Source organism: Bacteroides sp. (genome assembly GCF_028690125.1).
In the GTDB taxonomy this organism is placed as follows: Bacteria; Bacteroidota; Bacteroidia; order Bacteroidales; family Bacteroidaceae; genus Bacteroides.
Genome location: NZ_JAQVBV010000007.1, coordinates 115,344 through 173,014, shown reverse-complemented (window position 1 = coordinate 173,014; position 57,671 = coordinate 115,344). Strand labels below are relative to the sequence as shown.

Genomic DNA, 57,671 nt, shown 5'->3' with positions numbered 1-57,671 from the left:
CTTGGATTGCCGTTCTTTGGAATATCAATATTTCCCTTTCCATCCAACAGGATATCGTTTAGTATTGCTAGATTCTGTTGTTAAACATGAATTGGCATCTTCTGCTTACAACAAACGTCGTCAAAGTTGTGAAGCTGCTGTTGCTGCTATCCAGAAAAAACATCCTCATGTAGAATTCTTACGTGACTGTACAATGGAAATGTTACAGGAAGCAAAAGCTGACATCAATGAAGAAGACTATATGCGTGCTGAATATGTGATCGAAGAAATTCAACGTGTACTTGATGTATGTGATGCATTGGAAAAAGACGATTACGAAACTGTAGGTAAGAAGATGTATGAAACGCACCATGGCATGAGTAAGTTGTACGAAGTAAGCTGCGAAGAACTTGACTTCCTGAATGATTGCGCTAAAGAATATGGCGTAACAGGTTCTCGTGTTATGGGTGGTGGCTTCGGTGGCTGTACTATAAACTTAGTGAAAGAAGAATTGTACGACAACTTCATCGAAAAAACAAAAGAAGCTTTCAAAGCCAAATTCGGCAGAAGCCCTAAAGTTTATGATGTAGTAATCGGTGACGGTTCACGTAGATTAGAATAAAAAACATCTCTCATAAAATATTAGGGGTGGCTTTTTAGTAAAGCCACCCCTAATTTATTTATTAACCGACAAACTCATACGGAATTCTTTGGGATCATTTTCTTTCAGAACTATTTTCTTTAAAATCATTCCCACACATATCATTTTCTTCAGGATCATTCTTTGAATCTTCCAATTCATCTGCCGCCAAAGTAGGTATATCCTTCCTTTCAGTAGTTTGATAAACCTCTGTAAACTTCTGATTTTCTGTATCGCTCATTGAATCATAAGCAAGTAGTCGCTCGGAACAAACTGTATAGGTAATCTTTTTCAAAATCTCAGCTCTTTGGAGCATATATGCCAACTCTTCTCTTGTTACTACATAATCCTTATTATACCGTGACTCAATATAAGCACGACAAAGCAAATCATAGCAATGCTTCTCAAATTCGGTATTATGAAGAAATACGGTTGCTATATCGCGAGAATATTTTTTACACTTACTTTCAAGATCTTTCAGTTTATGACTTTTAGGACGATAATTCACAAAAACAAGTTCTATGGAATAATAAAATCTTTCACAAGCCTGATGAAGTTGGAAAGCTCCCAGTTCATTCATTTCATCCTCTAAAGCAATATAAGCATACTTCATGAATCCAATAGCAAACGGATAACACTTATTGAATTCTTCTTCAGCAATATTTTTGATCTCTTTGAAAGAAAGTGCATGAGGTTTCATTAATTTAAATTTTTTATCATCATAAAGTTTAATACCTTCTTTTACAATATCTGTGTAAAAATAACGCCTTTGGTCAAGAGACTTATTAAAAGAATTAATGTCTTCTACAATAAATTGAGGTGCGGCATGACGCCTGGAAGCAAAAGCTTTATGATAATTTCTAACCACTTTTTCTTCTAATTGCCCCTCAGTAATGCGTGCACTCGAATTATAAGTTAAAACCAAGATGTCCAAATCACTTTGATAGGAAGTATGAATACCAAACTCTATCCTCTCATCCCACAACACATATCCACCACGAGCATAGCTGCCATATAAAACAATCATTGCACACTTTGGTATATGACGTATTATAGACTCTACTAAATAATTGAGTTCTTCTTGCGTAGATTTAGGAAGACGCTTAATGCTTCGTTTCATACTATTGTATTGTTATTTATTCTTTTCCATGCAATATTACTTCTTTTAAATGAAAAATACAACTATACCATCTATTTTCATCGCTAATTCTATTTTTTTGATAACTGATAGCCATTTTCATCTTTATGCTGTATAACATACATGAGTGTATATGATACACTAAACAAAAGTGTTACTTTCACACCCAAAATAAGATAAAAATCTCATTTACAATTATAATAATACCATGAAAAAACATTTCCTATTTACAGTAATCGCCGTAATGATACTATTAGCGTGCAATAACAAGCCAGTGTCCAAGCTGACTTTATCGGGTCTTGACCCGGTAAAATTTCAAACAGAAGTAAATAATATCCAAACTGCTCTTTATGCGTTAAAAAATGAAGCTGGTATGGAAGTATGTATTACCAACTTTGGTGGGCGTATTGTATCTATCATAGTGCCCGATAAAAATGGTAAAATGCAAGATGTAGTTTTGGGATTTGATAACATTGCTGATTACATCAACACACCCAATAATTTTGGTGCTTCTATAGGTCGTTACGCCAATCGTATCAATCAGGGACGCTTTGTTTTGGAGGGGGATACGATTCAATTGCCCCAAAATAAAAATGGGCATTGTTTGCATGGAGGTCCGAAAGGATGGCAATGTCAAGTGTATAATGCGAAACAAATTGATTCATCAACATTGGAACTAACTTATTTTTCACCGGATGGAGATGAAAACTTCCCCGGTAATGTTACAGCAAAAGTAACCTATCAATTAACAAATGACAATGCTATTGAAATCAAATATAAAGCAGTTACAGATAAAAAAACAGTCATTAATATGACTAATCATTCATTCTTCAATCTCTCCGGTAATCCGTCAAATGTCTCTACTGACGATATTTTGTATATAAATGCTAATTATTATACACCGATAGACAGCACATCTATGACTACAGGAGAAATTGCTTGTGTGAATAATACTCCAATGGACTTTACTGCTCCAAAAGCAATCGGACAAGACATAAATAACAATGACTTCATTCAGCTAAAGCATGGAAATGGTTATGATCATAATTGGGTTTTGAACACTAAAGGAGACATCCACCAAATAGCTGCCAAACTAACCTCTCTCCAGTCTGGAATTAGTTTAGAAGTATATACGAATGAACCGGGAATCCAAGTATATACCGGTAACTTTCTAAATGGGACCGTAACCGGAAAAAAAGGTATTGTTTATAATCAACGCGCTTCTGTATGTCTGGAAACACAACATTATCCTGACAGCCCTAACAAAGAAGATTGGCCTTCTGTAATTCTAGAACCAGGTGAAACCTATAATAGTGAGTGTATCTTCAAATTCTCTGTAGAAAAATAGTCATTATTGGAAAGATGATAGAAATGAATCAAAATAACTTAATTGTAAATCCAAATTATCTTACAATGAAAGAAGTGCAGCAAAAAGGTTGTTACAGTTCGAATCCTACACTTTATGTAAGCGTCGATTGCATCATCTTTGGATTTAATGAAGGGGAGATAAGTTTGCTGCTATTAAAAAGAAATTTTGCTCCGGCAATGGGCGAATGGTCACTTATGGGAGGATTTGTCCAAAAAGATGAAAGCGTAGATGAAGCTGCCAAACGTGTACTCACTGAACTTACCGGTTTGGAGAATGTGTATATGGAACAAGTCGGAACTTTTGGAGCTGTTGATCGAGATCCGGGTGAACGAGTAATTTCTGTGGCTTATTATGCACTGATCAATATTAATGAATACAATAGAGAATTAGTTCAGAATCATAATGCTTATTGGATAAATATCCATAAACTACCTTCCTTGATTTTCGACCATCCGAAAATGGTTAATAATGCACGGGAACTGATGAAACAAAAGGCATCAATAGAGCCTATCGGTTTCAATTTATTACCTAGGCTCTTCACATTATCTCAATTGCAAAGTTTGTATGAAGCTATTTATGGAGAACCAATAGATAAACGTAACTTCCGTAAACGGGTAGCCGACATGGGATTTATAGAAAAAACGGATAAAATAGATAAAACAGGTTCAAAACGTGGTGCTGCTTTATATCAATTTAATAGCAGGGCATATCACAAAGATCCTAAATTTAAACTTTAAAAATATGATTATGAAAACAAAGTTATTAGTCAGCACAGCCTTTCTGGCAGCATCAATTTCTCTTTCTGCACAAAAGGAAGCTACCATTACTGTACATACCGATCAAGGCAAAGAAATTATCCCTAAAGAAATATATGGTCAGTTTGCTGAACATTTAGGTTCATGTATCTATGGTGGACTTTGGGTAGGTGAAAACTCCGAAATTGCTAATATTAAAGGATATCGTGCAGATGTTTTTAAAGCATTGAAAGATTTATCTGTTCCTGTTCTCCGCTGGCCTGGTGGGTGCTTTGCGGATGAATATCATTGGATGGATGGTATCGGTCCGAAAGGAAATCGTCCTAAAATGGTAAACAACAATTGGGGTGGAACCATTGAAGATAATAGCTTCGGCACACACGAGTTTTTAAATCTTTGTGAAATGTTAGGCTGTGAACCTTATATCAGTGGAAACGTAGGTAGCGGAACAGTTGAAGAGTTAGCCAAATGGGTGGAATATATGACTTCTGAAGGAGACTCTCCAATGGCTAACCTTCGCCGTAAAAACGGTCGCGATAAGGCATGGAAAGTAAAATTTATCGGTGTAGGAAATGAGAGTTGGGGATGCGGTGGTAGTATGCGTCCGGAATATTATTCAGATTTATATCGTCGTTATTCTACTTATTGCCGGAATTATGACGGTAACTATTTATTCAAAATCGCCAGCGGAGCAAGTGATTATGATTACAACTGGACAGAAGTATTAATGAACCGCGTTGGACATGGAATGCAAGGGCTTTCTTTACACTACTATACTGTAACCGGGTGGAGTGGCAGTAAAGGAGCAGCAACAAAATTTAATAAAGATGATTATTACTGGACTATGGGCAAATGCCTTGAAATAGAAGATGTAATCAAGAAACATTGTGCCATTATGGATAAATACGATAAAGATAAGCGGATTGCTCTTATGCTTGACGAATGGGGAACATGGTGGGATGAAGAACCCGGAACAACCAGAGGACATTTGTTTCAACAAAACACATTACGTGATGCTTTTGTTGCGTCTTTAAGTCTTGATGTATTCCATAAATACACCGACCGTTTAAAGATGGCAAATATAGCTCAAATAGTGAATGTACTTCAATCTATGATACTGACAAAAGAAAAAGAGATGGTATTAACTCCCACTTACTATGTTTTCAAAATGTACAAAGTACACCAAGACGCCACCTATCTCCCACTTGAGTTAAGTTGTGAAAAAGTAAATGTACGTCAAAATCGTGTAGTACCATATATAAGTGCTACTGCTTCAAAAAATAAAAATGGCATTATTCATCTTTCACTTTCTAATGTAGACGCAGATAATACACAAGAAGTAACTATTAACTTACCCAACATAAATGCTTCTAAAGCATCCGGTGAAATTTTAACTTCGTCTAATCTAACCGATTATAATTCGTTCGAGAATCCTAATAATGTAAAATTAGCTCCATTCAAAGAGGTAAAAATCAATAAAGGAATCCTAAAAGTAAAACTACCTGCTAAGTCTATTGTTACATTGAAGTTATACTAGCTTCCTGATATACCAGAGAGGGGTGCGCATTGTAATCGAAAGAATATAGAATTAAATATAGAAAGGAAAGGAAAGAAAAAGAAAGCATTTTCTCATTGTCAATTACAGAGAAAGAGTTATCTTTGCAAAAAATATAAACGGAATTTATTAAATATAAAGATATGAACGATAACAAACTTATGAATCGTGCAGCGGACAACATCCGTATTCTTGCTGCTTCAATGGTTGAAAAAGCCAATTCCGGTCATCCGGGTGGTGCCATGGGTGGTGCTGATTTTGTGAACGTACTCTTCTCTGAATTTTTAGTATATGATCCTGAAAATCCGCGTTGGGAAGGACGTGACCGCTTTTTCCTTGACCCGGGTCATATGTCTCCAATGCTTTATTCTACGTTGGCACTGACCGGCAAATATACATTGGATGAATTGAAAGAATTCCGCCAATGGGGAAGCCCAACTCCGGGACATCCTGAAGTAGATATCATGCGTGGTGTGGAAAACACGTCGGGACCATTGGGACAAGGACATACTTTTGCAGTAGGTGCTGCTATCGCTGCCAAATTCCTGAAAGCACGTTTTAATGAAGTAATGGATCAAACCATCTACGCTTATATTTCTGATGGTGGTATACAGGAAGAAATATCTCAAGGTGCCGGACGTATTGCAGGGGCATTGGGATTGGACAATTTGATTATGTTCTATGATGCCAACGATATTCAGCTTTCTACAGAAACGAAAGATGTAACGATCGAAAATACTGCCATGAAATATGAGGCTTGGGGATGGAGAGTTATTAGCATCAACGGTAATGATGTAGATGCTATCCGTACGGCTCTCAAAAAAGCTAAAGCTGAAAAAGAACGCCCGACATTGATCATTGGTAAAACAGTGATGGGTAAAGGTGCACGTAAAGCGGATGGCAGCAGTTACGAAGCTAATTGTGCTACTCATGGTGCTCCACTTGGTGGCGATGCATATATAAACACCATCAAGAACTTAGATGGAGATCCAACAAATCCATTTGTTGTATTCCCTGAAGTAGCTGAGTTATATACAAAACGTAGTGCAGAATTAAAGAATATTGTAGCTGAAAAATATGTAGTGAAAGCTGCATGGGCAAAAAACAATCCGGAGCAAGCTGCTAAATTGGAAACTTTCTTTGCAGGAAAAGCGCCCAAAATAGACTGGACAGTTGTCGAGCAAAAAGCAGGTGGTGCTACACGTGTCGGGTCTGCAACTGTTTTGGGAACACTTGCTACACAAGTAGAAAATATGATTGTTGCTTCTGCCGACCTTTCTAATTCAGATAAAACAGATGGGTTCCTGAAAAAAACGCATGCTTTCAAGAAAGGTGATTTCAGTGGAGCATTCTTCCAAGCCGGTGTATCAGAATTGACAATGGCTTGTGTTTGCATTGGTATGTCTTTACATGGTGGTGTCATCACTGCGTGTGGTACTTTCTTTGTATTTTCCGATTATATGAAACCGGCTATACGCATGGCAGCTTTAATGGAACAGCCTGTTAAATTCATATGGTCGCATGATGCTTTCCGTGTAGGTGAAGATGGACCTACTCACGAACCGGTTGAACAGGAGGCTCAAATACGTTTAATGGAGAAACTTAAAAATCATAAGAGACATAACTCAATGTTAGTACTCCGCCCGGCAGATGTAGAAGAAACAACTATTGCATGGAAACTCGCAATGGAAAATATCTATACTCCAACCGGTTTGATTTTATCCCGTCAGAATATTACAAATCTTCCTGTTGGAACTGATTACGAAAAAGCAGCAAAGGGTGCTTATATCGTAGCAGGTTCAGACGAAAATCCGGATGTTATTCTGGTTGCTTCCGGCTCTGAAGTTTCTACATTGGTAGCAGGTGCTGAACTTCTCCGCAAAGACGGTGTAAAAATCCGTATCGTATCAGCTCCGTCTGAGGGCCTATTCCGGAGCCAATCAAAAGAATATCAAGAATCTATTCTACCTACGGGAGCCAAGATTTTTGGTCTGACTGCAGGTCTGCCTGTAACCCTTCAAGGTTTGGTAGGTTGCGATGGTAAGGTTTGGGGATTAGATTCATTCGGATTCTCTGCTCCTTATAAAGTATTAGATGAAAAGCTTGGATTTACTGCCGAGAATGTGTATAACGAAGTAAAAGCAATGCTCTAATGAAAATTATCGGATTAGCGTGTGACCATGCCGGTTTCGAACTAAAAGAATATGTTCGTGGCTGGTTGGAAGTAAAAGGCTGGGCTTATAAAGATTTTGGTACCAATTCAACGATTAGTGTAGATTATCCGGATTATGCACATCCTTTAGCTCTTGCAATAGAAGCAGGAGAATGTTATCCGGGAATTGCGATTTGTGGAAGTGGAAACGGAATTAATATGACTTTAAACAAGCATCAAGGTATTCGTGCCGCTCTCTGCTGGAATGCGGAAATCGCACATCTGGCTCGTTTACATAATGATGCCAATATACTTGTAATGCCGGGACGTTTTGTCAGTACAGCAGAAGCAGACATGATTCTGAGTGAATTCTTCTCAACAGAGTTTGAAGGAGGTCGTCATCAGAAACGAATTGATAAGATTCCGACGGAATAAAAGCCTACAAATTAAATAAAACAAAAAAAGAACTGTTCTTGAATTAGAACAGTTCTTTTTTTGTTTAAGATACCAATCTTTACTTTTGATATATCAGGATGGTATATGAATTAGCAGGGAATTCATATTTCACATCTGTTGTATGGTAAAGTACTTTCTCTTGTGGAACAATCCTTTCCGGTTGCTGCGGTGTATTTTTATCCTTTTCCGTACCTGATAAAGTAATAACCTTAATCTTTGAAGGAGATTCAAATCCTTGCATAAAAATATCAGCAGTAATCACACGATCATGGATATTTGAAACATGAAGAACAACTTCGTCTTTCTTCTCGTCCGTAGCAGCTGTTACATCCAGTCCTCCATGAGTTGCACTAAACACTCTGAAAGGTTTATGATATTTAGCAGCCATTTGGGTAGCGTAGAAAGGAGGCATTCCCCATGCTTGTGAGGAATTAAAAAATATTTGTCCCTGATTCCAGCCGTTATCATTTTGCAAATAGGGTTCTAATGCGTTAGCAGCACAAGTAGTCAGTAAAAAGTCCCCCATCCTACGAGCCGCATTTTGAATCGTCACATGCCCCAAAGCACGTCGCATATCGTGTGTCACTCCATTTTCTTCAAAAAGAGCACACTTCATCGTTGTATTCGGATCCCATTTCAGGAAATAGTCTCTCATTGTTTTTAACTCTCCTTCCACTTGAGATCCCAAACGGTCATCGTCAGTCCAAGGATGATAATCCCAAAAAGCAGCTTTTCCATTGAGCGCGTCGAACACCATTTTCATATTTTCCGGTGATTCCGGACGCCACCAAGCTGCAGAGATAAATTCAACCTTCGAATCCTTTGACTTTATGGCATCATAAATGCGATTAAAATCCTGAATATACTGTTCGTAATCCTTGCGAATATCTCCCCAAATAACCTCTTCATTTCCGATCTCTATATACTTTATATTATATGGCTTAGGATGTCCGGCTTCCGCACGTTTTTTGCCCCATTCAGAAGTGATCGGACCATTCAAATATTCGATCATATCTGCCATATCTTGGGCCGACTCTCCTACATTCACTGCGAAAGAAGGGACAAAACCTCCTGCTTCACATAACTGAAGAAATTCTTCAATGCCGAATCCATTAGTCGAGTGAGGATACCAGTGACCTTTATATTGGGGACGTTTAGCTCTATCACCAATCATATTTTTGAATTTGTAATCAGGGGCATTCACCATAGTACCACCATAACGCAAGAACGTTAAACCCTGATCGACCATCAATTGAGCAATATCATTGCGAAGTGGAAGTCCATGAAAAAGATCGCTCCCGGTTCCCATTAAGGTCACCTGATCAACCCATAATTTTCCATTTTTTTCTATATATATGGCAAAACGTGCATTAGCATCAGTCGTATCAGGAGTCAGTTCAAATGAAAACTTCTTCCAGCCATTAGTAATACCGTCTATTTCTTGTACTGTATATTCGTGACTACCATCTGCACTCTGTAAGGATACTTTCACAGTTCCGCTATAGGTTCCTTTAAGGAATAAACTACCAACATATTTTTGATCTTTTTTAATACCGATTCCCCATTTATTAAGCCCCATATTGGCTACTCCAACTTTACCGGTTCCTCCTGTTTTACTAATACATTGTGACCAATTCGTATTATAGGCATTTTTATTATCATGAACATAATCTGCTTTCACATTTCCTGTTTGAATAGATGCCCATTGAGAACTAACTGCAGGCTGAGGGATTGCACGTAATTTTAAAATTTCATCCACATTGTCAGTCTTAATTCTGACATTACGAAACTTCACATTGGAATGCCACGAACGTAATCCAATTTTACCTGCAACAAGATTAGGGTTATCTTCCGTATGGACGAATATACTTTTACCATTCACAAAAACCTCCATTTTGTTACCATTCATAGCAACTTTCAGGCGATTCCATTCAGTAGGCTTACAGTCCACTTCTATATCCCGAATATGTTTAAAGTTTTGTTCGTGTTTTCCAACCACCACTTTTTTCCCATTAGCAGCAAGGCTTATTTCATACCCATTGAAAGAATCAGCACCTTTCGCTTCTTGGGATACCCGGGTGATTAATCCTGCATTTTCGCCCGCTGCACTATCAAACTTAATATCCACTTCCACAGAGCCGTCTTGCACTTCCATTGGATTGTAAATGAATTTAGCACCATTTGTACCTCTTACGTAAAGTTCTCCTTGTGAAGCATTCCAAGCCCCCTCATAAATTGAAAAGTCATCAAATATGCCATCAGGCGTAGGCTCTTCAAAACTCTCCCCGAAAATTCGTTGATTATAGATACCGCCATATATTTCATGATTAACATCTTCTATACAAGATCCATAAAGATAAGCAGGAATCGTATTTTCAATCTTTGAGGCATCAATGTCAATACGCTCACTCTGTGGCTGCCCATATGCATCATCAATCCATACCTCATAAGCACCCTGTTCACGGTTTCCCATTGCATAATATGGAACAGCAGTAAAAGTGACCTGTCGGTCTTTATCATCCACGGCATTTCCTTTTATCACATTCACTCCTTCCAGAAGGCTCTTTTCAGAAACTAATTTCATTGAATGTTTCGTATCTATTTTTAATTGATCCAGTTTTGCATTATCTGTTTCTTCCAGACAGTAGATCAAAGGACCGGAAGCCAAAGCTACTTTCCCCCTAAGATCTTTGACCTCATCGCAAGCTGTTATAACTCGAGGTTGCATAGGTAAGTTCAGTTCAATACAATCTTCTTCTTTCCAACTACGATTAAGTTCAACATAACCATCAATAACATTTACTTTCTCTGATTTTCCGTTTATGCTCAACGTAATCGGAGAATTCAGATCAGAACGATAAAGTCCATATGGATTCTCAATTTTCTGTGCCCATCCCGGAATTCGTATTTTCACAGAAAACTTATTTTTCTTTTCAGGATGAATAATTAGCTTTATCTTTCCTGTCCAGGGATAATTCGTTTCTTGCTGAACGCGAACAACATTATTCTTCAAATCAATTTTAGTCTGGCTACTTACAAACAGATTAACAATAACTTGATCAGCCTTTTTAGCATATATGAAACCCGGCATTACCGATACTATTTTAAGAAACATCGGAGGACAACATGGACAAGAGTGCCATTCCCAACGAGAATGACTATGTGAATTCAAGGGATTTTGATATGTATATTTATCACCGGAAAGAGAAATACCGGTCAGTACATTATTATATAATACTCGCTCAAATTCATCCATATATTTACCCTCACCAGTCAGTTCGTTCATCCGCTGACTAAAGAAACCAGCTCCTACTGCAGCGCAAGTTTCGAGATAAGCATCTGTTGGCAGGAAATAATCAGCCCCAAACTTCTCGTCAAAATGGATTGCTCCGACTCCACCGGTTATAAACATACGTCTACCTACCATATTATCCCACCAATTAATAGCCGTCTGTATATATTTGGGAGATTGATTTTCCAAAGCAGCTGAAGCAATACCTGTCGCCAACAAGGTAGCACGTACCGCATGCCCCTCTATCGTTTTCTGTTCAAAAATAGAGATAGAGTCTTGAGCATAATCTCCCCACGAAGGACGTGCATTTTTCCCGAATTGAGAATCTTTATATTTCTGATCTCGAATCCAACGTTCTGATTCTTCATTTCCCCAATTTGCCCACAACGGATAACCACAATGATTCCCTCTATTTTCTAACCAGAAAGTGGCCAAGTTCCAGTATTCATTTTCGTCTACAGGAAGAGTGATTAACTTTTTCAAATCCGGATTTTGTTTAAACAACCAATACAGCTTAATTATAGGTTCTTCCGGACCGGAATGTGAAGGTATGATATTTTTCTTCGGAGCTGGCCCCATTAAATCACACATATAATTGGCCAACCGGACTGCTACCTCTAAAAGTTTTACTTTTCCGGTAGCCTGGTAGTAATGAACCCCGGCTTCAATTAACATTCCGGCATTATATACATTATGTTGGAAACGCAAAAAACCCCCATTCTCTCCCCAACGATTTCCCGGTTGGATCAAGTCGGTATAAGTATCGATAAAGCCATTAGGATCAGCCTTCTGGGCCGCTTCTATCCGGGCAATATATCCGTCCACCCTCTCTTCCAGCTTCTTATCAGGATGTTGTATCAACAAATCAGATACCCCCCGAATCGTTTCATACACCAATCCATTGAACCATGGAAGACCGACATTATGCCCTGTACCTTTTTTCCCGGCAGCTACATCATCAAAATTTATAAATGTATTGTTTTCTGCTTGTTCTCCAGGAGTTAAGTGTTTGCCTTCAAATTTATCGAATACATCTGGTACCGTAACACTATTCCATCGGTTAAATTTCGGACTCCAAAATGCATCATTAATTTGCACATCCTTTACAGGAATAAATTGGACAGGAGATTTATCATCCCCTTTTGCGTAAGAAGTTGTGACTCCTCCAGTAACAATAACTGTCATTGAGACGAGACATAAAAGCTTATTTTTCATATAGTAGTTAATTTATTGATGCAAGCAAATAAAAAATAATCGGTGCAAATATATGGATTAAAAAACAAATACTGGTACGATCTGGTATGGTTTTATTTATGTTATAAAACACAGACCAGTTCATACAGGCACATCACTAAAAGAACTACATTATATCATTTTTATTAAAACCTATATGTTAAATACCCCAATAATAAACTGATAACAAAAGTATCCACACAACAGTAGTTTCAAAACCGTACCAAACAGAAAGCCCAGTAGTGAACCAATACCGGATTTTATAGCCTCACGTAATTTACGATCTCCTAACAATTCCCCTATCACAGCTCCTAGAAATGGTCCGACAATAATCCCCCATGGAAGAAAAAACAAGCCAACAATGGTTCCGGTAATACACCCCCAACTTCCCCATCTGCTACCTCCACTATATTTACTGCCTAACATTGGAGTAAAATAATCCAAGATATGCACAATAATAACAAACAATAGCCAAATGAGTAATTGATTAGTGGAATATTGCACTTTATCTGTTGCATGAAGCAATAATAATCCGACATATGCAATCGGAGGTCCCGGAAGCATCGGAAGTATGCAACCTATCAATCCGGTAATCAGACAAATAACACTTAATACAATAAGAATGATGTCTCCCATTTATCTTCAATTTATTATATAAACAAAAAAATATCAATAACGCCTTACCGGAGTGTAACTAATCTGATAAATATAGTCAAAAAAGGAAGCCCATTCATTCTCGGCAATTCCAATCTGTAAACCATAAAAACGCGTGCTAGCATCCCGGTATTCCTGCATTTGCCGGATTAATTTCGGAGAAGAAAGAGGTATTTTAAAATCACTGATCCATAATATATCTGCATTCATATAGTCTTTATTTGATAGAAGCAACTGAAATGTAGTATTTAGCATTCTAGTAGCATCTGTATCTCCGCAAGCCGTAGTAGAAAAAAAATCAAGAAGCCTCGCTCGTTCTCGCCGGACATCAATCGGATTGACAGACACAGAAAAAGCAATCAGAAAACAATCACGTCTCTGTCTATCAGCTATTTCTAACAGTTTCACCATCAAAGAGTAGGCAATCTTTTCCGGTTTACCAACCATACTCCCAGAAGTATCCAGACAAACAATCATTGGTCCTTTCAACGCTGCAGGTCTCACTTCCAACCGCTTGGCAGGTTTCATAATCTCTGATTTATATCGGAAATTTTGCAGTTTACCGGTAAGGTACTTATAAACAAACAAATTTTCTAACTCAGTATCTGCACAATGAGCTAATTCGATAGGCAAAAGCGAATTTAAATCATTTCCTATTGTAATACCCAATATATCACATTTAGAAGCATGTTCCATCTTATAAATATCCCCTTCTGCGACAGACAACTGCTCTTGACCATCATCAGCAGCAATACGTCCCATTTTATTCGCAATTTTCAGAATTTCAGGAAACTCTTTCTGAATACGGACAATCTTTCGTATCCGTTCAAAATCAAATGTGTTCCAAATACCGTTCATTAATCCCCAAGATTGAAAGAATTCATCCTTCTCTACTTTATTCTTATCCAGATACTCTGGAATTTTTTTAAAATTAGAGCGCATTCTTTGTTCCAGACTATCTTTACGCAATTCGATCTCTTCCTCCTTTTGTTTCTGATTTTTCTGGTGAAAAGCCTCTTTCCAATCATCTATCATTTTCTCCCAAGTCTTGTCGTCCGCATACTTTCCTTCCTGCCCAAACTGCGCTCTGTAAAAACGATGATCAAAACCAAATTCCTGATATGCATCACCCAACTGCTTAAGCAACGCCTGCCAACCATCTCTACGTCGATCAATTGACCAATCCATAACATGTTCCATTCCCTCTTGTTCAGCCTGGCTCTTTTGCAAGTTATATTTTTCTTTATTCAAATTCAGATTGATAAATTGTACCATCGTATCATAAAAAACACAGGCACAGATATCATTATTCAAAACTTGAATTTTTATAACCGCATCATTCATGACAGACAATAAATAAGCATATAATGGTTCTGAGTCAGTTTTTGCACATTCTCCCGTTTTCATATACTTATCCAAAGCTTGGATATAAAAAGCTGAATTATATCTATTCATCACCATACCGTAACTTACGTACATCCACGCGTGCCCATGCAATCTCCTTACGGATAGTTGCTATATATTGATCTATTTCCTTTTTATCTTCTTCCGTTACAAATATATTTTCCCGTAAACCTTTAACTTGTTTATCTATCTTTGCACTTATCACCTCCAATTCTGTCTCATAATCCCGATCGGTTATGGAAAGGTTTCCTAACCACAACTGTTGCTGTTCGCCACCGGTGAGCCTCTTCATCGGAAAACGTACACCATTAATATAAAGATGTCTGCTATCCCTGAACAGTGTAACCCGCTCAGCTCCTTGTTCTTTTAATAATACAGCATCAGAAAAGGTACGAATAATTGTTCGCTTGGGATTCAACGGATCAGTATACATCACTCCCACCATTGGCGCATCTTTTGTGCTATACTCTTTCATATTTTTATAATCAACTATAAAAATATAGGTATTGCCCGTACCATGATTTTCCACTTGATAATAAAAATGATCCGTTATCAACAAATCATCATCCCGACGATCTCCTTTTTGTCTGGCTTTCTCTAATGCCTCGCGTACCCGACTTACTTTTAAATCTGATTTAAGAGATAAAGTAACAGATGTGAGCTCTTTCACATAAGGAACAAACACTGCACGAATCACTATTTGACGAATATTCGTATATTCATCCGGTTCATTCCACAAACAATGATAAATAGGCAAAATGTCAGTCGTACTAACATCTATACGTCCATGTATAAAGGCAGATGTCTTTAATAGGCGAACAATATTTTTCCAACGCCGATCACTTATATATACACTCCGATGTACTTCGGAAGTTTGTATCTCTACTTTACTTAAGTATTTACGAATTTCCGTGATACATGACAGCACATCAGCAGCAACAGTTATCTGCCTTATTTTTTTTTGCCATTCCGCATATTCTTCATTAGAGATTTGCCATTGACAGGTTGTTTCTTCCACTTCATCGCTATCATTCAGTAACATCATATAGAATGTATCCTCTTGCTTCACACACGTACAAATCACACGAAGCAAAAATCGATCCCACAAAGCTTCCAGACCTTCTCCTTGAGTCGGTAATTCATTACTGGCTGCCACCAATAACTTTAAAGGCAATTTTAGTTCAGTATCACCATTTCTGAATAATTTTTCATTGATTACTGTCAATAATGTATTTTGGATAGCGGGACCAGCCTTCCATATCTCATCCAAAAATACGACATCTGCCATCGGCAAATATCCATCAACGACACGTTCATACTTATCTGACACTTTTAACCGACTGATACTTACCGGACCAAAAATCTCATCAGGGGTGGAAAAACGAGACATCAAATACTCAAAAGCTCTTGCTTTGACAAAAGCCTTTTTCAACCGACGTGCCACCATTGATTTAGCTACTCCCGGAGGTCCTAACAGCAAAATACTTTCACCGGCCAAAGCAGCCAACAAGGACAAGCTTATTTCTCTTTCCTTTTCATAAACTCCCCGGTTCATTTCAACCAATAATAATTGTATTCGTTCTCTTATTTCCATTACCTTATATATAAATATATACTAAAGTCTAAATTTCCACCAAAGATAACAAAAACCACATTTATACTAAACATTTCATAAATTCTATTAGCTTAAAGTGAATAAGTGCTTCAAAAAGGTAGGTATTACATTAACTTTTTTATTTATTTTATCTCAAATATTACATAGTATCAGAAAAAAAAGAATATCTTTGCACAATTGAAAAACAACTATACCTATCAAAAACGAAACGCTAATACAATGAAAAAGAAAGGACCTTAATTTTTTTATCAGATATTAGAAGATTTAGTAAGAATTATATTTTACTCCTTCGTCAGCACTACGGATAATCCCATATTATCCTAATCTTATATCATACTAATGTTAGCCAACTTAAATAGTTATACGATGAATAAACGATTTTACTTATTATTGTTAGCCTTCTTAATTCCCCTCTGTGGAATTAAAGCAGAGAATAAAATCACAATAGGTGTTATTCAATATGATTGGAGTGATATTGATAAAAGTTTCAAAGAATTACATGACTCCGGATTTGGATCTTGCCAACTTCAATACAGCCAGAAAATGGATAAAAACTTTGCTGAAAAGTTGAAGGTTGCATCTAAAAAACATCAGATTAAAGTTACAACAGTAGTTTCGGTTCCCGGACATTGTGTTTGGAATTTCAAAGAAGGGCCTTCTACAATTGGTTTAGTCCCTGAAAATGGACGTGAAGAGAAACTGGCAGTTTATCGTAAAATGATTGATTTCTGTGTAATGGCAGACATACCTGCGATGCACTCGCATTTTGGTTTCATCCCGGAAGATTTAGCATCTGAACAATACAAAAGTTTTATTGAGGTTATGAAAGGGTTAGCAAATTATGCAAAAGAGCGTAATATCATGATCTATTTTGAAACAGGACAGGAAACACCAACCACATTGATTCGCGCAATTAAAGATATAGGGACAGGAAATCTTTTTATCAATTGTGACTTGGCTAATCTATTAATGTATGGAAAAGCAAATTCACTTGATGCTGTAAAACAGTTCGGTAGTTTAATTAAAGAATTTCATGCAAAAGACGGGAAATATCCCGATCCGAATAATCCTTATATATTAGGTAAAGAAGTAAACATACCCGAAGGTGAGGTCAATTTTCCAGCTGTAATTGAAGAATTGAAAAAGCAGAACTTCGAGGGTTCTTTAACTATTGAGTGTGAGTTGGGTGATAGCAATCGAGATTATGTAATCAAGACTCGTAAATATTTGCAAAAATTGTTAGACAAATAATCATATAAATTTTATTACTATGGGAATGGACAGAAGAGACTTCTTAAAAACAGTCGGTGGACTAGCTCTTTTCACAATTGTGCCGCGCCACGTATTGGGACATGGCTATATTGCTCCAAGTGATCAATTGACCAAAGGTATCATTGGTGTCGGAGGAATGGGTAGAGGGCATGTAAATTATGCAGGTACACGCTTAGTAGCAGTGTGTGACGTTGATAAAAAGCATCTTGAACTAGGCAAAAATCTGGTAAAAGATAAAATAGCAGCTTATCACGATTTTCGTGATTTGATTTTAGATCCGAATGTAGATATCGTTCATATTGCAACTCCACCTCATTGGCATGGAATCATGTCGGTAGAAGCTGCAAAAGCAGGAAAAGACATTTGGTGCGAGAAACCAATGACACGTACAATCGGTGAAGGTAAACGCGTAAAAGAAGCTGTGGAACAATATGGACGTATGTTCCGTCTGAACACTTGGTTCCGTTTCGAAGATCAGTTCTATGGATTGGGAACTCCGGTTAAGCCTTTAAAGAAATTAGTACAAAGCGGAATGTTAGGATGGCCACTGAAAGTAACTATCAGCAAGCATACCGGATTTGACTGGAAGTTTTTCTGGGTAGGAAAAGAACATCTCGAGCCGCAAACAGTTCCAACAGAATTGGATTATGATATGTGGTTAGGCCCGGCTCCTTACAAACCATACAATGCTCATCGTGTTCACCAGAATTTCCGTGGATATTGGGACTATGATAGTGGTGGTTTGGGCGATATGGGACAACATTATATCGACCCCGTACAATATATATTAGGTAAAGATGATACTAGCCCTGTGAAAGTGGAAGTAGATGCTCCACAACAGCATCCGGATGCAGTCGGAGTTTGGCGTTCTATTACTTACACATATGCTGACGGTTGTCAGATTGTGCTTTGGGGAGGAGACTATGGTAATCCGGACACTCCTTATATAGCAGGTCCTAACGGTAATGTATATAAAAATTTTGTGTGTGACATTCCAGATTGGGAAAAGAAGCTTGCTGATTATCCCGAACCGGAACCACAGGTTTCAGACTTCATTGAAAGTATTAAAACTCGTCAGCCATTTGCATTAAATGAACAAAACGGATTCCGTTCGGCAACAATTGTGAATATAGGAGCAACAGCCCTTCGTTTGAACAGAACACTAAACTTCGACCCTGTAAAAATTGAGTTCATTGATGACGAGGCAGCCAACCGTTTACTGGATCAACCATCGAGAGCGCCGTGGAATATTTAGTTCATTCAAAATTTGAAAACACATGAAGAAAGTATATATATCAATAGCAACCTTGTTATTATGCGGAAGTATGCTAATGGCACAATCTCCGGCCAATCGTACGGCAAAAACGATCATTGCCGATGTATTGGTTCAAATGCCCGTGGCAAAACAAGCAGAGTACAATAAACTTATAAAAGATCTGACTTCTACCGGTGAAGAAGGAGTCTTGATGCTAATAGACAGGATCAATCCACCGGGTAAAGATAGCAACTCAAACGTAGATTATGCCTTGAGCGGTTTGAGTCATTACGTCATGGCAAAAGGGGAAGAGAATGCCCGTCTGGTTGTAGCTAATGCTTATTTAAAAGCCTTGGATAAGACGAATGAACGCGAAATTAAAGCATTCATCATTCGTCAGCTTCAGGTATTAGGAAAAGACGAATGTGTAGATGCCCTTGCCGCGTATCTGAATGATGAATCATTAAGTAGCCCTGCTGCTTGTGCATTAGCTTCTATCGGAACCCCTCAAGCTGGATTGGCACTGACTGCTGCTTTAAAAAGCCGTGCCGGTTCACCTAAAACGCAAAAAAATATTATTCAGGCAATTGGAGACGCACGAGTAACAGACACTGAAGAACTTTTAAAAACATTGTTAGCGACTTCTAATCCGGAGATACAATCAGAATTATTGTACGCATTAAGTCAGGTAGGAGGCCTTAATTCATTAGACGTTCTGGCTAGCGCTGCCGCTAAAGATGGTTACACCATGAAAAAGGAGGGAGCTAATGATGCCTACCTTAGATTACTTAACCGCCTAATCGGGGAAGGGTATCTAAAAGAGGTGACGAAAGCTGCCCAGAAGTTACAAAAAGACGCAACGAAAGCGGGACAAGAACAGACACGTGAAGCCGCTTTGCAAACTCTGCTGCTTGCTGAACTAGCAGGACAAAACAGTGCAAATGCGACTAAATTAATTCTGACGGCGATGAAAAGCCCAAGCAGAAGCTATCGGAATGCAGCTTTGAAGTATGCCTCAGAATATGCTGACAAAGATTTATATATCAAGCTGGTGAAAGTAATGGAAAAAGCTAAACCAGAACTGAAAACAGATATTTTGAGCTGGATAGGACGTGAAGCTAAAAAGACGGCTAAGCATGACATTCTTCAAAATCTGGAAATCCGTTCGGGACTTACCGCTCAACAGATTATATTGGATGAACTGACTAATAATGACTTTAATGTAAAACAAGCAGCCACTTGGGCATTGGTAAAGATTGGAGATCAGTCATGTATTCCTTCTATCGCAGCATTATTAAAGGATAACGACAAACAGATTGTGTTATTAGGTCAAGACGCTTTAGTCGCGTTCCCGGGAAATATTAACGATGCAGTAGCAGAAGTTATCCCTTCTTCTACCGATGCCGGAAAGATTGCCGGACTTGAGTTATTGGCTATGCGTAAAGCTAGCAATAATTTAAAAACTGTATTAGAACAAATACAATCCGGTTCTCCCGAAGTGAAGAAGGTAGGCTATGCAACACTAAAAAATGTAGTAAGCAATAAAGACATTGATACAATGTGTAAAATGTTAGAAAACGCCGATGAGCAAACCATTCCGGCTATGCAACGCGCGGTGATTTCTGCTATTTCTTCTCTGCCGCCAAAAGAACAGGTTAAGATTGTTACCAGCCGTATGTCACAAGCTGGTGATAAAGAGTATCTTTACTATCTGGTATTATCCTCTACTAATCAGCCGGAAGTGTTAGCAACCATCGTGAAAGGCTTCCATACAAATACAGGAGCCAAACAAGATGCTGCTTTTGAAGCCCTACTGAATTGGAAAGACAATCAAGTAGCTGAAGAGTTGTATAATATTTGTAAGCTGAATCCGTCTTCTAAATATTTCGAGCCGGGACTCACTACTTATACAAAATTGGTATCTAACCCTTCATTTACAGGTGAAAGACGCCTTTTAAGTCTATGTAAGGCTATGGATATTGCCCAGACAGATGCACAGAAAAAAGCTATTCTGAAACAGATAGAAAAGACCAATACCTTCCTCGGTATGTTGTACGCGGGCAAATTCCTAGATCAGAAACCGGTACAGCAAGCAGCAGCCAATGCTGTCATGAACATTGCTTTAGGCAACAAAGAATATATAGGAACCAATGTCCGCGATTTACTAAACAAAGTATTGGAAGTACTGGACAATCCGGATGCACGTTATCAAAAAGAGGCTATCAAGAAGCATTTAGCAGAAATGCCTCAAGGTGAAGGTTTCTTATCCATCTTCAATGGCAAAGATCTGACCGGATGGAAAGGATTGGTAGAAAACCCAATTGCTCGGGCTAAGATGAAACCAGCACAGTTGGCAGAAGCACAGAAGAAAGCTGATGAGATAATGCGCAAAGGTTGGAAAGTAGAAGATGGAGTATTGGTATTCGAAGGTAAAGGCGACAACCTATGTACAGAAAAACAATACGGTGACTTTGAAATGTATGTAGACTGGATGCTTGATCCGGCAGGTCCTGAAGCAGATGCTGGCATTTATTTACGTGGTACTCCTCAAGTGCAAATATGGGATACTGCACGTACCAATGTAGGTGCACAAGTAGGTTCCGGCGGTTTATATAACAACCAAGTAAACCTAAGTAAGCCATCAAAAGTTGCAGACAATAAGCTGGGTGAATGGAACAGTTTCTATATTAAAATGGTAGGCGACCGTGTTACGGTTGTATTGAATGGAGAAAAGGTGGTAAACAACGTGATTCTTGAAAACTATTGGGACCGTAAATCACCGATCTTCCCTATCGAACAAATTGAATTACAGGCACATGGTAGCAAGGTATATTACCGTAATATCTACGTAAAAGAGCTAGAGCGTCAGGAACCGTTCAAACTTTCTGCTGAGGAAGAAAAAGAAGGATTCAAAATATTGTTTGATGGAACCAATATGCACGAGTGGACAGGCAATACTGTTGATTACACTTTAAATAACAACTGTATATCTTTGGTTCCGAGCAAAAGTTCCGGTGGAAATTTATATACGAAGAATGAATATGGAAACTTTGTATTCCGATTCGAATTCCAATTGACTCCCGGTGCAAACAATGGTGTAGGCATACGTACTCCGATGGGAGTAGATGCTGCCTATAATGGAATGGAAATTCAGGTATTGGATTGCGAACATCCTATTTATAAGGACATTACTCCTCTGCAACATCATGGTTCCGTTTACGGTATAATTCCGGCAAAACCAGATCATCAAAGTATCTTCAAACCTGTTGGTGAATGGAATACGGAAGAAATTGTCGCGGATGGTGACAATATCCGTGTAACAGTAAATGGCATTGTGATTACAGAAGGCAATATTCGGGAAGCAACTAAGAATGGTACTGCCGATCATCAGAAACATCCGGGACTTTTCAATCCAAAAGGTCATATCGGCTTCTTGGGACATGGATCTCCGGTCAAGTTCCGAAATATCCGTATCAAAGAACTGAAATAACAATTATTCTCATTTCATAGCCAATTGTAAAGCGATAGTAAAAGCTTTATTTTGCTAGATTTAGAATGCGAATTAACGCGGGTTTTCACAGATTAAAATTATATAAATCTGTGATGATCCGCGTTTTTTTCGCATTTCATAATTCATATCACAAACAATGGGTCCCTTACAAAAAACTTCTTCCTTTTTTGTTCCAATAAAAACAAAAGGGTGCAAATTTCCACCTTTATTTACCATCTTTATTCAAATAAAAGCTATCTTTGCGAGTCAGAATCCCGAAATAAGAAAATAATGGAGCAAATAGATAATCTAAAAGAGCTTATTAATCGGGGAGATGTGGATAAAGCAATAGAGCAATTGAACCAACTCCTCCAAGATATTTCTGTCGAACAAGAGAAGGATGCTATTTACTATCTGCGGGGAAATGCTTACCGAAAAAAAGGAGATTGGAAACAGGCTTTGGATAACTACCAACATGCCATCGATCTTAACCCCGACAGTCCTGCCGTACAAGCTCGAAAAATGGCGATAGATATCCTGAATTTCTATCACAAAGATATGTACAATCAATAATTGAAATAAAGATAACGTAATAAAATAAAGATTATGGCAAAAATCAAAGGAGCAATCGTAGTCGATACAGAACGTTGCAAAGGATGCAACTTATGTGTGGTAGCGTGCCCGCTCGATGTAATTTCCCTCAATAAAGAGGTGAATATGAAAGGCTATAACTATGCCTATCAAGTGAAAGAAGATACCTGTAACGGATGCAGTTCTTGTGCAACAGTCTGTCCGGACGGATGTATCTCAGTGTATAAAGTTAAATGTGAATAAAAGAAACGAATATGGCAGAAGAAGTTGTATTAATGAAAGGTAACGAAGCCATCGCACATGCAGCTATCCGTTGCGGTGCGGACGGGTACTTCGGTTATCCTATTACTCCTCAATCAGAAGTGCTGGAAACACTTGCCGAACTGAAACCGTGGGAAACTACCGGAATGGTAGTACTCCAGGCAGAAAGTGAAGTAGCAGCTATCAATATGGTATATGGGGGTGCAGGAAGTGGGAAAATGGTAATAACTTCCTCGTCCAGCCCCGGTGTAAGCTTGAAACAAGAAGGGATTTCTTATCTCGCAGGAGCGGAACTCCCCTGTTTGATTGTAAACGTAATGCGTGGAGGTCCCGGTTTGGGAACGATCCAACCAAGCCAAGCTGATTATTTCCAGACTGTAAAAGGTGGTGGTCACGGTGACTATAAATTAATTGCTTTTGCACCGGCCTCTGTACAAGAAATGGCTGATTTCGTAAGTCTCGGCTTTGAACTTGCATTTAAATATCGTAATCCAGCTATCATTCTTGCTGATGGAGTTATCGGACAAATGATGGAAAAAGTGGTTCTTCCGGCTCAAAAGCCACGTCGTACCGAGGCTGAAGTAATCGAACAATGTCCTTGGGCATCTACCGGAAAAACAAAAGGTCGTAAGCCAAACATCATTACTTCTCTCGAACTAAAACCGGAAGCAATGGAAGTAAACAATCTTCGTTTCCAAGCTAAATATCGTGAAATTGAAGAGAATGAAGTACGTTTTGAAGAAATTGACTGTGAAGATGCAGAGTACTTGATTATCGCTTTTGGTTCAATGGCACGTATCGGTCAGAAAGCAATGGAACTTGCACGTGAGAAAGGAATTAAAGTAGGTATTCTACGTCCTATTACATTATGGCCTTTCCCGACTAAGGCAATTGCAGCTTATGCCGATAAAGTAAAAGGTATGCTCGTTACGGAACTGAATGCCGGACAGATGATTGAAGATGTCCGCTTGGCAGTAAACGGTAAAATTAAAGTCGAACATTTCGGACGTCTCGGCGGTATTGTTCCCGATCCGGACGAAATTGTAGAAGCACTGGTAGAAAAACTAATCAAATAACGAAACGATGAATCCCGATAAAATAAGAAACGTACTAAACATCGTCTTTATTATTCTGGCTATAGCAGCTGTAATTATCTACTTTGTAGCAAGAGACGACTTTAAATTATTTATCTACGTATGTGGCACGGCTGTATTCGTGAAGATAATGGAGTTTTTTATACGGTTCACCAACAGATAAGGAGAAGAAGTTATGATTAAAGAAGAAATAATCAAGCCCGAGAATCTGGTTTATAAGAAACCGACTCTGATGAACAATAATTCCATGCACTACTGTCCGGGTTGCAGTCATGGCGTGGTACATAAGCTCATTGCCGAGGTTATTGAGGAAATGGGTATGGAAGATAAAACTATCGGTATCTCACCGGTAGGATGTGCAGTCTTCATCTACAACTATTTGGATATTGACTGGCAAGAAGCAGCGCACGGACGTGCACCTGCATTGGCTACAGCCATCAAACGCTTATGGCCTGACCGACTTGTATTCACTTATCAGGGTGATGGCGACTTGGCTTGTATTGGTACTGCCGAAACAATTCACGCTCTGAATAGAGGCGAAAATATTACTATTATCTTTATCAACAATGCTATCTACGGTATGACCGGTGGTCAGATGGCACCTACTACATTGGTTGGAATGAAAAGTTCTACTTGTCCCTACGGACGTGATGTAGAGTTACATGGTTACCCACTGAAAATTACAGAAATTGCAGCTCAACTGGAAGGTACAGCTTATGTTACTCGTCAGTCGGTACAATCAGTTCCTGCTATCCGTAAAGCAAAAAAAGCGATCCGCAAGGCTTTTGAAAATTCAATGAACGGTAAAGGATCTAACCTTGTAGAAATTGTGTCTACTTGTAGCTCCGGTTGGAAAATGACACCGGAAAAAGCGAATAAATGGATGGAAGAGCATATGTTCCCATTTTATCCGCTGGGTGATTTAAAAGATAAAGAATAACGCTTAAAGTCAGCAGAGCAATGAAAGAAGAAATTATTATAGCAGGATTCGGTGGACAAGGCGTATTGTCTATGGGTAAGATTTTGGCTTATTCCGGACTGATGGAAGGCAAAGAAGTTAGCTGGATGCCAGCGTACGGTCCAGAACAACGAGGTGGAACAGCCAATGTTACAGTAATTGTAAGTGATGACAAAATATCGTCTCCTATTCTAAGTAAATACGATGCAGCTATCATACTGAACCAGCCCTCACTCGAGAAATTTGAAAGCAAAGTAAAACCGGGTGGTATCTTAATTTATGACGGATATGGAATTATCAACCCTCCTACCCGCAAAGATATTAAAGTATACCGTATTGATGCTATGGATGCAGCCAACGAAATGAACAACGCCAAAGCATTCAATATGATTGTACTTGGTGGTTTACTTAAGCTTCTCCCTATGGTAACATTGGATAGTGTAATCAAAGGATTGAAGAAAACTCTTCCGGAAAGGCACCATCACTTGATTCCGATGAATGAAGTAGCCATCAAGAAAGGTATGGAACTCATTCGTGAAGTTTAATTAATGAATAATGGATTATGGATAATTGATAATTATTAGCTACGCAGATTGCGGATGCAACATTATTTTCAATTATCCATTATCATTAAATCAATTAAAGTAAGTATCTTTGCCTCCAATTATGAGACGAATTTTACTTATATATATATTACTTTTCGTTATAGGCTTGACTACTGTTCATGCACAGTTCAACTCAGGCAACCGACAATATGACGAAAACGGTCGTGACCAATACGGTAATCAGATTGACCCGGCCATGCTTCCGGATAAACTGGACAGTGCAAACGTAGAGGTACAAAGCTTACCTCCTAAACTTTATATGTGGCGTATCAAGAATGAACTGGGTGACCGGATTATGATTCCGGCAGATACGGCTTATCACCACTTCCAAAATACAAACCTCACAGAAGGAATCACAGGTCATTATAATTATCTGGCCAATATGGGCTCCCCCCGTTTATCGCGTATCTTCTTTGACCGCCGTTATCCGGAACCCACCATTTTCATGGAGCCTTTCTCAAGCTTCTTTATTCGCCCCACTGAATTTAACTTCACGAATAGTAACGTGCCCTACACCAATCTGACGTATCACAAGGCGGGTAATAAAGTGAATGGAGAAGAACGTTTTAAATCCTATTTTTCTGTAAACGTAAACAAGAAACTGGCATTCGGTTTTAATATTGATTATTTATATGGACGGGGATATTATAATAACCAAGGGACTTCTTACTTTAATGCAGCTTTCTTTGGTAGCTATATCAGCGACCGTTATCAGGTACAGGCAATATACAGCAATAACTACCTAAAAACAAATGAAAATGGAGGTATCACAGACGACCGTTACATTACTGCTCCCGAAGATATAGCAAATGGAACCAGGGAATACGAATCAACGAATATACCTACCGTACTGAATGCCAGTGCAAACCGTAATCATGATTTTTATGTCTTTATGAATCAAAGATATAACTTAGGATTTCGGCGTGACATTCCTAAGGCAGAAAATGATACAACTCCTACTAAACAAGAATTTGTTCCGGTTACAAGCTTTATACACACCTTTCAAGTAGAGCGGTCACGACATAATTTCCGGTCGAAAGATAACGTAAAAGACTATTATCAGAATACTTTCTTAGAACAGGATGACCCGATTGTAAGAGATAGTACGATATATATTGGAGTGAAAAACACAGTAGGTATTGCTTTATTGGAAGGCTTCAATAAATATGCTAAAGCAGGATTGACTGCATTTGCCTCATACAAGTTGAGCAAGTACTCATTAATGAATCTCGAGGGCTTAAAACCCGACCATTATAAAGAAAATGAGGTCTTTGTAGGCGGTGAATTGTCCAAACGTGAAGGTAATTTTCTCCATTACCACGCCATAGGTGAAGTGGGACTTGCAGGCACTGCAATCGGACAATTCAATGTAAAAGGAGATCTTGACCTGAATGTCCCATTATGGAAAGATACCGTAAGCTTGGTGGCACGCGGTGAAGTCAGTAATCAGATGGCACCATTCTATATGCGGCATTATCATTCCAAACATTTCTGGTGGGATGATGATATGGCTAAAGAATTCCGTACCCGAATTGAAGGAGAATTAAGCATCGCTCGTTGGAGAACTCGCTTGAGTGGCGGAGTTGAGAATATTAAGAACTTTACCTATTTCAACCAACAAGCATTGCCGGCTCAAAAGAGCGGAAGTTTACAAGTTGTTTCAGCCCGTTTTAATCAAGACTTCAAATTAGGCATTTTCCACTTGGACAATGAGGTTGTTTGGCAGAAGTCCAGTGACCAAGTTGTACTTCCTCTACCTGATCTTTCATTATACCACAACTTTTATATGCAGTTCAAATTGGCTAAAAAAGTGCTAAGTGTGCAATTGGGTGCTGATGTGCGTTACTTTACTAAATATTATGCTCCGGCATATATGCCCGCTACTGAGCAGTTCTATCTGCAACCGGAAAATGACCGGGTGAAAATTGGCGGTTATCCAATCGTAAATGTATATGCGAACTTACACTTGAAACGTACTCGTTTCTATGTAATGATGTATCATGTAAACCAAGGTATAAGTAAAGCAGACTATTTTTTAGCTCCTCATTACCCGATCAATCCACGGGTGCTTAAGTTTGGTCTTTCATGGAATTTCTATGATTAATTTTTATATTGCTTATGGAATCAAAAGTGAAATCGAAAATTTATAAATATCTATTCCCGGTTGTTATTATATCAGCAATCATATTCGCTTTTCGGTACTGTGGCAAACAAGATAAGCATATAGGGCATCCACGTGATTATGATGCCATTATAAAAGATGGAGTTTTGCGTGTAGCTACCGAGTATAACTCCATCAGTTTCTATGTAGACGGAGATACCGTTTCCGGTTTCAATTATGAATTAATACAAGCCTTCGCACGTGATAAAGGATTGAAAGCTGAGATTACTCCTGAAATGAGTTTCGAGGAACGCTTGAAAGGACTAAGTGAAGGACGTTACGATGTGATAGCTTATGGAATATTAGCAACCAGTGAGTTTAAAGATTCTCTTCTGCTCACCTCTCCTATCATACTCAACAAACAAGTACTTGTACAACGGAAAGAAAGTGAAGAGAATGATTCACTTTACATTAGAAACCAATTGGATCTGGCTGGTCGCACCCTGCATATAGTTAAAGGTTCTCCTTCTATTCTCCGTATTCGTAACTTGGGAAATGAAATTGGTGACACTATTTATGTTAAAGAAATAGAGAGATATGGTCCGGAGCAACTCATATCAATGGTTGCCCATGGGGACATAGATTATCTTGTCTGTGATGAAAGTATAGCTGAAGCTGTAATCGATTCATTGCCACAGATAGATATTCATACCGATATCAGTTTCACTCAATTCTACTCGTGGGCTGTAAGCAAACAATCACCTATATTATTAGATAGTTTGAATGCCTGGTTAGATAAATTTCAGAAAGAAAAAGAATATCAGGAAATCTATCATAAGTACTACAAACAATAATTTCATACAGATTAAAAGCTATTTATAAGTTGCTCTTGCCAAAAATTAGCTCTATCTTTGCTTTTCAGATATAAAACAGAATAGGTATATATGAGTGAAAAGATTATCAAATGGGGCTTTATTGGCTGTGGAGAAGTAACTAAGACTAAAAGTGGTCCGGCTTTTCAGAAAGTAGAACATTCGGAAGTCATAGCTGTGATGAGCCGCGAGGGTGCAAAAGCTAAAGCCTACGCCAAAGAGAGAGGGATTAAAAAATGGTATGACGATGCACAAGAGCTGATTGATGATCCTGAGGTAAACGCTATCTATATCGCCACTCCCCCTTCTTCACACGCTACCTATGCCATCATGGCCATGAAAGCAGGTAAGCCTGCTTATATTGAAAAACCTATGGCACAAACTTACGAAGAATGTACACGCATCAATCGTATTTCGCAAGAAACTGGTGTACCTTGTTTCGTTGCTTATTATCGTAGATACCTCCCCTACTTCCAAAAAGTAAAAGAATTAGTAGAAAATGGTGCTATTGGCAATGTCATCAATGTACAAATCCGTTTTGCACAACCACCACGTGATCTGGACTATAACCGTGGCAACCTGCCTTGGCGTGTACAAGCAGATATTGCGGGAGGAGGTTATTTCTACGATCTTGCCCCTCACCAGATTGATTTACTACAAGATATGTTCGGTTGTATCCTTGAGGCTAACGGTTATAAAAGTAACCGTGGGGGACTTTATCCGGCTGAAGATACCTTAAGTGCCTGCTTTCAATTTGATAACGGACTGGTAGGAAGCGGTTCCTGGTGTTTTGTAGCACATGATTCTGCCCGTGAAGACCGTATTGAGATTATTGGAGACAAGGGGATGATTTGTTTCTCTGTGTTTACTTATGAGCCAATTGCTTTGCATACCGAACACGGACGTGAAGAATTCTGTATCGGTAATCCTGAACACGTACAACAGCCACTGATCCAAGCCGTAGTCGATCATCTATTAGGCAAATCCGTCTGTTCCTGTGACGGTCAAAGTGCAACCCTAACCAACTGGGTAATGGACAAAATACTCGGAAAACTTTAATAATATTCTCTCAAAAAATCTCATACGATCGATATTTAAGCACCAGCTGCCTTGCCATACCACAGCAATCAGCCAGTGTTTTTTGATAGAAATACAAAATAAATCATTTCCTGATGTCACGTTTTTCATTCTCCGGCGTCTTATCTGTGTAAATATATCAACCGTTTTATCCTTTTTAAAACAGGAAAAAAAGGATCTGCTACTCTGATCTATATCGAAGGAGAGTTGGATGCAGACGATCTGGTAACTATGCTATTTATGAAAAAAGAATAAATACATTACAAAAACAATTGACATGAAACATCTATTATTGCTATTGCTGTTGATTGCTCCAATGAGCATCATAGCACAACAGAAGAACAATCCACAGGATACGACACTCTATCTCAATGGACGAAAAATCGTTGTTAAAGAACAAGGCGATAAAATAAAGGTCAAACTTTACGAAAAATCATCCGGTAAAGATAGTCTGATGTCTAACATACAAATATTCGAGGGAGTGTATTTGAATGGGAAAAGTATGGAAAACCGTACAATTCTAGATGCACTTCCTTTTACCAAACGAAAGAAAAGAAATATCAATAACTTCGCCCCCCATCTTTCCGGCCTTTATTTTGGATATATGATGGTATCAGAGAATTTTGGAACTTACAATCAGTCTGATCAAATCAGTATCAACGCCACTCATTCTTGGGAAATAGGTGGTACTCTTTTCACTAGTTCTCATTCCTTCGGTCCTACTCAGAATTGGGGCTTTGCTATCGGATTAGGCTGGGGATATCGTAGTATGCGTTTGGATGGCAACTATGCTTTCCGTGACATAGACGGAGTCACTCAGATCGTTCCCGGAGAATCAGGTGAAATTCCAATGGAATACAGCAAAAGTCGCTTACGTTATTTCTATTTCCGCATTCCGCTCTCTATTGAATGGCAAACACGACTATGCCATAGGAAGGCTATATTCTTCTCTGCTGGTCCTGAAGCAGAAATCCGCCACGGATTTAAGTCTAAAGGAAAAATAAATGGCAAGAAACAGACATTTGACAAGAATTTACATGGACGTCCTGTGGGAATCAATCTATTGGTGCAAGCTGGTTATGGCAATCTAGGATTTTATACACGTTATGCCACTTATGGACTTTTTGAAAAAGGAAAAGGACCCGAAATTTTACCTTTCTCTTTCGGATTGTCTTGGTATTGGTAGTAAGTTAAAAAGAAAAAATACCGGATACGAATATCGTTTGTTTTCTTTATATTTGTAGGAAAGTATACAAATAAAGTAAAACTAACGATATTTTTTATATGATGACAAAAGAAGAACTGATGCGGAAAGCGATCGAACTTTCAAAAGAAAATGTGATTAATGGAGGAGGTCCCTTTGGAGCTGTCATAGCAAACAAAAAAGGTGAGATTATTGCTACTGGTGTAAATCGTGTAACAGCTTCCTGCGATCCTACCGCCCACGCGGAGGTAAGTGCGATTCGCGCTGCTGCTGCTAAACTCAATACTTTCGACTTGAACGGTTACGAAATATACACTTCATGTGAGCCTTGTCCAATGTGTTTAGGTGCTATCTACTGGGCACGATTAGATAAAATGTATTACGCCAATAATAAAACTGATGCTAAAAATATCGGCTTCGATGACTCATTCATCTATGACGAACTTGAATTAAAACCTACTGATAGAAAACTCCCTTCTGAAGTATTGCTACGCAATGAAGCCATCAAAGCTTTCGAAGAATGGAGTGCCAAAGAGGATAAGATAGAATATTAGCCTGATTAGTTCATATGTATGGTTTTTCTCCCTAAAATAAGTCTGCGCAAGTTAGTCACAGAAAATCAGATAAATAATTAAATATATTGCCTGAGAGTTCTAAAAGATTAAGGCTAGCTTTTATTTTGAATGAAACGGTAAAAGGTAAGTAATCTTTCAGGTTCTCAATTTGTTTTTTACTGGATTTATTTTATTCTGTTCACAGAGGTAAATTGAATTCAAGACTCGATATATAGCAATTAAATTATTCAGACTAAAATATCCATGAAAAGCGACTATCAAGATTTATCATACAAGCTCTCAGAGTTTAGTGTATCAACTTTACACTTTAGCGGTAATGATATACAATTTCACGTTCATCACCATGATGAGTATGAAATCGTCTTCATAAATTCAGGTTATGGACAACGAATTATTGGAGGTAAAGTCGATTCATATAGTAATGGAGATTTTGTTCTTGTAAATAGTATGATTTCACATACATGGTATCCAACAACAAGTAGTGCCAGTGTGACAGTAGTTCAATTTTCCAAACAAATACTCAATACCTTCTTGACTCTTCCCGAATTTTCATTTATTATTAAGCAATTTAAGTTACTCAACACCTATATACAGTTTTCCCCTCCAAACAAAACCATTTTATCTATTCTAGAAAAAACAGAAAAGGCAAATGGTATTGAAAAAGTTATAATTTTTATAAAACTGCTTAATACCATGTTTAAGCAAATTCATTCTATAATGAATATTACTACATCAATCAATTATAACCTCGATCAACAAAACCGAATCAATAAAATACTCAATTATATACAACAAAACTATCAAAATGAATTAACATTAAAAAATATTGCTAATAAGCACAATATGTCAGTAAGTAATCTATGCAAATTTTTTAAAAAGCACACGACACTTACATTCAGCCAATATATTAACCGACTACGCATTCATGCTTGTTGTGATAAATTAAACAATACAGATCTCTCAATTTCAACCATTGCGTATGAAAATGGATTCAATAATATTTCCTATTTCAATCGAGTATTCCTTATGGAAATGGGGTGCTCACCAAAGCAGTTCAGGACTAAAAATTCAAAATAGGATCATAACATTTCTAACCTAATTAGTTCATATCTGTAACCTTTCTATCACAGTAAGCCTGCTCAAGTTGATGATTCAGATTATCAGATTGATTAGTGAACCAAACATTTTGACTCCATCAAGTGAGCTTGCTTTACCATATATTGCTAAATCACAATCTATAAAACATTGTCTGTATCTATGTCATTTATAGTTCGCATAAGTGTTATAGGAGTTGCTTGTCCTGTTTCAAAAAAAATCATTATATCTCTATTTTTGCATATAAAGCTAAGTTTTTCATTACCCCAACGAATTCCGCATAAACTTGGGATGACGGTGACTCAGGTCTAAATCCAAAGTGAGAATATATAGCAAGTATACCTAAAATTTGACATAAATCAATCATCTTACGCAATTCCGCGACTTTAGCTTCTATATCTTATTTAGGGACTAGTCCAATGGTTGTGTTCACTCTGTAAAACTCCACACTCCACCTCCAAGTATCCCAATTAGTGTTGTAAAAGATATTCGTATTTGCTTAAAGCTTGTTTTAATTGATAAAATATATATATTTTATGATTATATATTATTGTATTACATACATAATTTACAAATATATTGTACTAGAATTGTTTTAGGTTCAAATTTGGAGATAGATTTTCTTTTTTAGCGATTAGATCATCCCAATATACTTTTTTGCCAGAGATAGCTGCTTCTCTTCCCAGCAATGCAGTTAGAGTTGAATTCGTTCCTGCTTTAATTTCATTAATGTAACGCTTGCTTTGAATACTATCGACAAATGATTTGCCCTTGTTTGTGTCTGCATCGAATATTCCATTCCCATTTTCCGCTTTCCAAGGATGTTCACCTTTAATAAATACACCGCCCGAGTAGTGAGTTTCTGCCCATCCTTTAGTTCCAATGAAACGTGCACTTACATCTCCAAACTCAGGACCGACTTGGTAACATTGAAGGGCTACATTTATGCTTTTAGGATATTCATAAATAATTTGATAATTTGTATAGGTGTCACCAAATCCTAAATTTCCTTTTTTATTGCACAAACCAATAGCTGACATAGGGGTTGATTCGAGTACCCAGTTACAAACATCTAGCATATGTATTGCCTGATCATTAAGTATACCTCCCGAAAGATTCAAGAAGTGAAAATGGTTTCTTATTCTGAATTCATCATCAGATGTTCCAATCGGTTTGTTTTGTGGTACTTCGCATGAGTTATAAAACAGTTGAACGGTAACAATATCTCCAATAGCACCGTCGTGAATTCGTTTTACCATTTCTTGGAATGGAGATGCATAGCGAATCTGATATCCAAATGTTACACTTTTATCTGATATGCCAGATGAACATTCCAATATTTTAAGAGTACCATACACATCGTGTGCAGAAGGTTTTTCACAATAAATATGTTTGTTTTCTTTTACAGCTGCTTCAAAAATAAATGGATGGGCATAAGCAGGAGTAGAGATAAGTACAGCATCCACATCTTTGTTGGCTAGTAATTGCTTATAGGCAGACTCTCCTCGATATATATTTTCTGGCTTTACTGCTGAAAGTCCTTTGGCAAGATTTAACTTGTTTACCGTTTCTAAAGCTCTATCTAATTTATCCTGAAAAAGATCAGCAAGAGCAATAATGTGTAAATTACTATTTCGAGACATTTCAGAAATGACACTTGTTCCGCGACCTCCACAACCAATAAATCCGATCCGGACAGGTTTGATATTATATGCATCAGTTCTTACACTAGAAAACAAATCTGCACAGACTAAGGGCGAAATCATTAGTGCTAATGAGGTTTTTATAAATTCTTTTCTTTTCATATCGCTACAATTTTAATAATATTATTTTTATTATTAATGTTTTACAACACAAAAATAGGTATTCATAATAAGATCGAATACAATTATATTATTATTTTATGATACTATATTGAATTATTCAAGAAACTATATTAAAACGGCTATCGGACTCGATCATTCCACAATGTAAAAAATACAAATACAAATCCCCGGCAATGCCTTAGACACTCGGCATTCCAGGGATTTTCCTTACACACAAAAGTTATTATAGAAATTGAAAACTGTTCTGTTAAAAGTGTAATCCTACAGTGAGGACTACTTTATGATTGTCATTGTTTAATTGTGTTCCTTCCAAATGCCTATTGAAGAAAGCATAGAAATCTTCTTTGTAATGACTATATTGATAGGCCATGTCTACATAAAACATTTCTCCGCGATAACCACACCCCAAAGTGTAATTATTAGTTCTTCCGGCATTTGCATATTCCGTATCCGTGCGGATTGAATTGTCCTGTAAATATTTAAAAGCACTCGACTTCATTGAAGCTGTAACATGATTATATCCCAAACGGAAAGCAAATTCCGGAGCCAATTTAAATTCAACTCCTGCACGGAACGTATGAACTCCATCCATCATTGTTTTCATGTCATCAGTCTGTTGCAGAGTCTCTCCATCAGGATTTTTCATCTTAGCAGATGAGTAATCCATATATTCATATTCCAAGCCTACTGCGGCAACAGAACCGAATGTATATCCTGTATTCAAATTAAACTTCCACGGTGTTACCAAACGATACTTAAACTCACCATCCATCGGATTACCGTTACGATCAACCGGTTCAGCAAACCCCGGTGCTAAACCTTCTACATTCAAATCATAATTAATAAATGCACGGTTACGCTCGGTTATGGAATAGAAAGTTGGAGTATGGATTGCACCTCCGATACGGAAAGAAGAACTTTCAATAGGACGCCAGATGAATCCTAACTTTAAATCAACTCCACTACCATCTGACCAGAAGTCATTACCCAGATCATAACCACCTTGTTCATTACCTTGTTTATCAGTAAAGTCCTCTTTATAAAGGCTTGTACGTTTATAGTCTATACTATATGCGCCAATAGTTGCACCCATATAAAAACGATCATAGAAATTGAAAGAGACATTGAAATCGTAAGAATGCAGACCTCCTCTTTCACGAGCTGTATAAGCTTGTCTTACCTTATCATCATCTTGATAATATGAAAGATAACCATTAAACTTTTCTCCCTCTTCCGGTTTTTCTGTATTTTCAATATATTCAGGAACAGCTAAATGTGCGTCATATCCCAATAGTCCAAGCCAAGGTATATCCGGATTCGTATAGGCATCTTTCCGGTTGAGAGTTTCTGGAAAGAATGATGCATGCTGACCATTATCATCTTCGTTCAGCATTCTTGCCATAGTCTCCGTTTGAGATGCTCCGAAAGTTCCGTTCATCACCATATTCTTATCAAAAGATTTCGTACGGCGATAATTGAAACCGAAATTCACAAAGCGTAAAGAGGAATAATTTCCTATCTTCGTTGAGAGCACAAATCCGGCATTATCAAAAGAGCCACGAAATTTATCTACACTTGGTCCGCCTGCTGATTGTTTGGAGCCTAAATTGGCAAAACCAAAAGATAGCATTACATCATTACTACGATATATACCAATTCCGGCAGGGTTGGTTCCCATAGTTGAGATGTCACCTCCTAATGCTCCCATAGCGCCACCCATACCAATGAAACGTGCAGTTCCATTCAAGTCACTCCCCATCCAACGATTGGCATCATAGATAGTAGGCTGTGCATACGCGCTACCCATACAAAAGAGAAGTGCACCAATTAGGGTTATTTTACCTATATTCTTCATAACTTTATATCTTTAGTCAATCCATTTACCTTCTTACTGTTATTTTGCCTATACTATCTTCTACTACCGCCGCCTGATGAACGCGAAGAGCCACCACCGGAACTACGTGAAGAACCACTACTACTGCCACCGCTACTACGAGAACTTCCACCGGAAGAAGGGCTACTATAAGATGGGCTACTGCTACGAGAAGGAGTATAGGATGGACTACTACTTCGGGAAGGAGTGTAGGACGGTGACGAACTGCGACTAGAACCCGGTGAATACGTTGAACTGCTACGAGTAGAGGACGAGCTGCCACGTGAATAGGTTGAACTTCCACGAGAAGATGAAGAAGAATTACCACGAGAGTAAGAAGAACTTCTACGAGTTTCAGTAGATGAACTCCGACGATAGGTGGATGGTTCTCTTGCAGTAGTTCCCGACGTATTATCACGTGTACTACTAGGACGCGTATATGTAGATGAACCACGACGAGATGCTTCGCCTCGAGTACCGGATGTTCCCTCAACACGGGAATTTGTAGGAACCCGAGTACCTACGACTCTTCCGTTGGATGATCCACGAACAGAACTTCCCTGATAGTTGGAACGGCTTCCCTCACCCCGTCTGGAGTAAGATGATGAACCACTACTATAACGGGCACGATTATTGGCATTCAGTACACTACGTCCACCATAATAAGGTCGGCTTACGCCTCCCCAGCTCGGGCCACCCCCCCAATGATGATGATGTCCCCATGAGCCACCGCCATACCAGCCACCCCAGTAGCTGCCATAATAATCAGGATAATATCCCCAACCACAGTAAGGACGGTTCCAGCCCCAGCCATAATTCCAGCCCCAGCCATAGTTCCAACCTGAACCATAGGAGTTGTAACGCCAATCCCACCAATATGGATTACCAAATGTAGGGAACGCATAAGCATAAAATCCATCGGTGTAAACGTTCCAGTCCCACGAATTAGCTCCATAGATCATATCCCAATAGAGAGGGCTATTGATGCTAACAGAGAAACGAGGATTACGGAAACGAATAATGCGTTCTGCATATTCATAATCTTCCTGGCTTCCGTCAAACTCACCATTCACCCATTCACCATCTAAATCAGAACTCCTCTCTCCTTTAATATATAAAGTATCATTCTCCACTTCGAACTCGTTGTCGCGAGCATCGTAACGGCGATTATATTCATCCACATCTCGTGTTTTTCCCTTACGGTCCTGAACAACGACCGTAGTACCCGGTGAGGTATAGATGTTGGTCGTGACCTGTCTCATCGGTTCCTTCTTGACCGGAGTTTCTTTTTTCTCCTTTTTGTCCTTAGAAGGGATGAAATAAAGGTCATCATCAGCGCTTTGTGCCCTCAGGCCTAGCGGGAGGCATAAAGCAATCAGCAGGAAATAAACAATCTTTTTCATATCATCTCGGTTTATATAATTACTTATACTTTTTCACTTTACAAAGATAAAGAAGAGATTCTCCATTAAAGGGAGATTTTCCCCAAACGATAATAGGGATTTCCCTATTATTTTTTCACAAATATATAAAAATGCTGATTCACAGCATACTATCTAACAATAAATTAGTATTAAATGTTGTAACATATCATTTTTTAGATTTTTTAATCGAACTTTTTCTGCCTTCGTTAGTAATATCATTAAGCACATCTAAATTTGCACCTCTTGTTGCTCAAACTACGAATGAATAGATTAAAAGTATTCTCTATCATGCTGAAACTTTCTACTTTTCGCAAATAAGAACAATTTTGATATTTCTGTATATCCACTAATAGTTTTTCTATTGTTAGCATCAATACGTCAAACACTTTCTGCAAAAGGGATTCAGAAACTAGGTTTTATTATAAATAGCCTTACCCAGTCTTTTCTTTTTATTTGAATATTTGACATAAATTTTACATGATCAATTAGAAAAGTTTCATCTACGCCCTGAACATAATCAGAGTAGTTATGTTACTCTATTCCGTATTAGATAATCAAAACCTTACTTATGAAAACAAAAATGTATTTAACCTTCCTTTCTGTATTTGGCCTAGGGATCTCAACAACGGCCTACGGATTTAACGTACTTCCACATGATACGTTAATGGTTCTACATGACACGCTACGAAATATTACTCTCAAAGAAGTAGTCATCATGAAACAGCTTAATCACCTGAACGAGATTTCCAAAGTAGATTTGAAGATCAATCCGGTCAATTCTTCACAAGAAGTATTACGCTTCGTTCCGGGATTATTCATTGCCCAGCATGCCGGAGGTGGAAAAGCTGAACAAATGTTCCTACGCGGATTCGATATCGATCACGGAACGGACATCAATATATCGGTAGACGGAATGCCCGTCAATATGGTGTCTCATGCCCACGGACAGGGATATGCCGACCTGCACTTTCTGCAGCCGGAGACTATTGAGTCGATTGATTTCGACAAAGGACCTTACAACGTGACTAAAGGTGACCTCGCTACGGCAGGGTACGTAGCTTTTAAAACTAAAGATCGGATGGAAAACGAAGGTGCTCTTGAAATCGGGCAATTCAACACCCAACGGATGAGGGCTTCGTTCTCCTTCCTCAATAACCAGAAAGAAAGTTTCTATGTCAGCAGTTCATTCCTGACGAGTGACGGATACTTTGACTCTCCACAGAACTTCAAGCGGTTCAACCTGATGACAAAATACACACATTGGAATACAGACTCACGGTTCAGCGTCATGCTGTCTCACTTCAATAGTACATGGAATGCTTCAGGACAGATTCCTCAACGTGCCGTAGACCAAGGAATTATCAGTCGTTTTGGAGCTCTGGACGATACAGAAGGCGGAAATACCGATCGGACTAACCTGAACCTGACGCATATGCAGATATTGGGTAATGGAGCCGAAATTAGGAGCACAGCCTGGATGTCCTACTATCGTTTCAACCTTTATTCCAACTTTACTTTTTTCCTGAACGATCCTGAAAACGGTGATCAGATCAACCAACGCGAGAACCGTCTACTGGGAGGAGCCAATTCCGAATATAACCAGACATTCCACGTAAAATCAAGCCACTGGCAACTGAAAGCGGGCATCGGATTCCGCTATGACCAGATTAACGACCTAGCCCTTTATCATACCATCAGCCGGCAGCGAATCGGAACATTTGCTCTGGGGGATGTAGGCGAAAGCAGTATGTTCGGATATGCAGGATTCAATATTGAATGGAAAAAATGGATGATTAACCCTGCCGTACGTCTGGATTATTTCAACTTCGATTATGTAGACCGTACACTAACAGAATATAAAGATCCGAAAGTTTCACAGGCAATTGTCAGCCCAAAACTCAACTTTATTTATCATATGAATTCTAACCTGCAATTCCTGCTTAAATTAGGAAAAGGATTTCATAGCAACGATGCCCGTGTGGTAGTGGTGCAAGATGGAAAAAAGGTGCTTCCTGCCGCTTATGGAGGAGATTTCGGAGTGCTATGGAAACCGCTGCCAACTCTGATGATTAACGCTACCGCATGGTATTTGTGGATGCAGCAGGAATTTGTTTATGTAGGCGACGAAGCTGTGGTGGAACCTAGTGGCAAGACTCGCAGAAACGGATTCGACTTCGGGCTGCGCTGGCAGTTCATCAACCGGTTCTACTTTCAGGCAGACTATACGTATAGCCATGCACGTGCAATTGACGAGCCGAAAGGTGAAAATTATGTTCCGCTGGCTCCTGTACATACCTTTGTCACCGGACTCAGTTACCAATGGAAAGCATTCACAGCAAGTCTGAAATGCCGTTATCTGGGCGACCGCCCTGCTAACGAAGATTATAGTCTCAAGGCAAAGGGATATTTCGTAGCAGATTTCAATGCTACTTATACGTATAAGAGATTCACCTTTGGAGCAACCATCGAGAATTTATTTAATACTTCGTGGGACGAAGCCCAGTTCTCTACCGAAACCCGTTTAGAAGGAGAGCCGGAGCCTGTGACCGAAATGCATTTCACACCGGGAACTCCTTTCAATGCGAGAGGCTTCATCAGTGTTCGTTTCTAAATTCCAAGTACTTAATTTAAAATTACTATTTCGTTGAATAAACTATATTATTAACCTAAAAACCATTAAAAGTATGTTTAAAGCTATGCTTATTGCCGGCTTGGGCGGATTTTTCGGTACTTGCGGACGGTATCTGGTCGGCAAGCTCGCCCATCACCTCTTTTCCTCTCCTTTCCCTTACGGTACCTTCGCGGTGAACGTCATCGGATGTTTCATCATCGGACTATTCTTCGGTATGGTGGAAAAGACACATCTGATTTCTTCGAATATGAACATCTTCCTGATTACAGGATTTTGCGGTGGTTTCACTACCTTTTCCTCTTTCTCCGACGATATGTACCTGCTGATGCAGAACAAGCATTGGGGATACTTCGGTCTCTACCTCGGACTAAGCGTTATTCTGGGTATTATCCTCGTATGGGTAGGACGAAGTTTGATAAAAGCAGTTTAATGAAACTTAAAAGCTTCGTTATTTAAATAGAAATCAAAGAACTTTTTGACCCACCCCCTGTTTAAGCAAGGTCAGGCATAGAGGTTCTGAACTATATCTATTATTTATTAAATCTTTTTAAAATTATGCATTTAACACCTAAAGAGATTGACAAACTCATGTTGCTTTCACTGGGTATGATTGCCGAAAGGCGTCTGAAGAAAGGACTGAAGTTGAATCATCCGGAAGCTGTGGCTTACATCACATCCACTGCTCTGGAAGGAGCCCGCGAGGGAAAAACATTGGAAGAAGTGATGACGAATGCCGCAAATGTTCTCAAGAAAGAGGATGTGATGGAAGGAGTAGCCGATATGATACAGCTCCTTCAGGTAGAAGCCGTATTCACGGACGGATCGCGTCTGGTGAGTATTCACAACCCTATTAAGTAATCTAAACTAATTTACCTAAATTGATTAATTATGAATACGAATAATCCTGCTGATTCCAAAGTGAATCAGAATGCTGCGACTGGTTATGAAACGCCGCAGGGAGTTTTCGAGGGGCTTCCGCCAATAGCTTATCCCAATACTCCGGGCTTTACGCCCGCCACTCCGATGGCTGTGGGCGGCGAACTACTGGTTGCCACTCCTATCGAGTATAACTTGAACCGTGAAACCGTAAAACTGGTGGTACGCAATACGGGTGACCGCCCTATCCAAATCGGTTCTCATTTTCACTTCTTCGAAGTAAATCGCTATATGGAGTTTGACCGTCCGGCATCGTTCGGCTATCATCTTAATATTCCGGCTACTACCGCCATCCGCTTCGAACCGGGTGAAGAAAAAGAAGTAGAACTCGTTACTTACGGAGGGAAACGCCGTGTGCTAGGCTTCAATGGTCTGACCATGGGATATAGCGGAGGAGAAGACTTCCCGACCTATTATCCTACGCGCATCAAAGCCATCAATAAGATGGAAAGATACGGATTCAAGAGTGTTCCGGAAGCTGAAGCTGAAGCGGAGTATGCAAATAAAAAATCTAAATAATAATAGATATGGCTACAATTTCAAGACAAGAATATAATAACCTGTTTGGACCGACCGTAGGCGATAAAATACGCCTAGGTAATACGGACTTGTATGTAGAGATTGAAAAGGACCTGCGGGTTTATGGAGACGAAGTAGTGTACGGAGGGGGAAAAACCATCCGCGACGGTATGGGACTCGCCAATACGATGACTTCTCGCGAGGGATCGCTCGATTTAGTTATTACCAATGTGACAATCATCGACGCTAACCTAGGTGTAGTAAAAGCCGACGTGGGTATCAAGGACGGTAAAATTGCCGGTATCGGCAAAGCCGGTAATCCGAATGTGATGCAAGGCGTTCACCCCGATCTAGTGACTGGTCCTTCTACCGATGCCATCTCCGGTGAGCACATGATTCTCACAGCTGCGGGTATAGACGGTCACGTGCACTTCATATCGCCACAACAGGCTTATAATTGCCTGAGCAATGGTATCACAACATTGGTAGGCGGCGGTATCGGTCCGACTGACGGTTCGAACGGAACTACAATCACTTCCGGCAAATGGAATCTTGAACGTATGCTTCAATCTGCCGAAGGATTGCCCATCAATACCGGATTCTTAGGCAAAGGAAACTGTTCCGTAGCCGAAGCTATCGACGAACAAATCGTTGCCGGTGCTTGCGGTCTGAAGATTCATGAAGACTGGGGTTCTACGCCTGCCGCTATCCGTACTGCCATGGCAGCTGCCGACCGTTATGACGTGCAGGTAGCTATCCACACGGACACATTGAACGAAGGCGGTTACGTGGAAGATACTATTTCTGCTATCGACGGACGTACCATCCATACTTACCACACTGAAGGTGCAGGTGGCGGCCACGCTCCCGACTTGCTGAAAGTGGCTTCTATGGCTAATATCCTTCCTTCTTCTACCAATCCGACCTTACCGTTCGGTATCAATTCACAGGCCGAATTATTCGACATGATTATGGTGTGCCACAACCTCAACCCAAAGATACCTTCAGATGTAGCATTCGCTGAAAGCCGCGTACGTCCAGAGACTCAGGCTGCCGAAAACGTGATGCACGACCTAGGCGTATTGTCTATGGTGTCATCCGACTCGCAAGCTATGGGACGTGTAGGAGAATCTTTTATGCGTACTTTCCAGATGGCCTCGTACATGAAGAAGGTTCGCGGTAAACTAATGGAAGACTCCACAGAAAATGATAACTTCCGCGTGTTGCGTTACATCGCCAAGATTACCATCAATCCTGCCATCACTTACGGTATCTCTGATATCCTGGGTTCGGTAGAAAAAGGTAAAATAGCAGACCTCGTGCTTTGGGAACCCGAATTTTTCGGCGCGAAACCGAAGCTCGTCATCAAAGGCGGCATGATTAACTGGGCGGATATGGGAGACCCGAACGCATCGTTGCCCACACCGCAGCCTTGCTATTATCGCCCGATGTTCGGTGCTTTCGGCAAGACTTTACCAAAAACAGGAATTTCCTTCGTTTCGAGAGCTGCTTTCGACCTTGGCATCAAGGAAAAACTGGGATTGGAACGAATCGTATTCCCGGTACGCCGCACACGACAATTGACTAAGTGTGATATGGTACGTAACGGTGCTATGCCTAAGATTGAAGTAAACCCGGAAACATTCGATGTATTTGTAGACGGAGTACGCGCCTACATACCACCTGCAAAAGAATTTCCTTTGGCACAATTATATTGGTTTAGTTAAGGTTTTCTCTAGGGAGCCGGTGTTATACACAAACACACCGCTCCCTAAAATTATTATTCAACAGAATTTATAATCTACAAGCGATATGAAAATATATACTGAGATAATAGGAAATATGTATCAGACTCCCGAATGGGCTGAGAAGCTGAAAAATGCAGAAATCGAGTCTATCTATCTAGACCAGTGGACTGCACAAAAAAGCCGTTTCCTCGCCAAGAGCGACAAAGGAGAAGAATATCCCATTGCACTCAAACGCCATTCACAGGTAATAGACGGAGATATTATTTATTATTCACCCGAAGAGAACAAGGCTATCGTACTTCGTATTGAGCTAAGCCCCGTTCTGGTGATAGACATGAGTGCACTTGAAAAGATAGATCCGGAAACAATGATTCGTATTTCCGTTGAACTGGGTCATGCCATCGGCAACCAGCACTGGCCGGCAGTAGTAAAAGGAACGAAAGTGTATGTACCACTGACAGTAGACAAGAAGGTCATGCTGAGCGTAATGGAGACACACCACATCGAAGGCATCACCTACGAATTTCAGAAAGGACTGGAAATCATTCCCTATCTGGCTCCTCACGAAATCAGACGCTTGTTCGGTGGCGCCGGGCAAGAAAGCCACTCCCACGAAGACGGGCACAATGCCTATCATCCACACACCCACCCTCACCAACATTAACCTACAATGAGTGAAGGTATGAATAAGAAGATAACAACCGTCATGAGGCTGCTCCAATTTACGGACTCGGCTTTTCCGGTAGGCACGTTCTCATTCTCGAACGGACTGGAAACTGCTGCTCATGAGGGTATAGTATATAATGCCGATACACTGGAACAGTATGCACATGCCATAGCCCTGCAAGCCGCCTACAGCGACGGAGTAATTGCTTTGCATGCCTTCCGTGCCGCCAAAGAGGACAAGTATGAAGCACTGGTCGATGCCGACCGGAAACTCATACTTTTCAAAATGAATGAGGAAGCACGGCAGATGCTTCAGCGGATGGGTAAAAAACTGGCGGAACTGGGGACACACATTTTCAGCCAACCTATCTTACAGAAGTGGTTGGACGACATTCGTGATGAGAAGACTCCGGGAACTTATCCGGTTGCGCAAGCACTTGCCTTCGCTCTGGCAGAACTATCCGAAGAAGAATTGTTCTGCTCGCACCAATATGGTGTAATAAATATGGTATTGAGTGCAGCTCTCCGGTGCGTGAAAGTGTCTCATTACGACACGCAACGAATTTTGTTCAAACTTAGCGAGCAGTCGCAGGATTTATACGAAGAAGTTCGCACCATGACCTTTGAAGATATGAACGCATTCGTTCCCCAGATTGATATTCTGGCGTCTCTGCACGAAAAAGGAAATATGCGTATGTTTATGAATTGATAGTATTATAAAAAACAAATAGAATTATGAGCACATGTAGAATTGGAGTCGGCGGACCTGTCGGTTCAGGTAAAACCGCCCTTATAGAAGCTATCACCCCGCGTCTGTTGAATCTGGGCATGAAAGTATTGATTATCACAAATGATATTGTAACCACGGAAGATGCCAAGCACGTACGCAAGATGCTGAAAGGTATCTTACTGGAAGAACGCATCATCGGTGTGGAAACAGGTGCCTGCCCTCACACGGCCGTACGTGAAGACCCATCAATGAACATCGCCGCTGTAGAGGAAATGGAAGCTAAATTTCCCGATGGAGACATCGTACTGATTGAATCGGGAGGTGACAACCTGACGCTGACTTTCAGTCCTGCGCTGGTGGATTTCTTCATCTACGTGATTGACGTGGCTGCGGGTGACAAGATTCCTCGTAAAGATGGTCCGGGCATCTCGCAATCGGACATTCTGGTGATTAACAAGACCGATCTTGCCCCGTATGTAAACGCCAGTCTGGAAGTGATGAGACACGACTCAGAACTGATGCGTCCCGGCAAGCCGTTTGTCTTCACCAACTGTATGACGGGCGAAGGTATCGACGACTTAGTAGACTTGATTTTCCGTATGGCTTTGTTCGATAAAAAGGAAAAGGAGTAACCAACTATGATTGCCGATTCATTAACCAAAGAGCGAACGGCGCGGCCGGCAGTGGATTTCTCCACTGCACGCGAGATGAAACCTTATCTGGAAGAACCGAAGGCAATGTATGTCGGTGCTCCGGGTAAACATGGGTACCTCAATCTCGGCTTCGAGATTGATCCCCGTGGCAAGTGCATCCTACGTGATCTGGACCGCCGAGCGCCACTCATCGTCCAACAGGAATTGTACTTCGATGAGGAAATGCCGGAAATGCCCTGTGTTTATATCCTTTCGTCCGGAGGTCCGAACGTGGACGGTGACCGGTATCAACAGGATATTACTGTGCGGAAAGATGCTTTTGCATTCATCTCTACCGGTGCTGCCACAAAACTTGCCGAAATGCATTACAATTACTCCGGTCTGGTGCAGAATATCACACTTGAAGAGGGAGCGTATCTGGAATTCCTCCCTGAGCCGATGATTCCTTGCCACCATACCCGTTTTATCTCCGACACTCGTCTGCGAATAGCCCCTTCGGCTACCGTTTTCTATTCGGAGATTTTCATGGGCGGACGAAAGTATTATAAAGATGGCGAACTATTTGCTTACGATGTGTTGTCGGTATGCTCGCATGGAGAAAGACTAAACGGTGAACAACTATTCCGGGAAAAATTTGTGATTTGCCCCGATAAACAGAATCCGAAAGTCCTCGGAATAATGGATAAGTACGATGTATTTGCCAATGTCATCGTGATGACTCCCAAAGAAAATGCGGATCATATCTATGCGAAAGCGACGGCTTTTATCGATAGAGAACGGAAGATTGCTGCAGGCATCACGCATCTGCCGAATGACAGCGGACTGTTGTACAAAGTACTTGGTATGGAGCCGGGTCCAGTGAAAAAACGGGTACGCGAGTTTTGTTCGCTGGTACGTCAGGAGATAAAAGGACGACCGTTGCCCGAAGAATTTCCGTGGCGGTAAGTGGCGGGAGTTACTCACATTAAACTAACACTTATCTAATATTCAGAATTATGATTAATGACCATGTAATCAAGTCTCCCGGTATCACGGAATATATCCGTGCGATACTGCGAGGCAGCGGGCAAGTAATGTTCCAAGGCAGTGCTTGGACCGGTCTGCTATTCCTTTGTGGGATATTCTGGGGAGCCTATCAGGAAGGACAGGCTGCCGTGGCATGGGGAGCGCTAGTAGGCGTTGTTGTCTCTACGCTTGCCGGCTATGTATTGCACCAACCAAGAAATGACGGTGCAGAAGGTCTTTGGGGATTCAACGGTATTTTGGTAGGATGCGCCTTCCCCACTTTTCTAGGTAACACTTTACTAATGTGGCTCGCATTGATTTTCTGCTCCATACTCACGGTCTGGGTACGGACAGGATTCAACAATGTGATGGTTCCGTGGAAAACCAATTCTTTCACTTTCCCATTTGTTTTCATGACTTGGATATTCCTTTATGCGGCACGGATGTTGCAAGGGATGCCTCCGGAATATATGTCGGCGCCCGAATTAACAGCACATCTTTCTTCTTCACTCGATGTGAGTTTCGGTTCACTAGTGGTCTATTGGCTGAAAGGTATCGCACAGGTGTTCCTTATCAATTCATGGGTGACGGGCGTTTTCTTTCTGGCAGCTTTGTTTGTCAGTAGCCGTTGGGCGGCTTTGTGGGCGGCTATCGGTTCAGCTCTTTCGCTTGCCATCGTATTGCTATATCAAGGTCCAGGTAGCGACATTGCCAATGGACTTTACGGATTCAGCCCTGTGCTGACAGCCATCGCTCTAGGATGTACGTTCTACAAACCTAACTGGCGATCTGCTATCTGGGCGTTGCTGGGTATTGTTGCGACTGTGTTTATTCAGGCAGGCATGAATGCCATGATGTTACCGTTCGGTATGCCTACGTTCACGGCTCCGTTCTGTCTTGCTACATGGTTGTTCCTGCTTCCCCTCTATAAATTTGACAATAAGGAGCCGGACCACTCGCAATGGCATAAAAAGGCTGCTAATAAATAACGATATACAATGACCGGACAGAGTATAAATATGGATACGATGTCCCTCCGCTGGGGGCACTTCCGAGTGCTGATTATCGCCTCTATGGGGCAGATAATCGGTGCCGGACTGGCAACGTTGGTAGGGATAATCCTCCCTATGATTCAGATGCTCCGTCATCCGGAGCTAACATCGTTGCAACAAGGACTTATTGGCTGTACCAGTCTGATTGGTATCACCATCGGTTCGCTGATTTTCGGACGGTTGAGTGACAAATACGGTTATCTTTTCTTCTTCCGCCTGTGTCCCCTCATCGTATTGGGAGCTTCACTTTTAGCTTATTTTACATCCGACCTTCTTTGGTTGGTAGTGGGACTTTTCTTAATGGGTCTGGGCATTGGCGGAGGATATAGTCTTGATTCGGATTATATATCGGAAATCATGCCAAAACGCTGGCGACTGTTCATGGTGGGTGTGGCAAAAGCTTCGTCATCATTGGGAAATATTCTAGTAGCACTGATCTGCTTCTTCTTGCTGAAAGACTGGCAGAATCCGGAGTTGTGGAACAGGTTGCTGCTAATTATTGCGGTATTTGCATTGTTCATGATTCTGACGCGCATCCGCTTTGCTCAAAGTCCGGGTTGGCTGATGGCGCACGGTCGTCCGGCAGATGCAGAGTCAGCAGTGAGGTATTTTCTTGGTAAGGATGTGGAGGTGATAGAAAAGGGACAAACTGAAGGAAAAGAAATTCATCATCACATCGGATCAGATCTGGAGGTAGGAGAAATTCGTAATCGTCCTAAGAAAAAAGACGTGCCGAAGGTATCGTGGGGAAATCTATTTCATGGAAAAAACTTGAAAAGGGTGATTTTCAGTGGTATTCCCTGGGCCTGTGAAGGATTAGGAGTTTATGGTATCGGAGTGTTTCTGCCAATACTAGTGATGGCTTTGGGATTAGAATCGTCATCGAGCAGTGTTGCTGCGAACGGTATTCACCGGATTACCAATTCGTTAGAGATCACAACATGGATAAACTTTTTCATCCTTCCGGGGTTTGCGCTAGGACTGTTTCTGGTGAACAGGTGGTATCATGTCCGGATTCAGGTATGGGGATTTATTCTTTGTGCTATCGGATTGATCGTACTATTGGTAGCATATAAATATCATATGCCTATATGGATTGCCATTGCCGGATTTATGATGTTCGAATTGTTCCTCAATGCGGGACCTCACTTGATGACATTCATCATTCCTTCGCAGATTTATCCGGTTACCGACCGAGGCGAAGGTGCAGGACTGGCTGCAGCTATCGGAAAAGTAGGAGCGGTACTAGGGGTATTGTTCATTCCTATGTTATTGTCTTGGGGAGGGGCGGAACTAGTCCTGCTGGTTTCCATTGTCGTTCAGGTGATTGGTGCTGTAGTAACCGGAGTTTTCGGTAAGGAGGTTCTTCCGGACAATAAAAATCATCACACTGAAGTTAAATAATTGTTTAATTTTTAAAATGAATTCAATATGCATATGGCAGATGCACTCGTCTCTCCTATAGTAGCAGGGACGATGGGAATAATATCAGGCACTCTCGTTGTTATAGCCGCAAAGAAAATAAGAAAGAGTCAGACCGAAAATATCGTGCCTCTCATGGGCGTGATGGGTGCTTTCATCTTTGCGGCACAAATGATTAACTTTACCATTCCGGGTACGGGCTCCAGTGGACATATTGTAGGTGGTATATTACTAGCGGCATTATTGGGACCCTGCCCGGCACTCATCACGTTGGCTTCGGTGCTGATTATACAATGCCTTATTTTTGCAGATGGCGGATTGATGGCTCTCGGCTGTAACATTTTCAATATGGCGGTCTGTGCATGCCTGATTGCTTATCCACTGGTGTTCAAACCTTTGATGAAATATCCCGCTTCTCTTAGTAAAATTATCTGGGTGTCTGTATTTACCTGCGTAATAAGTCTCGAACTGGGCGCACTGGCTGTCACTATAGAAACGGAAGCTTCCGGAATCACTGCCTTGCCGATATCGCAATTTCTGATGTTCATGACTCCTATCCATCTTGCTATCGGTATCGGAGAGGGACTTGCCACGGCTGTCGTACTCTATTTCGTACAAAAGTATAAACCGGAGCTACTGATGCAGGTACGTCAATCGGAACCCGCTGAATCGAGTAAAACACGTTTCGGAAAGGCGATACTGGTATTTGCTATACTGGCTTTGATTATCGGAGGAACTTTCAGTTGGACGGCATCATCGAATCCTGACGGACTCGAATGGTCTGTCTTCAACGTAACGGGACAAACGGAACCTCCTGTCAGCATCCAGAGCAAGGTGTACGACATTGCTCAGAGCATTCAGGGAAAAACAGCAGTCATACCCGATTACGATACGACATTCGCCGGAATTATCGGTGGTATCATTGTTGTATTAATTATTTGGGTACTTTCCAGTCTGCTACAATATAAAAAGAAAATATTGCCGAAACACAATGAATAAACTGGAGAAAGGTATATACGAACTGAACAGAATGGAACAGACTTCGGAACAAAGTAGTCCGCTCCACAAACTCGATGCAAGAGCAAAATTACTTGTTACGCTCCTGTTTCTGTTTTTTGTATTATCGCTTTCGCTCAATGATCTGGCAGGATTAATTCTGTGTCTCATTTATCCTATCGTTTCATGCACCATGGCAGGTATCAGCTACGGAGTTGTTTTCAAGCGTTCGCTCATCGTGTTACCTTTTATTGTTTTCATCGGTATTTTCAATCCGATACTGGACAAGCAGGTTGTTTTTTATGTGAATGGAATAGGAATTACTGCCGGATGGATTAGCTTTCTATCTATCATTATACGGGGACTCATTTCTGTGCAGGCAGTGTTTATCCTGATTTTAACTACCGGTTTCTATAACGTATGCAGAGGTCTGGGACGTCTGGGTATACCTTCGCTGCTGACTACACAATTGCTATTCGTTTATCGCTATATATCGGTACTTATGCAGGAAGCTTTGAGCATGGACAGGGCACGAGCGGCGCGAAGTTTTGGACGGAAATCGTATCCATTCAAGATGTGGGGAGTCTTTATCGGGCAACTACTTATCCGCACCATCGACCGTTCGGAACGCATTCACCGTGCCATGTTGGCAAGAGGATTTACGGGAAATATCGAAGGAAATTCTCACTCTGTTTGGCGGACGAAGGAGACGTTGTTTGTCGTTCTCTGGATATGCTTGTTTTTACTATTGAAAATCTATCATCCAACCGAGTTGTTTAATGTATTCACGAATTCTTAACATTTCGCAATCATGAGTCACCACTATATAAAATTCAATAATGTGCACTACACCTATTCCAATGGCTACGAAGCTCTGAAAGGTGTTTCTTTCCGAATTACACATGGAGAGAAAGTTGCACTTGTCGGTGCAAACGGGGCTGGAAAATCAACGTTAGTACTACATACTAACGGGCTGTTGCTTCCTAAGGAAGGTTCTGTAAACGTAGGCGATATTCCGATAGATAAGAAAACGCTTCCTATCGTCCGACAGTCGGTAGGACTAGTGTTCCAGAATCCGGATGACCAGCTTTTTATGCCTACCGTTGAAGAAGACGTAGCTTTCGGTCCGATAAATATGAAACTCCCACCGCAAGAAGTGGAACGACGGGTAAAGCTTGCACTTGATGCAGTGGGAGCATCAGCATTGCGAAAGCGAGTAAGCTACCAGCTTTCTGGAGGTCAGAAAAAAAGTGTAGCTATAGCTACCGTTCTTTCAATGGAGCCTAATATACTGGTAATGGACGAACCTAGTTCGAATCTCGACCCGAAAGCGAGACGGCAGATTATCAATCTGATTCGATCATTCAGACATACTTGTTTGGTTGCCACTCATGATCTGGAGATGGTGTGGGAACTGTGTGAGCGCACAATGGTTATGAATGACGGCAAAGTAGTAGCGGACGGAAATACAAAGGATATTTTCAGCGATATCGCTCTGCTCGAACGGTGTGGACTTGAACAACCTTACCAAGCTATGCTGGCAAGTTATGAAATAAATATATAATTTAATTTTAAATCTTAAACTGTTATGGATATGGCTCTTCACGATTTCATTTTACGCAAAAAAGGAATTTATGGCTTTCTACATATTCTTATTTTGTTGCTTTCCTTATTTCTTGTTATCAGTATTTCAATAGATACATTCAAAGGAATTCCTTTCTATACAAAAGTGATGTACATGGATGTACAATTTTGGATTTGCATCCTGTTCTTATTCGATTTTGTGCTTGAATTAGCTTTGTCCAAGACTAAATGGCGTTACCTTTCCACGCACTTTATTTTTCTATTGGTAGCCATTCCCTACCAAAGTATTATCACTTATATGGGTTGGACTTTTTCTCAGGAAATCACTTATATGATTCGGTTCATCCCGTTGGTTCGTGGTGGATATGCACTGGCAATCGTTGTGGGATGGCTTACTTACAGCCGAGCTTCAGGGCTTTTTATCTCTTACTTGACGATGTTGCTATCTACAGTCTATTTTGCCAGTCTTGCATTTTTTGTGGTAGAGCATAAAGTCAATCCAAATGTCACGGATTATGGAGATGCACTGTGGTGGGCATTTATGGATGTCACTACGATTGGGTCGAATGTCATTGCAGTGACACCTACGGGTCGGGTACTCTCAGTGGTACTAGCTGCACTGGGTATGATGATGTTCCCAATATTTACAGTATATATTACAAGCATTATCGAAAAAAAGAACAAGGAAAAAAAGGAGTTTTATGAGAATGAGGAAAAAGTAGAAAAAAACAAGGATGATGTTACCCAAAAATCCGTATGATGTCATCAAGAGGGCTGTATACATCTATTGCAATGAATCATAAATAAAATGCTAGGGATTTCCCTATTTTCAGTTATATTTGCATATTATTTAGATTAGAAAACAATTATGAAATACTTTGAGTTTACATTTACCACCCTTCCTTGCACTGAAACAGTGAATGATATATTGGCGGCTTTTCTAGGGGAAGCCGGTTTTGAGAGTTTCGTAGAACGGGAAGGAGGACTGACTGCTTATATCCAACAAGCTTTGTATGACGAAGCGACAGTGAAAAATGTAATTGCTGACTTCCCATTGCCAGATACAACAATCACCTATACATATACGGAAGCAGAAGATAAGGACTGGAACGAAGAATGGGAGAAGAATTTTTTCCAGCCAATCGTCATCGGTGACCGATGTGTAATCCATAGTACATTCCATCAGGATGTACCCAAAGCAGAATATGACATTGTGATCAATCCACAAATGGCTTTTGGTACGGGACATCATGAAACGACAAGTCTTATTATCAGCGAATTGCTGGATACTGATTTGAAAGGCAAATCATTACTTGATATGGGCTGTGGAACTTCTATTTTGGCTATACTTGCACGTATGCGCGGCGCACAGCCTTGTACTGCCATTGATATTGATGAATGGTGTGTTCGCAACTCTATCGAAAATATAGAATTGAATCATGTAGACAATATTGTCGTTTCACTAGGAGATGCCTCATCCCTGAACGGACAAGGCCCTTTCGATGTTATTATTGCTAATATCAACAGAAATATTCTATTGAACGACATGAAACAGTATGTTGGGTGTATGCATCCTGGATCAGAACTGTTTATGAGCGGCTTCTATGTAGATGACATTCCTGCTATTCAGGCAGAAGCAGAAAGACAGGGATTAAAGTTCGTAGAACATAAGGAAAAGAACCGTTGGGCTGCAGTAAAGTTTGTCTATCCTAACGGATAAGTTAAATGAAAATGTCGATATTGTTAGTTCTCCACAGTTGTGAAAGACTAATGATATTTACTTCAAAACATAAGTTTCCCTACTAGTAATTAGTAAACTCTATATAAGTAAGATCTAATTACTAGTAGGGAAAAACTTTATATTACATACGTATTCTTATTTAAACTCTTCTTTGATTTGTTCGCACCACTCTTTTATTCTTCTTTCCGCCTGTTCAGACTGGTTATCCAAGTCAATTACTAAACCACACCATTTACTATCACGTAAAGCACGTGAACGTTCAAAAGTATATCCTTCGGGAGAAGTACAACCGACCAAAATAGCTCCGTCACCTTCAAAGACTTCAGCTAACAGTCCGATACCATCCGCAAAATTCTCAGGATACCGTATTTGGTCGCCAAGACCGAAAATGGCAACCTTCTTTCCTTTCAGGTCCATCGTACGCAACTCCGGTATCAATTCATCCCAATAAGTTGGGAGTTCACCGTCATACCAAGTAGAAGCACCTACTATAAAATGGTCGTAAGCGGCAAAATCATTCTGCCAGGCTTGCTCAATAGGAATCACGTTTATCTTGTCTTTCCCAAACTCTTTCTCAATCTTCTCGGCTACCCAGGATGTCTTTTCCGCTTTGGTAGCATAAAATAAACCTATCTTTTTCATAATTCATGGAGTTAATATTCTAATAACTTTTTAGCAGCTGTATATATTTTAGCCTCATCCGGCAAAATTGCTTTTTCGAGAAGTGGATTGAACCCTACAGGAGTAAAGGTAGAACCTACACGTTGAACCGGTCCGTCCAGATAATGGAACATCTCTGACCCGATCATTGCAGCCAATTCGGCACCAAAACCGGCAAAGACTTTATCTTCGTGAACGACTAATGCTTTACTTGTCTTTTTTACGGATTCAAAGATGGTTTCTTCATCCAGTGGCATCAACGAACGAATATCTATAACTTCTACTTTCCATCCGTTCTCTTTCTCCAATTGTTCTGCAGCCTGCAAACATAAATGTGTCGTATTACCATAAGTAATAATACTCAGGTCGGTTCCTTCACGACGAATACGTGCCTTACCAAAAGGGACTTCAAAATCTTCGGGAACAACAGTAGCGGCTTCTACCGAATTATACAGTGCTTTCGGTTCCAGAAACAATGTGAATCCTTTAGAACGTATGCTGGTTCGAAGCAACCCGGCGGCATCGTCTGCATAAGAAGGACAGACAATACGTGCACCCGGAAGAGTAGTCAAAGCTCCTTCTATATTCTGTGAATGGTAAAGCCCTCCGCCAATATAGCCTCCTGAAGCTAAACGCAAAACGATGTTCGGAGCAAATTTTCCATTACTGCGCCAATATTCGTGCGTACATTCTACATATTGTTCCACGGCTGGCCAAAAATAGTCGGCAAACTCTGCTCCTTCTATTACAACGTGAATCTTAGGATCAAAACGGCTCATTCCATTGGCTGTGCCGACAATATAATCTTCAGCAATCGGAGCACTGAATACTCGGGCATCTCCAAACTCCTGTTGCATACCTTTGGTTACATTAAACACACCTCCCTTTTCTCTATTGGCAACATCTTGCCCCCAAATAAATGTATTCGGGTTGCGACGGAACTCTGATTTCAGGGTTTCGTTAATGGCATTCACCATAAAGGTCTTCTCTCCTTCTTGGTTGTGAGTACCATCTTTGTATTTCTCAGGCTGATAAGGTTCCGGGGTTACAAAATCATAAATAGTTTTTGGGTCCGGATCGGGTGCAGCCAGTGCTTTCCGGTTGGCAGCAGAAAGTTCTTTCTTAGCTGCTACTTCTATCTCTTGCAATTCTTCTTCAGTCAGACGTTTATACCTCAGTAACATTCGACGGAATTTAGCCAATGGGTCGGCATCTTTCACATATTCCAATTCGTTTTCATCGCGGTAGAGAGTATGCTTATCCGAATTAGAATGGGAACCTATACGAACACAATTTGCTTGTACGATAACCGGATTGCGAGTACTGATAGCGTGTTCGCGTGCTTCGGTCATTGCATTCATAGAATCGAAAACATCTTTACCGTTACAGTAGATGATTTTCAGGTTTTTAAAACCGGAAAAGTTTTCAGCCACTTTACGATTGGCAGTTTGTTCTGATTTCGGAACAGAGATACCGTATCCATTATCCTGAATGACAAAAATTACAGGAAGCTGTTCGAGGCTGGCACCATTAATAGCCTCATAAACGAAGCCTTCGGAAGTGGCGGACTCACCATGAGAAGTGATAGCGACTCCTTTATGTCCGTAATAGACCATGGCTCTTGCCACACCCGCTGCGTGAAGGTCATGCGTTCCGGTAGCAGATGAGATATTTTCAATATGCCATTCCGGTTTGGCAAAATGGTTCGACATATGGCGTCCTCCACTGCCGGGATCAGTTGCTTTGGATATTCCGTTCAGAATAATTTCTTCTGGGGTCATTCCGGCAGAAAGCACTGTCAGCATATCCCTGTAATAAGGGAACAGGAAATCTTCGCCACGGGTAAAAACTTGCCCGATAGCTAGTTGAATACCATCGTGGCCTGCATAAGGCGCATGGTAAGACCAGCCTAAAGATTGTAGCAAATAGGATGGAGCCTTTTCATCCAAGGCGCGTCCTAATGTCATCAGATGATACCATTTTTTCAGGGTTTCCACATCTGTAGTCTTTATATCATACTTTTTCATAGTTAATGAGTTCTTTATGAATGAAACAATCAGTTATCAGCCTTTCCAGTTTTCCAGATAATCAGCTATAAAATGCAGGAAGTTACCTCCCAACATTCCGTCTACTACCCGATGGTCATAGGACAAAGATAAATACATCTTATGGCGGATAGCAATCGTGTCGCCTTCCGGTGTTTCAACAACAGCCGGCTTCTTCTCGATGTATCCTACTCCTAATATAGCAACCTGTGGCTGATTGATAATCGGAGTTCCAAATAGGCTCTTGAACGTACCGAAGTTGGTAATTGTAAATGTACCTCCATCAATATCTTCCGGCATCAGTTTATTATCTCGTGCCTTGATAGCCAAAGAGTCAATAGTAACTGCCAATCCATTTAAATTCAGATGATCGGCATCGTGTACCACAGGTACAATCAGATTTCCATCATTCAAGGAAACGGCAATACCGATATTGATATGTTTTTTGAAAAGAATATTATATCCATCAACCGACACATTGACCTGCGGATAGGCTGCCAGAGCTTTAGCCACCGCTTCGGTAATAGCAGGCATATAAGTCAGTTTTACTCCTTCACGACGGAAGAATGCATCTTTGTTTTGATCACGCCAACGTACCAATTTGGTAACATCTACTTCCACTACATTTGTTACATGGGGAGAGACTTTTTTAGACATAACCATATGATCGGCAATGATCCGGCGGACACGATCCATTTCTTTCAGTTCTACTCCCGATATATTGGTTTCAGGAGCTAAAGTTTGTTTTGGTGAAGCAACTGAAGTTATTGCAGTAGATGCTGTCGAAACTGCAACTGTTGAAGCAGAAGATGCAGACTTAACGGAGGAAACAGAAGAAGTAGCTGGTACGGAAGTACCCGGTTTAGAAGTTTCAGACACTCCCCGCTTCTTCTTGTCAATGTAATCCTTTATATCTTTTTTGCTCAACCGACCTTCATAACCTGTTCCTTGTATCGAATCCAATTCTTCTTTTGGAATACTTGCCTCTTTGGCTAATTGAATCACAACCGGAGAATACCAACGTTCTTCTGCCACAACAACCGCCTTCAATTCTTGCTGTCTATTTGTGGTTTCAGTAGATATAGTATCCGAAACAGAATTTGTTTCAACTTTGGCAGCATCTTCATTGACAGTAGTTTCGCCAGACGATTCTTCTCCATCCAAATCGACAACAGCAACTACAGTTCCCACGGCTACCGTATCTCCTTCTTTGTATAAGATTTCCACAACTTTTCCGGCTACGGGAGAAGGTATTTCTGCACTAACTTTAGCAGTATTTACTTCAAACAGAATATCATCTTCCTGAATGACATCGCCCACTTTTACAGACCAGGAAACAATAGTTCCTTCTGTTATACTCTCGCCCAACTTAGGCATTTTTATTTCGAATCTTGACATAAACTGTTATTTTATTATTCAACCATCATATAGTAGAACAAGCCGCTGAAAAATAATGTTTTAAGTTAA

At 40.2% G+C, this 57,671-nt stretch carries 46 protein-coding genes and 2 pseudogenes (1 of these 48 only partly in view); 36 read left to right on the top strand and 12 right to left on the bottom strand.

The window, feature by feature from the left end; all coding sequences use genetic code 11:
- Positions 1–601, top strand: the 3' portion of a protein-coding gene (galK, locus tag PHO71_RS06920) for a galactokinase (RefSeq protein WP_300200851.1). 554 nt of this gene lie to the left of the window's left edge; the window shows 601 of its 1,155 coding nt (coding positions 555–1,155); its start codon lies beyond the left edge, outside the window; the stop codon is at positions 599–601.
- A 94-nt stretch (positions 602–695) separates the two neighbouring features.
- Here galK and PHO71_RS06915 read toward each other — a convergent pair whose 3' ends face one another.
- A complete protein-coding gene (locus PHO71_RS06915; protein WP_367279886.1) occupies positions 696–1,739 on the bottom strand; it encodes a HEPN domain-containing protein in 1,044 nt (347 codons plus the stop codon).
- 226 nt (positions 1,740–1,965) lie between these two features.
- On the opposite strand from PHO71_RS06915, the gene PHO71_RS06910 reads away from it, so the two are divergent.
- The 5 genes from PHO71_RS06910 (at position 1,966) to rpiB (ending at position 8,023) form a co-directional block, all read left to right on the top strand.
- Positions 1,966–3,105 (top strand): aldose epimerase family protein, encoded by a 1,140-nt coding sequence (locus PHO71_RS06910; protein ID WP_300200848.1) that lies wholly within the window; start codon positions 1,966–1,968, stop codon positions 3,103–3,105.
- 65 nt (positions 3,106–3,170) lie between these two features.
- Positions 3,171–3,863, top strand: coding sequence for an NUDIX domain-containing protein (locus PHO71_RS06905; protein ID WP_300200938.1), 693 nt, complete (start codon positions 3,171–3,173; stop codon positions 3,861–3,863).
- A gap of 10 nt (positions 3,864–3,873) precedes the next feature.
- Positions 3,874–5,418 (top strand): alpha-L-arabinofuranosidase C-terminal domain-containing protein, encoded by a 1,545-nt coding sequence (locus PHO71_RS06900; protein ID WP_300200845.1) that lies wholly within the window; start codon positions 3,874–3,876, stop codon positions 5,416–5,418.
- Positions 5,419–5,579: 161 nt separating this feature from the next.
- Entirely contained in the window at positions 5,580–7,589 is a 2,010-nt protein-coding gene (locus PHO71_RS06895) for a transketolase (protein WP_300200842.1), read from the top strand.
- The gene (gene rpiB / locus PHO71_RS06890; protein ID WP_300200839.1) at positions 7,589–8,023 is read left to right on the top strand and encodes a ribose 5-phosphate isomerase B; all 435 of its coding nucleotides are present in this window, start codon (positions 7,589–7,591) and stop codon (positions 8,021–8,023) included. The genes PHO71_RS06895 and rpiB overlap by 1 nt, the downstream gene beginning before the upstream one ends.
- Positions 8,024–8,102: 79 nt before the next feature.
- On the opposite strand, the gene PHO71_RS06885 is transcribed toward rpiB, so the two are convergent.
- The 5 genes and pseudogenes from PHO71_RS06885 to PHO71_RS06865 all read right to left on the bottom strand — a co-directional run bounded on the left by PHO71_RS06885 (position 8,103) and on the right by PHO71_RS06865 (position 16,221).
- Entirely contained in the window at positions 8,103–10,280 is a 2,178-nt protein-coding gene (locus tag PHO71_RS06885) for a family 16 glycoside hydrolase (RefSeq protein WP_300200936.1), read from the bottom strand.
- Between the two features lie 198 nt (positions 10,281–10,478).
- A pseudogene (locus tag PHO71_RS06880) lies at positions 10,479–12,551 on the bottom strand (glycoside hydrolase family 127 protein); the annotation flags it as partial.
- A gap of 171 nt (positions 12,552–12,722) precedes the next feature.
- Positions 12,723–13,205, bottom strand: coding sequence for a DUF456 domain-containing protein (locus PHO71_RS06875; RefSeq protein ID WP_300200836.1), 483 nt, complete (start codon positions 13,203–13,205; stop codon positions 12,723–12,725).
- 33 nt (positions 13,206–13,238) lie between these two features.
- A complete protein-coding gene (locus tag PHO71_RS06870; RefSeq protein ID WP_300200833.1) occupies positions 13,239–14,702 on the bottom strand; it encodes a hypothetical protein in 1,464 nt (487 codons plus the stop codon).
- Positions 14,671–16,221, bottom strand: a complete 1,551-nt coding sequence (locus tag PHO71_RS06865; RefSeq protein WP_300200830.1) for an AAA family ATPase — start codon at positions 16,219–16,221, stop codon at positions 14,671–14,673. The genes PHO71_RS06870 and PHO71_RS06865 overlap by 32 nt, the downstream gene beginning before the upstream one ends.
- A gap of 387 nt (positions 16,222–16,608) precedes the next feature.
- Between PHO71_RS06865 and PHO71_RS06860 the strand changes: the two genes are divergently transcribed.
- The 14 genes from PHO71_RS06860 to PHO71_RS06795 all read left to right on the top strand — a co-directional run bounded on the left by PHO71_RS06860 (position 16,609) and on the right by PHO71_RS06795 (position 32,674).
- Positions 16,609–17,493 carry a sugar phosphate isomerase/epimerase gene (locus PHO71_RS06860; RefSeq protein ID WP_300200827.1) on the top strand — a complete coding sequence of 295 codons (885 nt, stop codon included), beginning with the start codon at positions 16,609–16,611 and terminating at the stop codon, positions 17,491–17,493.
- 19 nt (positions 17,494–17,512) lie between these two features.
- Positions 17,513–18,769, top strand: coding sequence for a Gfo/Idh/MocA family oxidoreductase (locus PHO71_RS06855; RefSeq protein WP_300200824.1), 1,257 nt, complete (start codon positions 17,513–17,515; stop codon positions 18,767–18,769).
- 22 nt (positions 18,770–18,791) lie between these two features.
- On the top strand, positions 18,792–22,259 hold the full coding sequence (locus PHO71_RS06850; RefSeq protein WP_300200821.1) for a DUF1080 domain-containing protein: 3,468 nt from the start codon (positions 18,792–18,794) through the stop codon (positions 22,257–22,259).
- A gap of 291 nt (positions 22,260–22,550) precedes the next feature.
- Positions 22,551–22,832, top strand: coding sequence for a tol-pal system YbgF family protein (locus tag PHO71_RS06845; RefSeq protein WP_300200819.1), 282 nt, complete (start codon positions 22,551–22,553; stop codon positions 22,830–22,832).
- Positions 22,833–22,865: 33 nt separating this feature from the next.
- Positions 22,866–23,093: a ferredoxin family protein gene (locus tag PHO71_RS06840; RefSeq protein WP_300200817.1), complete on the top strand. Its 228-nt coding sequence runs from the start codon at positions 22,866–22,868 to the stop codon at positions 23,091–23,093.
- A gap of 11 nt (positions 23,094–23,104) precedes the next feature.
- Positions 23,105–24,187: a 3-methyl-2-oxobutanoate dehydrogenase subunit VorB gene (locus tag PHO71_RS06835; protein ID WP_300200814.1), complete on the top strand. Its 1,083-nt coding sequence runs from the start codon at positions 23,105–23,107 to the stop codon at positions 24,185–24,187.
- Between the two features lie 193 nt (positions 24,188–24,380).
- The gene (locus PHO71_RS06830) at positions 24,381–25,145 is read left to right on the top strand and encodes a thiamine pyrophosphate-dependent enzyme (RefSeq protein ID WP_300200811.1); all 765 of its coding nucleotides are present in this window, start codon (positions 24,381–24,383) and stop codon (positions 25,143–25,145) included.
- A 20-nt stretch (positions 25,146–25,165) separates the two neighbouring features.
- A complete protein-coding gene (locus PHO71_RS06825) occupies positions 25,166–25,708 on the top strand; it encodes a 2-oxoacid:acceptor oxidoreductase family protein (RefSeq protein WP_300200808.1) in 543 nt (180 codons plus the stop codon).
- 121 nt (positions 25,709–25,829) lie between these two features.
- A complete protein-coding gene (locus PHO71_RS06820; RefSeq protein WP_300200805.1) occupies positions 25,830–27,872 on the top strand; it encodes a putative porin in 2,043 nt (680 codons plus the stop codon).
- Positions 27,873–27,886: 14 nt separating this feature from the next.
- Complete coding sequence (locus tag PHO71_RS06815) at positions 27,887–28,723, top strand: transporter substrate-binding domain-containing protein (protein WP_300200802.1); 837 nt, start codon at positions 27,887–27,889, stop codon at positions 28,721–28,723.
- A gap of 90 nt (positions 28,724–28,813) precedes the next feature.
- Positions 28,814–29,800 carry a Gfo/Idh/MocA family oxidoreductase gene (locus tag PHO71_RS06810; RefSeq protein WP_300200799.1) on the top strand — a complete coding sequence of 329 codons (987 nt, stop codon included), beginning with the start codon at positions 28,814–28,816 and terminating at the stop codon, positions 29,798–29,800.
- A 295-nt stretch (positions 29,801–30,095) separates the two neighbouring features.
- Entirely contained in the window at positions 30,096–31,004 is a 909-nt protein-coding gene (locus PHO71_RS06805) for a hypothetical protein (RefSeq protein ID WP_300200796.1), read from the top strand.
- A gap of 101 nt (positions 31,005–31,105) precedes the next feature.
- Complete coding sequence (locus tag PHO71_RS06800; protein ID WP_300200935.1) at positions 31,106–31,576, top strand: nucleoside deaminase; 471 nt, start codon at positions 31,106–31,108, stop codon at positions 31,574–31,576.
- A gap of 264 nt (positions 31,577–31,840) precedes the next feature.
- Entirely contained in the window at positions 31,841–32,674 is an 834-nt protein-coding gene (locus PHO71_RS06795; protein WP_300200793.1) for an AraC family transcriptional regulator, read from the top strand.
- A gap of 602 nt (positions 32,675–33,276) precedes the next feature.
- Here PHO71_RS06795 and PHO71_RS06790 read toward each other — a convergent pair.
- The 3 genes from PHO71_RS06790 to PHO71_RS06780 all read right to left on the bottom strand — a co-directional run bounded on the left by PHO71_RS06790 (position 33,277) and on the right by PHO71_RS06780 (position 37,794).
- Positions 33,277–34,497, bottom strand: a complete 1,221-nt coding sequence (locus tag PHO71_RS06790) for a Gfo/Idh/MocA family oxidoreductase (RefSeq protein WP_300200790.1) — start codon at positions 34,495–34,497, stop codon at positions 33,277–33,279.
- A gap of 268 nt (positions 34,498–34,765) precedes the next feature.
- On the bottom strand, positions 34,766–36,277 hold the full coding sequence (locus PHO71_RS06785; RefSeq protein WP_300200934.1) for a hypothetical protein: 1,512 nt from the start codon (positions 36,275–36,277) through the stop codon (positions 34,766–34,768).
- Positions 36,278–36,426: 149 nt separating this feature from the next.
- Positions 36,427–37,794, bottom strand: a complete 1,368-nt coding sequence (locus PHO71_RS06780) for a hypothetical protein (RefSeq protein ID WP_300200787.1) — start codon at positions 37,792–37,794, stop codon at positions 36,427–36,429.
- A gap of 589 nt (positions 37,795–38,383) precedes the next feature.
- Here PHO71_RS06780 and PHO71_RS06775 point away from each other — a divergent pair.
- The 16 genes and pseudogenes from PHO71_RS06775 (at position 38,384) to prmA (ending at position 53,478) form a co-directional block, all read left to right on the top strand.
- Positions 38,384–40,426: a TonB-dependent receptor gene (locus PHO71_RS06775; RefSeq protein ID WP_300200784.1), complete on the top strand. Its 2,043-nt coding sequence runs from the start codon at positions 38,384–38,386 to the stop codon at positions 40,424–40,426.
- Between the two features lie 73 nt (positions 40,427–40,499).
- Complete coding sequence (gene crcB, locus PHO71_RS06770) at positions 40,500–40,877, top strand: fluoride efflux transporter CrcB (RefSeq protein WP_300200782.1); 378 nt, start codon at positions 40,500–40,502, stop codon at positions 40,875–40,877.
- A 125-nt stretch (positions 40,878–41,002) separates the two neighbouring features.
- Complete coding sequence (locus PHO71_RS06765) at positions 41,003–41,305, top strand: urease subunit gamma (RefSeq protein WP_300200779.1); 303 nt, start codon at positions 41,003–41,005, stop codon at positions 41,303–41,305.
- A 165-nt stretch (positions 41,306–41,470) separates the two neighbouring features.
- A pseudogene (locus PHO71_RS26180) lies at positions 41,471–41,767 on the top strand (urease subunit beta); the annotation flags it as partial.
- A gap of 143 nt (positions 41,768–41,910) precedes the next feature.
- Positions 41,911–43,629, top strand: a complete 1,719-nt coding sequence (locus PHO71_RS06755) for an urease subunit alpha (protein ID WP_300200773.1) — start codon at positions 41,911–41,913, stop codon at positions 43,627–43,629.
- 85 nt (positions 43,630–43,714) lie between these two features.
- Positions 43,715–44,314: an urease accessory protein UreE gene (ureE, locus tag PHO71_RS06750; RefSeq protein WP_300200771.1), complete on the top strand. Its 600-nt coding sequence runs from the start codon at positions 43,715–43,717 to the stop codon at positions 44,312–44,314.
- An 18-nt stretch (positions 44,315–44,332) separates the two neighbouring features.
- Complete coding sequence (locus tag PHO71_RS06745; RefSeq protein ID WP_300200768.1) at positions 44,333–45,025, top strand: urease accessory protein UreF; 693 nt, start codon at positions 44,333–44,335, stop codon at positions 45,023–45,025.
- A gap of 26 nt (positions 45,026–45,051) precedes the next feature.
- A complete protein-coding gene (gene ureG / locus PHO71_RS06740; protein WP_300200765.1) occupies positions 45,052–45,678 on the top strand; it encodes an urease accessory protein UreG in 627 nt (208 codons plus the stop codon).
- A 6-nt stretch (positions 45,679–45,684) separates the two neighbouring features.
- Positions 45,685–46,644 (top strand): urease accessory protein UreD, encoded by a 960-nt coding sequence (locus PHO71_RS06735; RefSeq protein ID WP_300200763.1) that lies wholly within the window; start codon positions 45,685–45,687, stop codon positions 46,642–46,644.
- A 50-nt stretch (positions 46,645–46,694) separates the two neighbouring features.
- The gene (gene yut, locus PHO71_RS06730) at positions 46,695–47,693 is read left to right on the top strand and encodes an urea transporter (RefSeq protein WP_300200760.1); all 999 of its coding nucleotides are present in this window, start codon (positions 46,695–46,697) and stop codon (positions 47,691–47,693) included.
- A gap of 9 nt (positions 47,694–47,702) precedes the next feature.
- On the top strand, positions 47,703–49,160 hold the full coding sequence (locus tag PHO71_RS06725; protein ID WP_300200757.1) for an MFS transporter: 1,458 nt from the start codon (positions 47,703–47,705) through the stop codon (positions 49,158–49,160).
- A 27-nt stretch (positions 49,161–49,187) separates the two neighbouring features.
- Positions 49,188–50,177 (top strand): energy-coupling factor ABC transporter permease, encoded by a 990-nt coding sequence (locus PHO71_RS06720; protein ID WP_300200755.1) that lies wholly within the window; start codon positions 49,188–49,190, stop codon positions 50,175–50,177.
- The gene (cbiQ, locus tag PHO71_RS06715; RefSeq protein ID WP_300200752.1) at positions 50,170–50,973 is read left to right on the top strand and encodes a cobalt ECF transporter T component CbiQ; all 804 of its coding nucleotides are present in this window, start codon (positions 50,170–50,172) and stop codon (positions 50,971–50,973) included. Before PHO71_RS06720 ends, cbiQ begins: the two co-directional genes overlap by 8 nt.
- 12 nt (positions 50,974–50,985) lie before the next feature.
- Complete coding sequence (locus PHO71_RS06710) at positions 50,986–51,738, top strand: energy-coupling factor ABC transporter ATP-binding protein (RefSeq protein ID WP_300200749.1); 753 nt, start codon at positions 50,986–50,988, stop codon at positions 51,736–51,738.
- A gap of 24 nt (positions 51,739–51,762) precedes the next feature.
- Positions 51,763–52,518: a potassium channel family protein gene (locus PHO71_RS06705; protein WP_300200747.1), complete on the top strand. Its 756-nt coding sequence runs from the start codon at positions 51,763–51,765 to the stop codon at positions 52,516–52,518.
- A 108-nt stretch (positions 52,519–52,626) separates the two neighbouring features.
- Positions 52,627–53,478 carry a 50S ribosomal protein L11 methyltransferase gene (prmA, locus tag PHO71_RS06700; protein ID WP_300200745.1) on the top strand — a complete coding sequence of 284 codons (852 nt, stop codon included), beginning with the start codon at positions 52,627–52,629 and terminating at the stop codon, positions 53,476–53,478.
- A gap of 156 nt (positions 53,479–53,634) precedes the next feature.
- On the opposite strand, the gene PHO71_RS06695 is transcribed toward prmA, so the two are convergent.
- The 3 genes from PHO71_RS06695 to PHO71_RS06685 are packed head-to-tail and all read right to left on the bottom strand — an operon-like array spanning position 53,635 to position 57,602.
- Complete coding sequence (locus PHO71_RS06695; RefSeq protein WP_300200742.1) at positions 53,635–54,141, bottom strand: flavodoxin; 507 nt, start codon at positions 54,139–54,141, stop codon at positions 53,635–53,637.
- Positions 54,142–54,152: 11 nt separating this feature from the next.
- Positions 54,153–56,186, bottom strand: a complete 2,034-nt coding sequence (locus PHO71_RS06690; RefSeq protein WP_300200739.1) for a thiamine pyrophosphate-dependent enzyme — start codon at positions 56,184–56,186, stop codon at positions 54,153–54,155.
- Between the two features lie 36 nt (positions 56,187–56,222).
- Positions 56,223–57,602, bottom strand: a complete 1,380-nt coding sequence (locus tag PHO71_RS06685) for a dihydrolipoamide acetyltransferase family protein (protein ID WP_300200737.1) — start codon at positions 57,600–57,602, stop codon at positions 56,223–56,225.
- Positions 57,603–57,671 lie beyond the last annotated feature (69 nt).

What these genes read in the sequence shown, in the direction of transcription:
- PHO71_RS06915 (WP_367279886.1), bottom strand. Translation starts at nt 1,739, where the DNA reads ATGAAACGAAGCATTAAGCGTCTTCCTAAATCTACGCAAGAAGAACTC.
- PHO71_RS06910 (WP_300200848.1), top strand. Translation starts at nt 1,966, where the DNA reads ATGAAAAAACATTTCCTATTTACAGTAATCGCCGTAATGATACTATTA.
- PHO71_RS06905 (WP_300200938.1), top strand. Translation starts at nt 3,171, where the DNA reads ATGAAAGAAGTGCAGCAAAAAGGTTGTTACAGTTCGAATCCTACACTT.
- PHO71_RS06900 (WP_300200845.1), top strand. Translation starts at nt 3,874, where the DNA reads ATGAAAACAAAGTTATTAGTCAGCACAGCCTTTCTGGCAGCATCAATT.
- PHO71_RS06895 (WP_300200842.1), top strand. Translation starts at nt 5,580, where the DNA reads ATGAACGATAACAAACTTATGAATCGTGCAGCGGACAACATCCGTATT.
- rpiB (WP_300200839.1), top strand. Translation starts at nt 7,589, where the DNA reads ATGAAAATTATCGGATTAGCGTGTGACCATGCCGGTTTCGAACTAAAA.
- PHO71_RS06875 (WP_300200836.1), bottom strand. Translation starts at nt 13,205, where the DNA reads ATGGGAGACATCATTCTTATTGTATTAAGTGTTATTTGTCTGATTACC.
- PHO71_RS06870 (WP_300200833.1), bottom strand. Translation starts at nt 14,702, where the DNA reads ATGTACGTAAGTTACGGTATGGTGATGAATAGATATAATTCAGCTTTT.
- PHO71_RS06865 (WP_300200830.1), bottom strand. Translation starts at nt 16,221, where the DNA reads ATGGAAATAAGAGAACGAATACAATTATTATTGGTTGAAATGAACCGG.
- PHO71_RS06860 (WP_300200827.1), top strand. Translation starts at nt 16,609, where the DNA reads ATGAATAAACGATTTTACTTATTATTGTTAGCCTTCTTAATTCCCCTC.
- PHO71_RS06855 (WP_300200824.1), top strand. Translation starts at nt 17,513, where the DNA reads ATGGGAATGGACAGAAGAGACTTCTTAAAAACAGTCGGTGGACTAGCT.
- PHO71_RS06850 (WP_300200821.1), top strand. Translation starts at nt 18,792, where the DNA reads ATGAAGAAAGTATATATATCAATAGCAACCTTGTTATTATGCGGAAGT.
- PHO71_RS06845 (WP_300200819.1), top strand. Translation starts at nt 22,551, where the DNA reads ATGGAGCAAATAGATAATCTAAAAGAGCTTATTAATCGGGGAGATGTG.
- PHO71_RS06840 (WP_300200817.1), top strand. Translation starts at nt 22,866, where the DNA reads ATGGCAAAAATCAAAGGAGCAATCGTAGTCGATACAGAACGTTGCAAA.
- PHO71_RS06835 (WP_300200814.1), top strand. Translation starts at nt 23,105, where the DNA reads ATGGCAGAAGAAGTTGTATTAATGAAAGGTAACGAAGCCATCGCACAT.
- PHO71_RS06830 (WP_300200811.1), top strand. Translation starts at nt 24,381, where the DNA reads ATGATTAAAGAAGAAATAATCAAGCCCGAGAATCTGGTTTATAAGAAA.
- PHO71_RS06825 (WP_300200808.1), top strand. Translation starts at nt 25,166, where the DNA reads ATGAAAGAAGAAATTATTATAGCAGGATTCGGTGGACAAGGCGTATTG.
- PHO71_RS06820 (WP_300200805.1), top strand. Translation starts at nt 25,830, where the DNA reads ATGAGACGAATTTTACTTATATATATATTACTTTTCGTTATAGGCTTG.
- PHO71_RS06815 (WP_300200802.1), top strand. Translation starts at nt 27,887, where the DNA reads ATGGAATCAAAAGTGAAATCGAAAATTTATAAATATCTATTCCCGGTT.
- PHO71_RS06810 (WP_300200799.1), top strand. Translation starts at nt 28,814, where the DNA reads ATGAGTGAAAAGATTATCAAATGGGGCTTTATTGGCTGTGGAGAAGTA.
- PHO71_RS06805 (WP_300200796.1), top strand. Translation starts at nt 30,096, where the DNA reads ATGAAACATCTATTATTGCTATTGCTGTTGATTGCTCCAATGAGCATC.
- PHO71_RS06800 (WP_300200935.1), top strand. Translation starts at nt 31,106, where the DNA reads ATGACAAAAGAAGAACTGATGCGGAAAGCGATCGAACTTTCAAAAGAA.
- PHO71_RS06795 (WP_300200793.1), top strand. Translation starts at nt 31,841, where the DNA reads ATGAAAAGCGACTATCAAGATTTATCATACAAGCTCTCAGAGTTTAGT.
- PHO71_RS06790 (WP_300200790.1), bottom strand. Translation starts at nt 34,497, where the DNA reads ATGAAAAGAAAAGAATTTATAAAAACCTCATTAGCACTAATGATTTCG.
- PHO71_RS06785 (WP_300200934.1), bottom strand. Translation starts at nt 36,277, where the DNA reads ATGGGGAGTGACTTGAATGGAACTGCACGTTTCATTGGTATGGGTGGC.
- PHO71_RS06780 (WP_300200787.1), bottom strand. Translation starts at nt 37,794, where the DNA reads ATGAAAAAGATTGTTTATTTCCTGCTGATTGCTTTATGCCTCCCGCTA.
- PHO71_RS06775 (WP_300200784.1), top strand. Translation starts at nt 38,384, where the DNA reads ATGAAAACAAAAATGTATTTAACCTTCCTTTCTGTATTTGGCCTAGGG.
- crcB (WP_300200782.1), top strand. Translation starts at nt 40,500, where the DNA reads ATGTTTAAAGCTATGCTTATTGCCGGCTTGGGCGGATTTTTCGGTACT.
- PHO71_RS06765 (WP_300200779.1), top strand. Translation starts at nt 41,003, where the DNA reads ATGCATTTAACACCTAAAGAGATTGACAAACTCATGTTGCTTTCACTG.
- PHO71_RS06755 (WP_300200773.1), top strand. Translation starts at nt 41,911, where the DNA reads ATGGCTACAATTTCAAGACAAGAATATAATAACCTGTTTGGACCGACC.
- ureE (WP_300200771.1), top strand. Translation starts at nt 43,715, where the DNA reads ATGAAAATATATACTGAGATAATAGGAAATATGTATCAGACTCCCGAA.
- PHO71_RS06745 (WP_300200768.1), top strand. Translation starts at nt 44,333, where the DNA reads ATGAATAAGAAGATAACAACCGTCATGAGGCTGCTCCAATTTACGGAC.
- ureG (WP_300200765.1), top strand. Translation starts at nt 45,052, where the DNA reads ATGAGCACATGTAGAATTGGAGTCGGCGGACCTGTCGGTTCAGGTAAA.
- PHO71_RS06735 (WP_300200763.1), top strand. Translation starts at nt 45,685, where the DNA reads ATGATTGCCGATTCATTAACCAAAGAGCGAACGGCGCGGCCGGCAGTG.
- yut (WP_300200760.1), top strand. Translation starts at nt 46,695, where the DNA reads ATGATTAATGACCATGTAATCAAGTCTCCCGGTATCACGGAATATATC.
- PHO71_RS06725 (WP_300200757.1), top strand. Translation starts at nt 47,703, where the DNA reads ATGACCGGACAGAGTATAAATATGGATACGATGTCCCTCCGCTGGGGG.
- PHO71_RS06720 (WP_300200755.1), top strand. Translation starts at nt 49,188, where the DNA reads ATGCATATGGCAGATGCACTCGTCTCTCCTATAGTAGCAGGGACGATG.
- cbiQ (WP_300200752.1), top strand. Translation starts at nt 50,170, where the DNA reads ATGAATAAACTGGAGAAAGGTATATACGAACTGAACAGAATGGAACAG.
- PHO71_RS06710 (WP_300200749.1), top strand. Translation starts at nt 50,986, where the DNA reads ATGAGTCACCACTATATAAAATTCAATAATGTGCACTACACCTATTCC.
- PHO71_RS06705 (WP_300200747.1), top strand. Translation starts at nt 51,763, where the DNA reads ATGGATATGGCTCTTCACGATTTCATTTTACGCAAAAAAGGAATTTAT.
- prmA (WP_300200745.1), top strand. Translation starts at nt 52,627, where the DNA reads ATGAAATACTTTGAGTTTACATTTACCACCCTTCCTTGCACTGAAACA.
- PHO71_RS06695 (WP_300200742.1), bottom strand. Translation starts at nt 54,141, where the DNA reads ATGAAAAAGATAGGTTTATTTTATGCTACCAAAGCGGAAAAGACATCC.
- PHO71_RS06690 (WP_300200739.1), bottom strand. Translation starts at nt 56,186, where the DNA reads ATGAAAAAGTATGATATAAAGACTACAGATGTGGAAACCCTGAAAAAA.
- PHO71_RS06685 (WP_300200737.1), bottom strand. Translation starts at nt 57,602, where the DNA reads ATGTCAAGATTCGAAATAAAAATGCCTAAGTTGGGCGAGAGTATAACA.